The sequence below is a fragment of the Sphingomonas sp. NFR15 genome, from assembly GCF_900103265.1.
GTDB lineage: Bacteria > Pseudomonadota > Alphaproteobacteria > Sphingomonadales > Sphingomonadaceae > Sphingomonas > Sphingomonas pollutisoli.
Genome location: NZ_FMWX01000004.1, coordinates 115,344 through 171,332, shown reverse-complemented (window position 1 = coordinate 171,332; position 55,989 = coordinate 115,344). Strand labels below are relative to the sequence as shown.

Genomic DNA, 55,989 nt, shown 5'->3' with positions numbered 1-55,989 from the left:
GGGGCTGGTCGCGCTGCAACTGCGCGATACGGTGACGGGCGAGTTGTCGCGGCTCGATACCGACGGCGGCTTCGTCGCGATCGGCCATCACCCGGCGACCGAGCTGTTCCGTGGCCATGTCGAGCTCGACGAGGACCATTATATCAAGGTCGAGACCGGCACGACCAAGACCAACGTCCCCGGCGTGTTCGCGTGCGGCGACGTGATGGACAAACATTACCGCCAGGCGGTGACCGCCGCCGGCAGCGGCTGCATGGCCGCGCTCGATGCCGAGCGATTCCTCGCGGCGGAGGATTTCAAGCTGGCCGAGGCGGCGGAGTAGCCGCCCGGTTCGTCATCCCAGCGCAAGCTGGGATCTGCCGGTGCGGCGCGCGCGCTACCTCCGGGGAGACCCCAGCTTGCGCTGGGGTGACGGTTGGATTTCAGAGCGCTGCCATAATCCGCTCGAGCAGCCAGTCCGCGTCGCCCTCGCGCGCGAAGCTGTGCGAGGTGCTTTCGAGCGTTTCGATACGTGCGGCGAGCGGCACCGCCTTCGCCGCATCTCGAAAAGCAATCGCGGTCGCGTCTCCGTTCGCAAGCAGAATGGTCGCGCGGGCACCCCAGTGATCGAGCGCGCCGAACAGCCGGGCGGCGAGAGCCTCGTCGCCCGGCGCGGCGGCTTTCGATAGCTTGCGTAACCCACCGGCGAGCCTGCGCAGATCGACACCGCCCCGCGCCAGCCGCAGCCATGCGCGCGGGGCTTTCAGCATCTCCGCATAACGCGCGCGGATCGCTGCGGCGGGCGGGAGGCCGTCGTCATCCTCGATCACCCAGGGGTTGGCGAGGATCACTCGTTCGATCCCCGCGCATGCTCCGAACAGTGCGAGCGCGGTCGCCGCGTCGCAATTGCCGAACGCGACGAGACGGCGCGCGCGCGTCGCTGCGGCGAAGGCCGCCGCCGCCGCCGCGATATCGGGCGCGGACGACAGGAAGCCGCCGTTCTCTCCGCTCGAATCGCCGATGCCACGCCGGTCGAACCGGAACACAGGCACGCCCGCCGCCGCCAGCCGCGCGGCGAGCAAGGCCATGCCGCGATGCGCGCCGCTGCGGACCTCATTGCCGCCGGACACGATGAGCAGCCCGGTCTCGCCTGCTGCCGCGTCGAGCGTGCCGAGCAGGCGTTCGCCCGCGCAAGCGAAGTCGATCAGCCGCCGCATCGCGCGATCCATGCCACGATATCGTCGGCGAGCAGCGCGGCGAGCGCGGGGTCGTTGCCCGGTTCGGCGCGGCGCCACAGCGGCGCCGCGTCCACCTTGCGGTCGGCGGATTGCGGGTCGGTGGCCAGCCGCACCGTCCGCACCGGGCCGTGCGGCGGGTCGAGCTGGCGATCGGCGCTCAAGGCGTTCAGTAGCGGCACGGCGATGCGGTGGCCGGCGAGCAGCTTCGCGCCGTAGCTGTGCGTTTCCACCGGCTCACGGCGTGCCGTGCTGACGGCCGATGCGGCACGTCGCAGCTCTGCAAGCGCCGCCGCGCCGGGAAGCGGGGACAGCCGCCAGCGGCCTGCCAGCCGCGCTTCGCCGTCGATCGCGGCACCGCTGCGCAGCGCGACCCCATGTGCGCCGCTGCCGAGGCTCGCCGCGGCTGCGGCGAAGGCGGCGCGCCAGTTGTCCAAACGGGCATCTTCGGTGGCAAGCGAGCTTTCGCCTTGCCCCGGCAGATCGGGCAGCGCGCTCGCCACCCCGCGCGCGGCAAGCGCCCGGCACATTGTCACCACGAACGCGCGCGTCCGGTTGGCTTCCTCGAACAGCGGCAGCGCGATCACCACGACAGGTCCGCTTTCCGGCCCGAAGCGCAGCATCGCCTCGCGGCCGCCGCGCCAGTCATACTGGTCGATCAACCGCGCCGGCTCATTGCGGCGCCTTGGCCACCGCGAAGCCGACGAGCGCGCCGAAGGTCTCGAGCATTTCGCCATCGACTTCGTCGTCTTCGATCAGGATGCCGAGCCGCTCTTCCAATTCGGTCAGCACGCCAGCGACCGCCATCGAGTCCAGCTCGGGCATCGCGCCGAACAGCGGCGTTTCCGCGCGGAGAGCGGCGGCCCGAGCTTCGCTCAGCCCCAACACATCGCGCAACACCGCGCGTACGGTCGTCTCGATCGTCGAAATATCGTCTGGCAGCACGGAGGGCCCATCCTTCTCTTTTGCGCGCGCGTTAGAGAGAAGCCGGGCGTCTGCCAAGGGCCGGGTCTTCACCCCGGCCCTTCACACGGCTGCGGACTCGGCTATCAGGGCGCGATGATCGCCCTCGATCCCGTGCCGCGCTCGATCGACACGCTGCCGCTGCGCGGCGCGGGTGAAGACGTGGCGCTGGCCTTCAAGGGCGGCAACATCACCTTCGCCGCGTTGGAGCAGCGGGTCGGCATCGCGGCGGCGTGGCTTGCGCGGACGATCGACGCGCCCGGCGCGCGGGTGGCGAGCTGGTTGCCCAAGACGGCGGCGGCCTGCGTGCTGCCACTCGCCGCGCCGCGCGGCGGGCTGGTGCATGTGCCGATCAACCCCGTGCTCAAGCGCGCGCAAGTGGCGCATATCCTCGCCGACAGCGGCGCGCAGTTGCTCGTCACGCAGGCGGCGCGGGCCGCCACGCTCGGACCCGGCGACGTGCCCGCCGACTGCCGGATCGTGCTGGAGGAGGCGCTCGCGGAGGGCGACGATGCGCTGCCGCCGTCGCGCGCCGACGCCGATACACTCGCGGCGATCCTCTACACCTCGGGCTCGACCGGCCGCCCCAAGGGGGTAATGCTGAGCCATGCAAACCTGTGGCTGGCCGCGATCAGCGTTGCGCATTATCTCAAGATCACGCCCGCCGATCGGGTGCTGGGCGTGCTGCCGCTCAGTTTCGATTACGGGCAGAACCAGCTTTTCTCGACCTGGGCGGCGGGCGGATCGGTCGCGCCGATCGATTACCTGACCGCGCGCGACGTGGTGAAGGCGGTCGAGCGGTTCGGCGCGACCACGCTGGCCGGGGTGCCGCCGCTGTGGGTGCAATTGCTCGAAGCCGACTGGCCGGCCGAGACGGCGGCGCGGCTTCGGCGGCTCACCAATTCGGGAGGCGCGCTGACCGGACCGATCATCGCCGGGTTGCGCGCGCGGTTCCCGCAGGCCGATCTCTATCCGATGTACGGGCTCACCGAGGCGTTTCGCTCGACCTATCTGGCGCCTGAACTGGTCGATACGCATCCCGACGCGATCGGGCGCGCGATCCCGTTCGCCGAGGTGATGGCGGTGCTCGCCGACGGCACGCGCGCGGCGCCCGACGAACCCGGCGAGTTGGTCCATGCCGGGCCGCTGGTCGCGCACGGCTATTGGCGCGATCCCGAGCGCACCGCGCACCGCTTTCGGCCAGCGCCCGACTGGTCGGCGAGCGGCGGCATGGCGGTGTGGTCGGGCGATACCGTCGTCGCGGGCAGCGACGGGCTGTTCCGCTTCGTCGGGCGGGACGACGAGATGATCAAGAGCGCCGGCAACCGGATCAGCCCGACCGAGATCGAGGATGCGGTGGTGCGCGGCGGCGAGGCGGGCGAGGCGGTCGCGATCGGGGTGCCCGACGCGCGGCTCGGCCAGGCGATCGTGGTGGTGGCACGCGCGTTCGGCGATCCCGTGCAGGCCGAGGCTGCGCTGCGCGCACGCTTACGGGCCGAGCTGCCGAGCTTCATGCAGCCCGCCCGCTATGACTGGCGCGACGCGCTGCCGGTCAACGCCAATGGCAAGCTTGACCGAGCGCTGCTCCGCCGCGAGGTGACGGCATGAAGCCGATGGGGACGATCCCGGCCGATTTCGCCGGGGCACCACTCGTCATCGCCGGGCGCAGCGCGGAGCAGTGGGCCGATGTCGCAGGCGACACGCCGCTGTTCGTTTACGACGTCGCCGCCGTCGCGCGGCGGGTGGCGCGGTTCCGTGCGGCGTTCGCGGGGGTCGATCTGCATTATGCGATCAAGGCCAATCCGTTTCCACCGCTGCTCGCCGCGATGGCGCCGCTGGTCGACGGGTTCGACGTCGCCTCGGCGGGCGAACTCGCGCGGGTGACGGGATTGAAGCGCGGGCAGGCGATCAGTTTCGCCGGGCCGGGCAAGCGCCACGATGAGATCACGGCGGCGATCCAGGCCGGCATCACCATCAATCTCGAATCCGAAGGCGAGGCGGCGCGCGCCATCGCGATCGGCGATCGCCTCGGGATCGTGCCGCGCCTCGCGGTGCGCGTGAACCCGGATATCGAGCTGCGCGGATCGGGGATGCGGATGGGGGGCAGGGCCTCACCGTTCGGGATCGACGCCGATCGCGCCGCAGCCGTGGCTGTCGAGGTGATCGAGGAAGGCGCGGAGTGGCGCGGCTTCCACATCTTCGCGGGATCGCAGGCGCTCGATGCGGACGCGATCATCGAGACGCAGGCCGAGACGCTCGCGCTCGCGGCGCGGCTGAGCGAGCAGGTCGGCGTGGTGCCGCCGCTGGTCAATCTCGGCGGTGGCTTCGGTATCCCCTATTTCCCTGGCGAAACGCCGCTCGACATCGAGCGGATCGGCGCGGCGCTGGCCGAACGGTGCGCGGCGTTGCCAGCGGCACTGGGCGCCACGCGCTTCGCGATCGAGCTCGGGCGCTGGCTGGTGGGCGAGGCGGGCGTGTATCTGACGCGCGTGGTCGACCGGAAGCACAGCCGGGGCGAGACCTTCATCGTCACCGATGGCGGCATGAACCACCAACTCGCCGCGACCGGGAACCTTGGCACGGTGGTGCGCCGCAACTATCCGGTCGCGGTGGCCACCGCCGGGCCGGACGCGCCGACCGAGATCGTGAACGTCGTCGGTCCGCTATGTACTCCGCTCGACCGGCTCGCCGACCGGGTCGAACTGCCGCGCGCGGAGCCCGGAGATCTGGTCGCGGTGTTCATGGCCGGGGCGTACGGCCTGTCCGCCAGCCCGGCGGGCTTCCTCGGCCACCCCGCGCCGGCCGAAATCCTCGCGGGCGCGCCGGACGTTACTAACGTAATCTTCACCTCTCCGCAGGCATAGCCGGCCCATCGCCGCGAACCCGCACGCAGGACGGAGCGTGCGGGCCGTCGCCGCAGGGAGTTTGGTGGATGCGTACTTCGGGGCTTCTCAAGGGCTGTGTCACGGCGGGCGCGGCCGCGCTCGCGCTGAACGGTTGCGCGACGGGCGGCGGCAGACAGCTCCCGCCGGCGGCGTTCGTCGCCACGCAGGAGCAGCCGGGCGAGGAATATGTCATCGGCCCGCTCGACCAGCTCAACATCTTCGTGTGGCGCAACCCGGAACTGTCGGCGAAGGTGCAGGTCCGCCCCGACGGCCGCATCACCACACCGCTCATCAGCGACATGCCCGCCGTGGGCAAGACCCCGGCGATGCTCGCCGACGACATGAAGATCGCGCTCAGCGAATATATCAAAGACCCGATCGTCTCCGTGATCGTCGAGAATTTCAGCGGCACGTTCAGCCAGCAGGTCCGTATCGTCGGCGCGACCGCGAAGCCGGCCTCGATCCCGTACCGCGCCAACATGACCCTGCTCGACGCGATGATCGCGGTCGGGGGCCTCAGCGAATATGCCGCCGGCAATCGCGCCAAGCTGATCCGCTACGATCGCGGCACGGGCAAGCAGGTGGAATACAACGTCAAGCTGTCGAACCTGCTCAAGAACGGCGATTCGCATGCGAACGTCCGGCTCGAACCGGGCGACGTCATCATCATTCCCGAGAGCATGTTCTGAGAGGGCCGGGCGCGTGAACGGTCTTTACGATGAACTGCGGGTCGCGCTGCACGCGGTCTGGATGCGGCGTTGGATCGCGCTCGGCGTGGCGTGGGCGGTCGCGATCGTCGGCTGGCTGTTCGTCGCGCAGATCCCGAGCAGCTATGAATCGACCGCGCGCGTGTTCGCGCAGATGCAGACGCTGCTGCCCGCCGCCGTCGGCATCTCGCCCGCCGATCAGCAGAAGAACCTCGACACCGTCCGTCAGACGCTGACGTCGGCCGACAATCTCGAAAAGGTCGTGCGCGGGACCGATCTCGCCAACACCGTCGCCACCGACAAGGATGTCGCCGATCGCGTCGCGGCGCTCCAGCGGGCGGTGAAGATCACATCCGAGCAGGACAATATCTTCACCATTTCCGTCAGTCAGCGCAGCCCCAAGGTCGCGCGGCAGGTCGTGCAGAAGCTGCTTGATCTGTTCGTCGAGCAGAACCTATCCGGCGACAAGGCCGAGACGACCCAGACGCTCCAGTTCCTCGATCAGCAACTCGCGCAGAAGCAGAAGCAGCTTTCGGATGCCGAGGCGAAGCGCGAGGATTTCCAGAACCGTTACCTGGGTTCGCTGCCCGGCACCGGCTCGATCGCCGATCGGATGGCGGCGGCGCGCAGCCAGATGGCGCAGGTCGATGGCGATCTGGCAGCCGCGCAATCGGGGCTGGCGGTCATCAACGGCCAGATGGCGGGAACCCCGGCGAGCGTGCCGGGCGCGGGGGGTACCGCCGGCAGTGCGGGGCCGGCGCGCGCGCGGCTGAACGCGATCCAGGGCCAGCTCAGCGACGCGCGCGCGCGCGGCTATACCGAGCAGCATCCCGACGTCATCGCGCTCAAGAGCCAGCTCGCCGCCGCACAGGCGGCGGCGCGGAGCGAGCCGCTGGTCGGCGGCTCGGCGGCGGCCGGCTCGTCGAACCCGCTGTATCTCCAGCTCAAGGCGAACCAGGCCGACAAACAGGCGCAGGTCGCCGCGCTGATGAGCCGCAAGCGCCAGCTTCAGGGGGATATCGATGCGATCAGCGCCAAGCTGACCGGCGATTCGGGCGCGATGCAGGAACAATCGCAGATCGAGCGCGACTATCAGGTGCTCAAGGACAGCTACGACAAACTGCTGTCCGACCGTGAGAGCGTCCGCCTGCGCGGTCAGGCGCAGTCGCAGACCGATGCGATCAAGTTCAGCGTGCTCGATCAGCCGAGCGCGCCGCGCGTGCCGACCTCGCCCAACCGTCCGCTGCTGCTGACCGGCGTGCTGCTGGCGGCGCTGGTGATGGGGGCAGGCGCCGCGTTCGCGATGACGCAGGTGCAAACGACCTTCCCGACGGCCAAACGGCTTGAAGCTGCGACCGGGCTGCCGGTGATCGGCTCGATCGGAGAGACGGTGACGAAGCTCCAGACCGCGCAGCGCCGCCAGCAGCTCGGCTATTTCGGGGGCGGCCTGGCGGCGCTGGTGGTCGCGTGGGTCGCGTTGCTCGGCGTCGAGATGCTCCAGCGGGGACTTGCCGCATGAACGACATGAACTCGCGCAAGCAGAACGGTTCGCTGATCGAGCGCGCCGCGCAGGTCTATGATTTTGCCGCCGAACTGCGCGCGCGCAACTCGGAGCCGCTCGCCCCGGAAGCCGTGGCGACGCCGCTGCGGATGGCAGAACCGGTGAAGGATGTGCGCGTCCCGCCGGCCGGGCCTTGGGGTGAGGTCGTGGCGGTCGATCGGGCGCTGCTCGCCAGCAACGGGCTGCTCGTGCCGGGCGCGCCGGTGGGGGCGCTCGCCGAGGAATTCCGGCTGGTCAAGCGGCACCTGATGGTGACGGCGCGCGCGCTGCGCCAGCAGGATGCGACGCGCGCGCGCACGATCCTGGTCTGTTCGGCCAAGCCCAACGACGGCAAGACCTATTGCGCGGTCAACCTCGCCATCTCGATGGCGGCGGAGCGCGAGGTCGAGGTGATCCTGATCGACGCCGATTTCGCCAAGCCCGATGTGATGAAGCGGCTCGGCCTCACCGAAGGTCTGGGGCTGCTCGACGCGCTGGCCGATCCCACCATCGACATCGAAGCGTGCGTGGTTCGGACCGACATCCCGCAGTTGAGCGTGCTGCCCGCCGGCACCAAATCGCATGACGATACCGAGTTGCTCGGCAGCGCGCGCACCGCTGCGATCATCTCGGCGTTGCTCGCCGCCGATCCTCGACGCGTGCTGATCTTCGATTCGCCGCCCGTGCTCGCCGCATCTCCTGCGGCCGTGCTCGCGCACCACGCGGGCCAGACCGTGCTGGTCGTCCGCGCCGACCGCACCGTCGAAGGCGATCTGCGCGAGGCGGTCGCGCTGCTCAGCGGCTGCGACGAAATCCAGTTGCTGCTCAACGCGGTGACCTACGCACCCGGTGGCCGCCGCTTCGGCAGCTATTACGGGCAGGAGGATTTGGCATGAAGCGCGTGTCGCTGCTGGGAGCGGCCTGCGCAATCGCGCTCGCCGCGCCGGCGCACGCCGAGGGCCGGCACAAGTCGATCTCGCCCTATATCGAGCTTGGCCAGACCGCCGTCGCCGATCTGAGCGGGGACGACGACGTGCTCACCTATTCGACGGTCGCCGCCGGGGTCGATGCCGATCTGCATTCGAACCGCGCCGATCTCCAGGTGAGCTACCGCTACGAACGCCGCATCGCCTGGAGCAAGCGCCTCGCCGACAGCGACGTCCACAGCGGCCTCGCGCGCGCGGTGGTGAAGGTGGCGCCCGGCGTCAGCTTGGACGGGGGGGCGCTCGCCACCCGTTCGCGCTTCGACATTCGCGGCGCCGCACCCGTCAATCTCGCGGGCAATGTCGACAATATCAGCCAGGTCTATTCGGTCTATGCCGGGCCGACGCTCGCGACCAACGCCGGCCCGGTCGCGGTCAACGCCGCCTATCGCTACGGTTACACCAAGGTGGAAGCGCCGGGCGCGACCGGCGTCGCGCCCGGTGCGCGGCCGCTCGACGTGTTCGACAGCGCGCAGGGGCATGTCGTGACCGCCTCGGCGGGTGTGAAGGCGGGCGATGTGCTACCAGTCGGCGTCACGGTGAGCGGCGCGTATGAGCGCGACACCGCGACCCAGCTCAGCCAGCGCTACGAGGGCAAATACGGGCGCGGCGACGTGGTGCTGCCGGTGACGCGCACGCTCGCGCTGCGCGCGGGCGCGGGATACGAGAACATCAAGATCACCCAGAAGGACGCGCTGCTCGACGCGGGCGGCAATCCGGTGACCGACCGCAACGGCCGCTATGTGACCGATCAGGCGTCACCACGCCGCATCGCCTATGAGACGGACGGGCTGATCTACGACGCGGGCGTGATCTGGCGCCCGTCGCCGCGCACCATGCTCACCGCGAATGTCGGCAAGCGCTATGGCGGCACGAGCTATACCGGCTCTTTCTCCTACGCGCCGTCGCGCTCGGTGAGCTTCCAGCTCGGCGTGTATGACGCGGTGACGACGTTCGGGCGCCAGTTGCAGGACGGCATCTCGCGGTTGCCGACCAGCTTCATCGATCAGCGCGACGCGTTCGGCCAGCAGTTCGGCGGGTGCACCTTCGGCAATACCGCCGGCTCGGCGGGCGGATGCCTCAACGGGGTGTTCCAGTCGATCTCGTCCTCATCGTACCGCGCGCGCGGCGTCGACGCGATCCTGTCGGCGAACCGTGGTCCGTTCAGCTACGGCATCGGCGCGGGCTATGCCAATCGCAAGTTCTTCGCGCCCGAGGGCGAGCGGTTCAGCGTCGATGGCGTCGAGGATCAGAGTTATTACGCGCAGGCCTATGTCGGCGCCGCGTTCGACCGTGACTCCGGGATCACCGCCGACGTGATCGCGAATTACTACAAGAGCGGTATCGCCGGCTCGCGCGGCATCTACAGCGAGGGCGCGACCGCGACCTATTACCGCACTTTCGGGCGGCTTGGCGCGACCGCGACGGCGGGCATCTACAATTTCAGCCAGCAGGGGCTGCGCGATCGGACTTCGGCGCAGGGCCAGGTCGCGATGCGGTATCAATTCTGAGGGTGTTGCTATGTACGACGACCATTATGGATTGAACGGGCGGCCGTTCCAGCTCACGCCAGATCCGCGTTTCTGGTTCGATACCGCCACGCATCGCAAGGCGATGGCGTATCTCGGCTATGGCCTGAGCCAGGGCGAGGGCTTCATCGTCATCACCGGCGACGTCGGCGCGGGCAAGACGACGCTCGTCGGGCATCTGATGGCGACGATCGACCGGGACCGGCTGCACGCGCTCAGGATCGTCTCGACCCAGATCGAGGCCGATGATCTGCTGCGCATGGTCGGCAACGGCCTCGATCTCCGCACCGATGGCATGACCAAGGCGCAACTGCTGACCGCGATCGAACGCGCGCTGCACACGACCGCGCGCAGTGGCCGGCGCACGCTGCTGATCGTCGATGAGGCGCAGGCGCTGCCGGTCTCCGCGCTCGAAGAATTGCGGATGCTCTCCAACTTCCAGGCCGGTGGCCACGCGCTGCTCCAAATCTTCCTGCTCGGCCAGCCAGAGTTCCGCGACCGGCTGCACGGGTCGGACCGGCTCGAACAGCTCCGCCAGCGCGTGATCGCGACGCATCACCTCGAACCGATGGAGCGCGAGGAAGTCGCGCCGTACATGAAGCACCGGCTCGGCGTGGTCGGCTGGAGCGGCCGCCCGCAGTTCACCGACGATGCGTTCGCCGCGCTCTACGACGGTTCGAACGGCGTGCCGCGCCGGCTCAACCAGCTTGCCGGGCGCGTGTTGCTCGCCGGCGCGATCGAGCAGACCGACACGATCGACGCGGCGGTGGTCAACACGGTCCTCGCCGACATCGCGAACGATGTGCCCGAGCGGCCCGAGCCGCTGCCGATCGTCAAGCCGAGCGAGTCGACCATGCCGCCGCGCCCGATCCGGCACCTGCCGATCGAGGATGGCTTGCCCGACACCGCCCTCCTCGCGCGCATCGCCTCGCTCGAATCGCGTGTCGAGGAACCCGCCGCGCCCGATCAGTCGCTGATGCAGGCGATCGCCTCGATCGAATCGCGGCTGGAGAATGTTTCCGCCGGGTCGCGCGTCGATCGCGGCATTCTCGCGCGGCTGACCTCGCTCGAGGCTCGGGTCGAGAACGCGCCGAAGCTCGATATCGCGTTGGGCGAGCGGCTCGCCTCGGTGGAGGGACGCACCGATCAGATCGCGGACGCCGTGTCGGACGTCGATCAGACGGTTCGCGATGCGCTCGCCGCGATCGACGCGGCGAGCAGCGAGCGGATCGGGGCGCTCGAAGCGCGGATCGACGATCTCGCCGCCCGCGTGCCGCAGAGCGACCCGGCGGTCGCGGATCACCTCGAATCGCTTGAAGCCGCGATGGAACAACTCGCCGCGCGATCCGCCGATCCCGACCCCGCGATCGCGGCGCGGCTGGATGCGCTGGAGGCCCGTATCGACGAAACCGTCGCCGTCGCCGCGACGGGAGACCCCGCCAGCCGCGCGCGCATCGCCTCGCTGGAGGCGCGTGTCGAGGAGCAGGACGCCGCGTTGCGCCGCGTGCTGACGTTGCTGGTCGACTGGGTGGAAGGCGATGGATCGCACGACTCGGCGGCGCTGCGCCGCGATCTGCGCTGAGTCGGGTGATGCGCCACGCGCTGTCGGTCGACGTCGAGGAATGGTTTCAGGTCGGCGCGTTCGAACGCGTGATCGACAAGGCGGACTGGGATTCGCGCGAATCGCGCGTCGAATATAATACTGATGCGGTGCTGGCGCTGTTCGCGGAAAGTGGGGTGAAGGCGACGTTCTTCACGCTCGGCTGGGTGGCCGCCCGGCATCCCGCGCTGATCCGCCGGATCGTCGCGGCCGGGCACGAACTGGCGAGCCACGGCTGGGCGCACCAGCGCGTCTTCACGATGCGGCCGGAGGTGTTCCGCGCCGATATCGACCGGGCGCGCAAGGCGCTGGAAGATGCCGGCGGGCTTGCGATCACCGGCTACCGCGCGCCGAGCTTCTCGATCGACGCGCGCACCCCCTGGGCGCACCCGATCCTCGCCGACGCGGGCTATGCCTATTCGTCGAGCGTCGCGCCGCTCAGGCACGATCATTATGGCTGGCCCGAGGCGCCGCGCTACGCCTTCCATCCGGTCGCGGGCTCCCCGCTGATCGAGGTGCCGGTGACCGTCGCCACATTCGGAAAGCGCCGCATCGCGACCGGCGGCGGCTTCTTCCGGCTGTTCCCGGCGGCGCTGACCAGCCATGCGGTGCGGCAGGTTTCCGCCGAGGGCCAGCCTGCCGTGTTCTACTTCCACCCCTGGGAGATCGACCCCGACCAGCCACGCATCGCCGCCGCGCCGATCCGGTCGCGGCTGCGCCATTACAGCCGTTTGGGCGCGATGGCGGGCAAGCTGCGCGGGCTGATCCGCCGTCACCCGTGGGATCGGATGGACGCTGTCGTCGCCGGGCTGAGGAACGTGACCGCGTGAACGCGCCTTTGCTGTGGCCGCTGGTCGGCCTGCGCCCCGCCGATCTGGCCGATGCCGCCGATGCCGCGCGGATCGCCGCTTTCGTGCGCGCGCACCCGCAGGGAACGCCGTTCCATCTGCCCGCGTGGAGCCTTGCCGTCGCGCGCGGATGCGGCCAGCGCAGCCACACGCTGATCGCCGAGCGCGGTGACGGGACGATCGAAGGCGTGCTGCCGATGACCGAAATCCGGTCGCGATTGTTCGGTCGTGCGCTCGTCTCGAACGGCTTCGCGGTTGGCGGCGGCATTCTCGCCGAGAGCGAGGCGGCGGCGGGACGGCTCGCCGAAGCGGGCTGGGCGCTGGCGCTCACGCTGGGCTGCCCGAGTCTTGAGCTGCGCGGCGGCGCTCTGCCCGAGGGCGACTGGACCGCGGAGGAGGGCGCCTATCTCGGCTTCACGCGTGCGCTCGCCGCGTCGGACGAGGCCGAACTCACCGCCATCCCGCGCAAGCAGCGCGCCGAGGTGCGCAAGGCGCTCGCACTCGATCTCGACGTGACGGTCGGGCGCGGAGTGGAGGACCGGCGGGCGCATTATGCCGTCTATGCGGAGTCGGTGCGCAATCTCGGCACGCCGGTGTTCCCGGCCAAGCTGTTCCGCAGCGTGCTCGAAGCCTTCGGAGACGATGCCGACATCCTGACGGTCCGCTCGGGCGGCAAGCCGGTCGCGAGCGTGCTCAGCCTGTATCATGCCGGCACCGTCTATCCGTATTGGGGCGGCGGCACCGTCGCGGCGCGGGCGCTGCGCGCGAACGACCGCATGTATTTCGCGCTGATGAGCCATGCCCGCGCGCGCGGCTGCACGCGGTTCGATTTCGGGCGGTCGAAGGTCGGCACCGGGCCGGCGGCGTTCAAGAAGAATTGGGGTTTCGAAGGGGTGCCGCTGCGCTATGCCAAACGCGTGAAACCCGGCGACATCCCGCGCGAGATCAACCCGCTCAGCCCCAAATACCGGCTGCAGGTTGCGGTGTGGAAGAAACTGCCTCTGGGGATCGCGAACGTGGTCGGTCCGCTCGTCTCCAGAGGGCTTGGCTAGGCGATGGGCGACATCCTGTTTCTGGCGCACCGCGTCCCCGATCCGCCCGATCGTGGCGACAAGATCCGCGGGTTCCACATCCTCAAGCATCTGTCGCAGCGCACGCGCACCCATCTGGTCGCGTTCGCGGACGATCCGCGCGACCTGGATCGGCCGGGAAGTCTGCCATGGCTGACCGGGGAACGCGCGGTGCTATGGCGCGGCAAGCCGCGCTGGCGCGCCGCCGCCGAGGCGCTGGCGCGAGGGCGGCCGGTATCGCTGACCGCGTTCGACGATGCGGCGCTTCGCGCCCGGGTCAACGATCTGCTCGCGCGCCATCCGATCGACACGATCTACGTCTTCTCCGGGCAGATGGCGCAATATCTGCCCGCCGGGACTCGACACCGCGTGCTGATGGACTTCGTCGATATGGATTCGGCCAAGTTCGCCGATTATGCCGAGGCTGCGCGGGGGCCGTCGCGCCGGATGATGGCGCGCGAGGCGAAACTGTTGCAGGCGTTCGAGCGGGACGTCGCTGGCCGCGCCGACGCCAGCCTGTTCGTCAGCGCCGCCGAAGCCCAAATATTCCGCGCGAAAACCGGTGCCCAGCGCGTGCGTGCCATCGACAATGGCATCGACACCGACGCCTTCGATCCCGCGGCGACCTTCGACCCGGCCGCGGTCGACGGCGATCTGATCGTCTTCACCGGGCAGATGGATTACCGCCCCAATATCGAGGCGGTGACGTGGTTCGCGAACGACAGTCTGCCGATGATCCAGGCCGAACACCCACAGGCGCGTTTCGCGATCGTCGGCCGCGCGCCGACCGAAGCGGTGCGGGCGCTCGCCAGCCGGCCCGGCGTGATCGTGACCGGCGAGGTGGCGGACGTGCGCGGCTGGCTCGCCGCCGCCGCCGCGGTGGTCGCGCCGCTCAAGCTGGCGCGCGGCATCCAGAACAAGGTGCTGGAGGCGATGGCGATGGCGCGCCCGGTGGTCGCCTCCGCCCCCGCCGCCGAGGGGATCGATCATGCCGGTACGATCCGCGTCGGCGGCACCGCCGACGCGATCGCGGAGCACGTCAGCGCGGTGCTTGCCGATCGCGCTGCCGCCGCTTTGCTTGGCGCGGAGGCACGCGCGCAGGTGCGGCGCCGCTATAGCTGGGCGGCGTGCCTCGCACAGCTCGACGCGATCCTTGCGGGCGAAGCTCTGGAGCGGGCGGCGGCATGATCCGCGCGCTTCCGTCAGCAGCGTTCGCGCCCGTCACGCCCGCGCAGGCGGTGTGGCGTCGGCATCTCGCCGCGCTTATCGCCGTCGCGGCGCTGATCGTTGCCGCCTTCTGGACCGATGTCACGACGCTCGCGCATCTGTGGTGGACGAGCACGACCTTCGGCCACTGCCTGTTCATCGGCCCGGTGCTCGCCTGGCTCGTCTGGACTCGTCGCGCCGATCTCGCCAAGCTGACCCCGGTCGGCTGGGCGCCGGGGTTGGCGATCGTCGCGTGCGGCGGGCTGGGCTGGCTGCTCGGGGATGCCGGCGGGGTCGCGCTGGCGCGGCAACTCGGGCTGGTGATGATGCTGCAAGGCGCGGTCGTCACGCTGCTCGGGCCCAATGTCGCGCGCGGGCTGCTGTTTCCTTTGTGCTACGCCGTCTTCCTCGTGCCGTTCGGAAAGGGGATGGAAGGGCCGCTCCAGACCGTCACCGTCGCGCTGACGATGCCGATGCTCCACCTGTTCGGCGTGCCCGCGCAGGTCGATGGCGTGCTCATCACCATTCCCAACGGCTATTTCGAGGTCGCCGAGGCGTGTTCGGGCGCGAAGTTCGTGATCGCGATGATCGCATATGGCACGCTCGTCGCCAATGTGTGCTTCGTGTCCTGGGGCCGGCGCGTTGCGTTCATGGGGTTGGCGCTGGTCGTGCCGGTGATCGCCAACGGCATCCGCGCGTTCGCGACGATCTACGCGGCGTACCTCACCTCGGTCGAGGCGGCGACCGGGTTCGACCATATCCTCTACGGCTGGATCTTCTTCGGGCTGGTGATGGCGGCGGTGATCGCGATCGGCTGGCGCTGGTTCGATCGCGCGCCCGACGCGCCGGTGTTCGACGCTGCGAAGCTCCAGCACGTGCCGCGCTTTCGGCTCGACACGTTGCTCGCTGCGGCTTTGGTGCTGGTGACGGTCGCGGTGTTCCCGGCGTGGAGCGCGGCTATAGCCAACCGAGCGCAAGCCTTGCCCGATCGCATCGCGCTCCCCGACGTACCGGGCTGGCACCGCGTTCCGATGAGCACACGCGCGCCGTGGGCGCCCAATTATCCCGGCGCGGACCATTATCTGATCGGCCGCTATGCCGACGCCAGCGGCGATCCGGTCGATCTCGTCATCGCCGTCTATGGATCGCAGCACGAGGGCAAGGAGATCGTCTCGTTCGGGGTCGGCGCTTTGCGCGAGGATGACGTGTGGGTGCGGATCGAGGATCTGCCCGATCTCGCCGGCGGATCGGTGATTCACGTCACCGCGCCCGGCCCGGTCGAGCGGCTGATCGCGACCTGGTATCGCGTTGGCGACATCGTGACCCACAGCGGCGCGCGCCAGAAGCTCGCGACGCTGCAAGCCAAGCTGCTCGGCGGCCCGCAGCGGGCGGTGGCGGTGCATGTCTCGGCCGAGGTGCTGCCGGGCCGCGACCCGCGCGCGGCGATGGCACGCTTCCTCGCCGCGCTCGGGCCGATCGACGTGCTCGCCGACCGGGCCGCCGGGATGCCCCGCTAGATGTGCGGGATCGCCGGTATCTTCTATCCCGCCATGCCCAAGCCGGTCGATCCGGCGCGGGTGCGCGCGATGACCGACGTGCAGGCGCATCGCGGCCCCGATGGCGGCGCCGTGTGGACTGCGCCCGGCGTCGGGCTCGGGCATCGCCGGCTATCGATCATCGATATCGCCGGCAGTCCGCAGCCGATGCGCAGCGCCGATGGATCGCTGACCGTTACCTACAACGGCGAGATCTACAATTTCGCCGAGCTGCGCGCCGAATTACAGGCCAAGGGCGCGCGTTTCATCACGTCGGGCGATACCGAAGTGCTGCTCCACGGCTGGGCGGCATGGGGGCCGGCGCTGCTCGATCGGCTCAACGGCATGTTTGCCTTCGCGATCCACGACGCGGCGCGGCAGAGCCTGTTCCTCGCGCGCGATCGGATGGGGGTGAAGCCACTCCATTACGCCGAACTGCCTGATGGCGCGGTGGCGTTCGCCTCCGAGCTGAAGGGGCTGCTCGCGCATCCGCTGCTACGCCGCACGCCGCAGATCACCGCGATCGAGGATTATCTCGCGTTCGGCTATGTGCCCGACGACACCTGCCTCGTCGCGGGGGTGAAGAAGCTTCCCGCCGGGCACTGGCTGTTGCTCGAACGCGGCAAGCCGGTGCCAGCGCCGTCGCGCTGGTGGGGCATCGACTTCTCGCGCCGCGCCACCGGCAGCCGCAAGGCGCTGGCGGAGGAACTGGTCGAGCGGATGCGCGCCGCCGTCACGCTGCGGATGGTCGCCGACGTGCCGCTCGGCGCGTTCCTGTCGGGCGGGGTGGACAGTTCGGCGGTGGTCGCGCTGATGGCGGAGGCGTCGCCGCGTGCGGTCAAGACCTGCACGATCGGCTTCGACGTGGCGGGCGTCGATGAGCGCAGTTACGCCGATGTGATCGCCAAACGCTTCGCGACCGAGCATCGCGAGCGGATCGTCTCGGCGGACGATTACGCGCTGATCGACACGCTGGTCGCGGCGTTCGACGAACCCTTCGCGGACGCGTCCGCGCTCGCCACATACCGGGTGTGCGAGCTCGCGCGTGAGAGCGTGACGGTCGCGCTCTCGGGCGACGGCGCGGACGAGGCGTTCGCGGGCTATCGCCGCTACAAATTTCAGGCGGCGGAGGAGCGGGTGCGCGCATTGCTTCCGGCATCGCTGCGTGAACGCGTGTTCGGCACGCTTGGGCGCCACTACCCCAAGGCCGATTGGGCGCCGCGCCGGTTCCGCGCCAAGACGACGTTGCTCGCGCTCGCCGAGGATGGCGCCGAGGGCTATGCGAGATCGGTCGGGGTGACGACGCCCGCCTTGCGCGCGGCGCTGCTCACCGATGCGGCGCGCACCGCGCTCGGCGGGCACCGCGCCGAGGATCGCTATGTTCGCGCGATGCGCGACGCACCCGCGCGCGACGCGCTCGACCGCGCGCAATATGCCGATTTCCAGCACTGGCTGCCGGGCGACATCCTCACCAAGGCCGACCGCACCAGCATGGCGGTAAGCCTCGAAGCGCGCGAACCGTTGCTCGACTACACACTCGTCGAGTTCGCCGCGACTCTGCCCGACGACCTGCGGCTCCGCCACGGACAGGGCAAATGGCTGATGAAGAAGGCGATGGAGCGGTATCTGCCCAAGGATATCCTCTACCGCCCGAAGATGGGGTTCGTGACGCCGGTCGGCGCGTGGTTCCGGGGGCGCCTTGCCGATGAGGCGGCGGCACTGGCGCGCTCGCGCACGCTGATCGGCAGCGGCTGGTTCGATCCGCACGTGATCGAGACGATCGCCGCCGACCATCGCGCGGGCCGCGCCGATCATAGCCGTACTTTGTGGCAGTTGGTGATGCTCGAACGCAGCATGGCGCGGCTGTTCGGCGCCTGATCCGCGCTCGCCACGCTTGACGAACGCCGGTGCGCTTCCTAGCTCGCGGGGATGGCCATCATGGAAATCCTCGAAGTTCCGGACCCCCGGCTGAAGAAGGTCGCGAAGCCGGTCGAGACGATCGACGACGGCGTGCGCAAGATCGTGTCCGACATGTTCGACACGATGTACGACGCGCGCGGCATTGGTCTCGCCTCGATTCAGGTCGGGATCGAACAGGCGATCGTGGTGATCGACCTGCAGGAAGACGAGCCGCCGCTGGAAGAGGGCGGCGAACCGCGTCCTGGCCGACAGCCGCGCGTGTTCATCAACCCCGAGATCCTGTGGCAGAGCGAAGACCTCGCCACCTATGCCGAGGGGTGTCTGTCGATCCCCGAGAATTACGCCGATGTCGAGCGCCCGGCGCGCTGCCGCGTCAAGTGGCTCGATCTCGACGGCGCCACGCAGGAGGAAGAGTTCGACGGGCTGATGTCGACCTGTGTCCAGCACGAGATGGATCACCTCGCCGGCATCGTCTTCATCGATCACGTCTCGCGGCTGAAGCGCGAGATGATTCTCAAGAAGCTGGCGAAGGCGCGCAAGGCGGCGTGACTCGTCGCCCCGGCGCAGGTCGGGGCGCTGCATCGTATCCACTCGGCTCACCAAATCACACAGCGGGCCCGGCCTGCGCCGGGGCGACGTGCGGTTCGTCGCAGGCGCGCTTGAAGGCGCGAGCGTGAGTCGATAGGTTCGCGCTTCGTTCTTGGGGAGCCGGCGTGGATCTGTTTTTCGCGATTATCGTCATCGTTGCGATGCTATGCGGCGTCGCGCTCGGCTGGTTGCTCGGTCAGCGCGGAGTCGCGGCGGTCACGGCCGAACGCGACGCGCGCGAGGCCGATTTCAAGCGCGCGATCGTCGATCTCGCCAGCGCCGAGGAGCGTGCGCGCGCGGCGTTCGGCCTACGCGAGGAACTGGCCGAAGTCCGCGCCGAACTGTCCGAGATGCGCGAGGATCGTGACAAGGCGCGGCTGGAGAACACCGCGCTCAAGACGCATGCCGCGTCGTTTGAGCACCGCCTCGCCGAGCGGCTCGCGGAGGAAGAGACGCGGCTCAAGATGGCGCAAGACGCGCACGAGGCGCGCGAACGCGCGTTGCGCGAGGCGTTCCAGGCGCGCGAGCAGACCAGCACCGAAACCTATGAGGCGCGGATCGCCGGACTGCTCCACGCCAAGGATCTGCTCGCGACACAGTTCGCCGAAGTGTCGAACCGATTGCTCACCGAAGCGCAGGAAAACTTCCTCAAGCGCGCCGACGAGCGGTTCCGCCAATCGGAGGAGACGGCGGGGCAGAACCTCAAGTCGATGCTCCAGCCGGTCAGCGACCGGCTGCTCCGCTACGAGGAGACCGTAGGTAAGATCGAAGCGGAACGCGTGAGCGCGTTCGAGCAGTTGAAGGGGCAGCTCGAGGGGCTGCGCGTCGGGCAGGAGAAGGTCTCCGCCGAGGCGGCGAAGCTGGTCAATTCGCTGCGCAACGCGCCCAAGTCGCGTGGTCGCTGGGGCGAGCAGCAGTTGAAGAACGTGCTCGAGACGTGCGGGCTGTCCGAGCACACCGATTTTCAGACCGAGGTGAGCATCGCCGGCGGCGACGAAGGCGGGCGGCTTCGCCCCGACGCGATCGTCAAGGTGCCGGGCGGGCGCAGCCTGGTGATCGACGCCAAGGTCTCGCTCAACGCCTATCAGGACGCGTTTGGCGCGGTTGATGAGGCCGAGCGGAAGACCGGGCTCGCCGCGCACGCCGCGTCGATGCGCGCGCATGTCAACGGGCTCGGCAACAAGGCCTATTGGAACCAGTTCGCCGACGCGCCCGATTACGTCATCATGTTCGTGCCGGGCGAGCATTTCCTGTCTGCCGCGCTCGAACATGATCCGACCTTGTGGGATTTTGCGTTCGAAAAGCGCGTGCTGCTCGCGACGCCGACCAACCTGATCGCGATCGCGCGCACGGTGGATGCGGTGTGGCGTCAGGAGAAGATGGCGAAACAGGCGCAGGAGATCGGCGCGCTCGGCAAGGAACTCTACGAGCGGCTCGCCAAGGCGGCGGGCGACCTGCGCAAGGTCGGCGGCGGGCTGACCTCTGCGGTGAACAATTACAACACCTTCGTTAGCAGCTTCGAGAGCCGCGCGCTGGTGACGGCGCGCAAGTTCCGCGATCTCAATATCGATACCGGCGCGAAGGAAATCGAAGAAGCCCCGCCGGTGGAGGCGCTCGCGCGCTACGGCGACGCGGCGCCGGCGTTGCCCGCACCAGAGCTAAGCGACGCGGCCGAGTAGCACGCGCGCAGCGGCGCGAAGGCGCTGCGCCGCAGGCCCTTACCTCTCTGCTTCCGCGAGCGAGCCGTTGGAGATGCCTCCCGCACGCGCCCCGCGCACCCTCTTCGCGCCTTTGCGCCTCCGCGTGCATAAAATTATCTTTTGTATTTGGCCCCGCTTACGTTCTGGATCGTCGGCAGCCGCGCCGCTGCGGCGCTGAAAATTCACGCGGAGGCGCGGAGGCGCGGAGGCGCGGAGGCGCGAAGAGGGGGCGCTTGTGGACGCCCGCTCGCTCGATCGCCTTGAAATGGGAGCGGCTGCGCCGCGTGGCGCGCGTCTCTGCGTCCTCTGCGCGAACCATGTCGCTGCCCGCGCACGGCATCCGTTCGGATAGAAGCGGGGCGATCACCCCGCCGCCTTCGCCAAGCCCTTCGCCAGTTGCAGCGCGCCGTGGAGTCGTGCCTTGGGATCGCTCCAGACGCGTGTCACCACCAGCTTGCTGTCGGGCCGCAGCTTGGCGACGTCGCCGACGCGCTTGAGCCATGCGAGCAGCCCGTCGATGTTGGGCGGCGTGTCGTTGTGGAACGCGACCAGTGCGCCGCGCGGACCGACGTCGATCTTGGCGACGCACGCCTTCTTGGCATGCAGCTTGATCTCGATGATGCGGATGAGATTGTCGGTCGCATCGGGCAGCGGCCCGAACCGGTCGATCAGTTCGGCCGCGAACGCCTCGACCTCGCCGGTATCCTCGAGATCGTTGAGGCGGCGATACAGCCCCATGCGCAGGTCGAGATCGGGAACATACTCCTCGGGGATGAGGATCGGCGCATCGACGGTGATCTGCGGCGAGAAGTCCTTCGGGCGCAGGCGCTCGCCGCCGGCCTTGGCCTCCATGATCGCCTCTTCGAGCATCGACTGATAGAGTTCGTAGCCGACCTCCTTGATATGCCCCGATTGCTCGTCGCCGAGCAGGTTGCCGGCACCGCGAATGTCCAGATCGTGGCTCGCAAGCTGGAAACCCGCGCCGAGGCTGTCGAGATCGGACAGCACCTTGAGGCGCTTCTCCGCCGTCTCGGTCATGATCCGGTCGGCCGGCGTGGTCAGATAGGCGTAGGCGCGGGTCTTCGATCGGCCGACTCGCCCGCGAAGCTGGTAAAGCTGCGCGAGCCCGAACCGGTCGGCGCGGTGCAGGATGATCGTGTTGGCGCTCGGAATGTCGAGCCCGCTCTCGACGATGGTGGTGGAGACGAGCACCTCGAACTTCTTGTCGTAGAACGCCGACATGCGCTCCTCGACTTCGCTCGGCGCCATCTGGCCGTGCGCGACCACGTAGCGGATCTCGGGCACGCTCTCGCGCAGGAACTCCTCGATCTCGGGCAGATCGGCGATGCGGGGGGTGACGAAGAAGCTCTGCCCGCCACGATAATGTTCGCGCAGCAACGCCTCACGCAGCACCACCGGGTCCCAGGGCATGACATAAGTGCGCACCGCGAGCCGATCGACCGGCGGCGTCTGGATCACCGACAGTTCCCGCAGACCCGACATCGCCATCTGCAGCGTGCGCGGGATCGGGGTGGCGGTGAGCGTGAGGACGTGGACGTCGGTCTTGAGCGACTTCAGCCGCTCCTTGTGCGTGACGCCGAAGCGCTGCTCTTCATCGACGATGACGAGGCCGAGCCGCTTGAAGTCGATCCCCTTCGCCAGAATCGCATGCGTGCCGACCACGACATCGACGGTGCCGTCCGCCAAGCCCTCCTTGGTCGCCTTCATCTCGGCGGCGGTGACGAGACGCGAGAGCCGCCCGACCTTGATCGGGAACCCCTCGAAGCGGCTCGCGAAATTGTTGAAATGCTGGCGCGCGAGCAGCGTCGTCGGGCACACCACCGCGACCTGCTTGCCCGCCATCGCCGCGGCGAACGCACCGCGCAAAGCGACCTCGGTCTTGCCGAAGCCAACATCGCCGACGACGAGCCGGTCCATCGGCGTGCCCTTGGCGAGATCCTCGAGCACGTCGCCGATCGCGCGGTCCTGATCGTCGGTTTCCTCGTAGGGGAAGCGATCGACGAACTCGGCATAGCCGCTCTCGGCCTCGATCACGTCGGCGGGGCGAAGCGCGCGTTCCGCAGCCGTCGCGATCAACTCGCCGGCGATCTCGCGGATGCGCTCCTTCATGCGGCTCTTGCGCCGCTGCCATGCTTCGCCGCCGAGCTTGTCGAGGCTCGCGCCCTCACTGTCCGAACCATAGCGCGACAGCACGTCGATATTCTCGACCGGCACGAACAGTTTGTCGCCGCCCGCATAGGAGAGCGCGACGCAATCGTGCGGGCTCTTGCCGACCGGGATCGAGGTCAGCCCCTCGTAGCGGCCGATGCCGTGATCGACATGGACGACGAGATCGCCCGGCGTGAGCATCGCCAGTTCGGCGAGGAACGCATCGGCCGATTTCTTGCGCTTGGCGCGCCGGACCAGCCGGTCGCCCAGCATGTCCTGCTCGGTGAGCAAGGCGACATCGGGCGTGGTGAAACCGTGGTCGAGCGGCAGGACGATGAGCGATACGCCACTGTCCGCCTTGCCCAGCGCCTCCTGCCAGGTCGCGACCTTAGTCGAGGCCTTGAGGCCATGATCGGCGAGCAAGGTCGCCAGCCGCTCGCGCGATCCGCCCGAATAGCTGGCGAGCACCGGCTTCTTGCCCTGTTTGCGCAGCTTGGCGATATGCTCGACCACCGCCTCATATACATTCACGCCGCCCGCGCGCTCGGGCGCGAAATCCCGCGGGCCATCGACGTGGAAGTCGAGCACGGTCGCGCTCTCGGGTTCGTGGAACGGCGTGACGAGGTGCGCGGGCGCGGCTTGCAACGCCTCGGCGAACTCCTTGGCGGTGAGGTACAGCGCGCTCGGTGGCAGCGGGCGGTAGCTGCCCGGCTCGGTGGTCAGCGCCTTGATTCGGTTGGCGTGATAATCGTTGATCGCCTCGAACCGCTGCTCGGCCGCCGCCTGCACGCCGGAATCGCGGACGATGACCGCGTCGCCGCCGAGGTGATCGAACAAGGTGACCAGTTTGTCCTCGAACAGCGGCAGCCAATGCTCCATGCCGGCCAGCCGGCGCCCGTCGCTGATCGCCTGGTACAGCGGATCGCCGGTCGCGGTCGCGCCGAAGCGCTCGCGGTAGCGGCTGCGGAAGCGCTTGATGCTCTCCTCGTCGAGCAAGGTTTCCGAGGCGGGGAGGAGGGTGAAACCGTCGATCCGCCCGGTGGTGCGCTGGTCGGCGGGGTCGAACGTGCGCACCGATTCGATCTCGTCGCCGAAAAAGTCGAGCCGAAGCGCCGCATCGGCACCGCTCGGGAACAGATCGACCAGCCCGCCGCGCACCGCGAACTCGCCCGAGTCGGCGACGGTCTCGACCCGAACATAGCCGTTCGCCTGAAGCAATGCCGCGAGCCGGTCGCGCCCGATCCGCTCGCCGGGCGCGAGCTTGGCGACGAGTTGGCGGATGCGGAACGGAGTCAGGGTGCGCTGCGCCAGCGCGTTGGCGGTGGTGACGAGCAGTTGCGGCGCCTTGGTGGGCTGCTGCAGCCGGTGCAGCGTCGCCATGCGCTCGGCCATCACGCGCAGCGTCGGCGAGGCGCGATCGTAGGGCAGGCAGTCCCACGCCGGGAACACGAGCAGGTCTAGATCGGGCGCGAACATCGGCGCGGTCGCGGCGACCGCACGCATCGCCGCTTCGTCGGGCGCGACGAACACCGCGCGCGAGGGCGCGGCGCGCGCCAGATCGGCGAGCAGCCACGGCGCGAACCCGGCGGGCACGCCGGCGAGGGTGAGCGGGGTCTTGGCGGCGAGGATGGTCTTCAGGTCGGGCATCATTCTTCTTTTTTAAGCCCTCTCCCCTCCTGGGAGAGGGTTGGGAGAGGGGCAGTACGGAGCGATGGCGTTTCAAACTGCCCCTCTCCCGACCTCGCCTTCGGCTCGGCCACCAGCGCCGGGTCGACCATGCCCCGCATGGTCGAGGATCGTCCGGGGGACGATCCGACCCGGCGCTCCCCGCGAGCGGGGAGAGGGAGATTATTTCGCGATCGGCACGTAGTTGAGCACCTGCATCGCCTCGATGATCGGCCCGGCGTAGCGCGCCGGCGGCGTCGCGGTGCCGATCGCCCAGGCCATGATATCGACGTCCTGTTCTTCCAGCAGATCCTCGAACAGCGCGATCTCGTCATCGTTCCAGTCGGCCGCGCGGGCATCGAAAAAGCCGCCGATCAGCAGGTCGGCTTCCTTGACGCCCCGGTGGTGGGCACGGAAGTGCAGGCGCTTGAGGCGGATGTCGCGGTCCATATCGTTCCAACGGCGATTGGCCGACGACAGAAGATGCCGCCAGCGAGGCTTGACCAAACCGTTCGTGCTGAGCCTGTCGAAGCACGTTCCGAAACGCGCCCTTCGACAAGCTCAGGACGAACGGGTATCTGACATCCAGATAGTCATGCGTCCCGATATCCTCAATCCATTGTTCGCCGAAGTCACCGCCTTGAAAGGCGTGGGGCCGGCCTTGGCCAAGCCGCTCGATCGGCTCGGACTCGCCCGCGTGGTGGATGTGGCATTCCACCTGCCCACCGGCTTCATCGACCGGATCGCGCGCGAAGACCTCGACATGGCGGATGCCGGACGCACGATCGTCATCACACTCACGCCGCGCGAGATTCGCTCCAGCAACGGGCGTGGCCCGACGCGGGTGCAGGCGACCGACGCGGCGGGCAATTATGTCAGCCTCCTCTATTTCGGCGGTCACCCCGGCTGGGCGAAGAAGCTGCTGCCGATCGGCGAACCGCGCCGCGTGTCGGGCAAGCTCGACATGTACGGGCAGGATTTGCAGATCGTCCATCCCGATTACGTCCTGCCGCTCGACGAGGCCGAGCCGGGCGGGCGTGAGGCGATCTATCCGCTGTCGGAAGGGCTGACCTCGCGCCGCATGGGTCAACTCGCCGCGCAGGCGATCGAGCGCGCGCCCGATCTGCCCGAGTGGATCGAGCCTGGGTTGCTCGCCCGGAAGGGGTGGCCCGGCTGGCGAGAGGCGCTGGCACGCGTGCATGCCGATCCCTCCGACACAGTCGCGCGCACGCGGCTCGCCTATGACGAACTGTTCGCCAACCAGCTCGCGCTGATGCTGGTGCGGCAATCGTCGCGCAGCCGGCGGGGGAGGGCGCTGATCGGTGACGGCCGGCTGCGTGACATGCTCGCGCTGCCGTACAGCCTCACCGGCGCGCAAGCGCGGACCGTCGCCGAAATCGAGGGCGATCTCGCGCAGGCGCAGCCGATGCTCCGGCTGCTGCAAGGCGATGTCGGCGCGGGCAAGACGCTGGTCGCGGCGCTGGCGATGCTGGTCGCGGTCGAGGCGGGCGCGCAGGCGGCGCTGCTCGCGCCGACCGAGATCCTCGCGCGCCAGCATCTCGAATCGCTGCGGAGGCTGTTCGCCGGGCTGCCGGTCGAGATCGCGGTGCTGACCGGGCGCGACAAGGGGCGGGTGCGCGAGAGCGTGCTGATGGGGCTGGCGGACGGATCGATCCACATCCTGATCGGCACCCACGCGATCTTCCAGCAGGCGGTGACCTACCGCGATCTCGGCCTGGTGGTGGTCGACGAGCAGCACCGCTTCGGGGTCGCGCAGCGGATGATGCTCCAAGCCAAGGCCGGCGTCGCGCCGCACCTGCTGGCGATGACCGCGACACCGATCCCGCGCACGCTGACGCTCGCCAACTATGGCGAGATGGACGTCAGCCGGCTCGACGAGATGCCGCCGGGCCGACAGCCGATCCAGACCACGGTGATCTCGCAGGACCGGCTGGCGGATGTCGTGGAGGCGCTCGGCCGACACCTCGCGAATGGCGGCCAGGCCTATTGGGTGTGTCCGTTGGTCGAGGAGAGCGAGAAGAGCGATCTCGCCGCCGCCGAGGATCGCGCCGCGACGTTGAAGGCGCGATTCGGCGATCGGATCGGGCTGGTCCACGGTCGCATGAAGGGGCCGGAGAAAGACGCGGTGATGGCGGCGTTTTCGAGCGGCGCGCTCGGCGTGCTGGTCGCGACGACGGTGATCGAGGTCGGCGTCGATGTCCCCAACGCGACGCTGATCGTGATCGAACATGCCGATCGCTTCGGCCTCGCCCAGCTTCACCAGTTGCGCGGCCGGGTCGGGCGCGGCAGCGGCAAATCGAACTGCCTGCTGGTGCGCAGCGGCGCGCTCGGCGAGACGGCACGCGCGCGGCTCGCGCTGATGCGCGAGACCAACGACGGCTTCCGCATCGCCGAGGAGGATCTGCGGCTGCGCGGCAGCGGCGAACTGCTCGGCACGCGGCAATCGGGCGAGGAGGGGTTCCGGCTGGCGACGGCCGAATTGCTGAGCGAACTGCTCCCCGTCGCCGCCGACGACGCGCGGCTGCTGATCGACCGCGACGGTGGCCTCAGCGGCGCGCGCGGCACGGCGGCGCGGCTGGCGCTGTACCTGTTCGAGCGCGATGCCGGCGTCGCGCTGTTGCGGTCGGGCTGAGGTACGGAACTGGATGGCGAACACCTACGCGCTTGTCGCGCACCCTGATTTTCCGAACGGCCCGATCGACGCGATCACGGTCACGATCGAACGTCAGGCCAATCGTCTGGTGGTGCGCTTCGAAGTGTCCGGGGCGATCGAAGACGTGCTCTGGCCGGGCGATCGCATCGACTGCGCTTTAGACGCAAAGGAAGCGGACGAGCGCCGCGCCGACGAGCTTTGGCGGCATAGTTGCTTCGAGGCGTTTGTCGCTCCGGCGGACGCAGCCGACTATCGCGAGTTCAACCTTGCCACCTCTGGCAAATGGGCTGCCTACGCGTTCGACACCTACCGTGTTGGCATGCGTAAGGCCGGGGATGTTCGTCTCATTGAGGCGCACTGGCGCTTCGACAGCCGGCGCGCCGACATCCGGATCGCGATCGAGCTGCCCTATGCCGAACCTGATTGGGCGCTCGCCGTCACCGCGATCGTCGAGGCACGCGATGGTGCCAAATCCTACTGGGCGCTCGCGCACGCGCCCGGAGCGCCCGATTTCCACAACCGCGACACGTTCGTCGTGACCCTCCCGGCTTGACCGCCGTTGCCGCCACGGCTCAAGCCGCACGACAAACCAGATACGGAAGCCTGCCATGAACTTCGGGATCGATCGCCTTCTCGCCGACGCCGCCGTGCGCAAGCCGCTGGAGGGCAAGCGCGTCGCGCTGCTCGCGCATCCGGCGTCGGTCACCGAGGATCTCACGCACAGCCTCGATGCGCTGATCGCGGCGGGGGTCAACGTCACGGCGGTGTTCGGCCCGCAGCACGGGGTACGCGGCGACCTGCAGGACAATATGATCGAGTCGCCCGATTTCACCGATCCGACCTACGGCATGCCGGTGTTCAGCCTCTATGGCGAAGTGCGCCGGCCCACCACCGCATCGATGGACACGTTCGACGTGATGCTGGTCGATCTCCAGGATCTCGGCACGCGCATCTACACCTTCATTACGACGCTGCGCTACGTGCTGGAATCCGCCGCCGAGCATGGCAAGGCGGTGTGGGTGCTCGATCGTCCCAACCCGGCGGGCCGACCTATCGAAGGGCTGACGCTGCGCCCCGGCTGGGAGAGTTTCGTGGGCGCGGGCGCGATGCCGATGCGCCACGGGTTGACGATGGGCGAACTCGGGCAATGGTTCATCGGCACGCTCGGTCTCGATGTCGAGTATCGCGTGGTCGAAATGGAGGGCTGGGCGCCCGAGGCCGCGCCGGGGTTCGGCTGGCCCACCGAACGGTTGTGGATCAATCCCAGCCCCAACGCGCCCAACCTCAACATGGCGCGCGCCTATCCGGGCACGGTGATGCTCGAGGGCACGACGCTCTCCGAAGGGCGCGGCACGACCCGTCCGCTCGAACTGTTCGGCGCGCCCGACCTCAATGCCAAGGCGGTGATCGCCGAGATGCACCGGCTCGCCCCGGCATGGCTGGCCGGGTGCGCGCTTCGCGACATCTGGTTCCAGCCGACCTTCCACAAACATGTCGGCGAACTCTGCAACGGCGTGCATATCCATGCCGAGGGGCGCTTCTACGATCATGCCGCGTTCCGGCCGTGGCGGGTGCAGGCGCTCGCCTTCAAGGCGGTCCGCGCGCTAGCCCCGAACTTTCCGCTGTGGCGCGACTTCCCCTACGAATATGCGTTCGGCAAACTCCCCATCGACGTCATCAACGGCGGTCCCGCGCTGCGCGAATGGATCGACGACTCGGCGGCGACTCCGGGCGATCTCGACGCGCTGACGGCCCCGGACGAGGCCGCGTGGGCGGCGGAATCCCGCGATTTTCGCCTTTACCCACGTTAATCTCGCGCTTTGCCGCGCCGCAGCGCCATTTTGTCACAAAAGCTTATGACTTCGCCCGGTAAAGGCGCAGCACCGGGGTATCCAGAACATGTGGTCGCGAGGGCGGGTCAGCTATCATGGAGTCAAACCTTCACTATTATACGCGGCGTGCGATGCAGGAGCATGTCGCGGCGCGGACGGCGGTGACCGAGGAGGCGCGTAAGCGTCGGCTCGAACTGGCGCAGATGTTCGAGGCGAAGCTCGTCGCCTGCCGGGGCTGAGCGACCGCCGCGCCGCCTTTCGTCACGGCGGCAAGGCTGGGGCCGCTCGATCGCGCTAGCGTCGGCGAACGTACAAGGTCCAGTGCGTTCCTGACAGGCCGTGCGCATGGGCGCCAGCGATGGGGCGCCAATCCGCCCCGCATCGCACCGGAGTGCGGGGGAAGTCCTCGCCTTTGAAGCGGTCCAGGAACAGGAAGCGCGCTGGCGCGCATCCGGCCCGCACGATCGTCAGCGGGTAGCGTGCATGCGCCGCCGCCGCCGCGAGCATCGCGAAGCCGGTCGAACGGTCGAGCAGAACCGCGCTCCCGCCGGGCGCGCGTGCGCGCATCGCCGCGATCGCCGGATCGGGATCGCCGCGCTGGTTGCGGATCAGATCGGCATCCCGCCACGCGCCACCGGTAAGGATCGCGGCGAGCGCGGCCACCGCGAACGCGCGCCGCCAGCCGGCGCGACCGATCGCCGAGCCGATCAATTCGGCCAGCAGCAGCAACAGGCCGATCGCGGCGACCAGGTAATAGCGCGGGTGGCCGGGGTTGCCGGCGTGCAGCACCGCCAACGTGACCGGGAAGGCGACGATCGCGAGCCGGTAGAATGCGCGGTGCGTGGCGCCACCACCCTGCGCGAGCAAGACCAGGGTCAGCACGGCAGGGATCAGCCACAGCGATACGACCGGCCAACCGATCGTATAGCCGAGCATTTCGATGACAGCGTGCAGGAACAACATGATGTCGAACGGCTCGTAGGCGCCGAACTGGAAACCGGTCGCGCTGGCATGAGCGGCGCCGAAGATCAGCCCCAGCACCGCGGCGAGCGACAGCAACGCTGGCGTGAACAGCCGGAGCGTCCGCCCCGCCGCGGCGAGCGGCGCCATGCGCTTGGCAAGCGCGAAGAACACCCAGCCGATCAGCGCGACACAGCCGAACACCATCGTCATCTGCGACAGCGTGCCGAGCGCGAAGCACAAGGCGAGCCGCAACCGAACACGTTCGCCGCGCTGCTCGGGCAACCAGCGCGCCACCAGCAGGATCGCGCTCAGGAACGCCAGCGACATCGGCGCATACCCGCGCGCCTCCGATCCCATCGTCACCATCATCGGCGAGACGGCGAACAGCGATGCCGCGATCAGCGCGGTCGTCGTGCCGCGCGGGCGCAAGATCATGGCCGCGACGGCGATCGCGATCGTGCCGGCGGCGATCGACAGCGCGCGTTGCAGCATCGGCGGCGCGCCGAAACCGACGAACTGCATCCACAGCGAATTGACATGGTGATTGTTGTCGTGATTGATGCTGAGGAACACGCCGAGCGGCGTGCCGACCTCGCGTGCCAGTTCGGCCGACCACGCCTCGTCGAGCCACAGCCCGCCACGCGCCGACGCGACCCGCAAGCCGAGACCGAGCAGCATGATCCCGCAAAGCAAGCCGGTTATGCGCCGTTCGGTCATCAAGCCCCCTTGTCGGCGGCCGATCTAGCCTCGCGGCGTTGCGCGCTGGTTAACGCGCCGCTTACCGATAGGCGTCGATCAGCGCGCCGACATAATCCGGGTCACGGCCGGTCAGTTCGGGCGCCGGGCGCGGGGGCGGTGCGCCGTCGATCGGCGTCGAATAGATGAAGCCCGAGATCGGGTAGGTCGTCCCGCCCAGCCCGACCATGTCGCGATACCAGACGCGAACCTCGCTCCAGTCGTTGCGCGGCGACACGTCGGTGAGCGTCACGTCCTGCTCGGCATGGCCGCGCTCGCCGTTCTGGCGCGACCAATTGGCATGCGTCACCATCACGACACGGGGGTCGACGATCCGGCTGATGACCGCGACATGGCCGTATGGCAGCCGCGAGGTGCGCGAGAAGACGACGACCGAGCCGACGCGGGGAACATCGCCGCGCCGATAGTGACCGGCCGCCTTGTCCCACCAGGTCCAGGCGTCGCCGTAGATCTGGATGCCGGACGCGGCGCGCGCGAACGGCACGCACTCCCCGACATAGTTGAGGAGCGAACCCGCATGAAGCGGAACGGCCGCGAACAGCGCGGCGGGAAAAGCCAACAGGCGAAATACAACTCGCATACAGGCACCATATCCGGCACCCCCCGGTCTCCCGGTAATCGGAAATGGTTTAAGACTTCGTTACCATCTTTCCCGCACGCGCCGGGCGTGGGCGAAAAGGCGGCATCAGCCTTGCGGCGGCTTCAGCGCCGCCGCCAGCGAGGAGGTCGCGCTGCCGCGACGCGCCGGTTTCGGCTGATCGGGCGAGGGCGCCCAGCCGGTCATGAAGATGATCTCGAACCGCTCGGGCACGCGCCCCTCGGCGTCGGCAAGGTCGGCGAACGCCTGATAGGCGCGCGCCAGCGTGTCGCGGCGCAGCGGGCGGCGGCCGTTCAGCGCGTTGGTGGCGCCCATGCCGCGCAGATCGCGCACCAATCCGCCGAGATCGCCATAGCGTACCTTGAGCGGTTCACTGTCGGCGACGGGCAGGGCGAAGCCGGCGCGCATCAGCAGGTCGCCCGCCGAACGCACGTCGATCTGCGGGTGGAGCCGCGCCGCCGGGCGATCGCCCTCCGCGACGCGTAAGGCCGCACGCAGGCTCGCGAGCGACCCCCCGCCGACGAAGGCGGCGAGGAACAGCCCGTCGGGGCGAAGCGCCCGCCGCGCCTGAATCAGCGCGCCCGGCAGATCGTTGACGCTGTCGAGCACACCCGCCGAGACGATCAGATCGAAGTGCGATTCGGGGAAGGGCAGATGGTCTTCCTCGGCGACGATCCCGCCCGCCCTGGCCGCGAAGGCCGGCCCGGCGTCGCAGCGCACGATCCGGGCGCCCGGCGGGGGCACGAAGCCGCCATCGAAACAGCCGAGATCGAGCACGTCGGCGAACGTGCGCTTCACGCTGTCGAGCCGCTCCTGGATACCGTCGAGCATCGCCGCGCGCAGAAAGTCATACCCTGCGAAATCGGCGGCGGCGCGGTCGCGGTAGCGGCGCCGGGCGGCGCGGTCGAAGATGTCGGGAACGCTCACGCGGCGGCTTGTGCCGTGTCGCCGCGCCAGCGACAAGGGGGTGTGTCGCCGCTCGCCGCGCCCTTGAAGTTCGTCGCCGGTCTCGCGCTGCCGCCGCGCTGCCCGGGATGTGCGGCGGTGACGGGAGCGGATCATCGCTTTTGCGCGACATGCTGGGGTGCGCTGCGCTTTCTCGCGCCGCCGTGGTGTGCGACCTGCCAGATGCCGTTCGAACATGCGGGCATCTCGGATCAGTGCGCCGATTGCCGCGCGCAGCCGCCCCGGCACGCGGGCGTGTTCGCGGCGGTGGCCTATGGCGACATCGCGCGCACGGTCGCGCTGCGGCTTAAATATGGCGGGCGGATCGCCTTCGCCGAAACGGTCGGGCGGCAGATGGCGCGGCTGATGCCACCGGGCGCGGACCTGATTCTGCCGGTGCCGCTCCACCGCTGGCGGCTGTGGTCGCGCGGGTTCAACCAGGCCGCGCTGATCGCCGCGTCGGTCGCACGCGCGAGCGGGGTCGCCACCGATCCGCTGGTGCTGCGTCGAACCCGCGCGACGCCGATGTTGCGCGGCCTCGGCGTCACCGCGCGGGAGCGTGCGGTGAAGGGCGCGTTCGCGGTGTCGCCGCGCGCGCGCGTGGCGGACAAGGCGATCGTGCTGGTCGATGACATCTACACCAGCGGCGCCACCACCGATGCCTGTACCGACACCTTGCTCGCCGCCGGGGCACGCTCGGTCGCGATCCTGTGCTGGGCCCGCGTGCTCGATTCGGCGGCGAGTGATTGACAAGCGCGGGGCGACTGCACACGTTCGGGCGATGGCCAAGACACAAATCTACACCAAAGCGTTCTGCCCCTATTGCACGCGCGCGCTGCGGCTGCTCGCGTCGAAAGGCGCCGAGGTCGAGGAGTTCGACATCACGATGGGCGGCCCCAGGCGCGCCGAAATGCTCGATCGCGCCAACGGCCGGTCGACCGTGCCGCAGATCTTCATCGGCGACACGCACGTCGGTGGGTCGGACGATCTCGCCGCGCTCGATCGTGCGGGCAAGTTGGACGAACTGCTCGCGGCATGAAGGTCGCGTTGCTCCAGATGACCAGCGGGATCGACCCGCAGGCGAATGCGCGCACCATCGTCGATGCCGTGGCGGAGGCTGCGGCGGGCGGCGCGGCGATGCTGTTCACGCCCGAAATGTCCGGGCTGGTCGATCAGAACCGCGCGCGCGCGCAGCCGCACCTGAGCGCCGAGGGCGACGATGGCGTGCTCGCCGCCACACGCGCGGCGGCGCGCGAGCACAAGCTTTGGGTACATCTCGGCTCGCTCGCGGTGCATGGAGACGACGGGCGGCTCGCCAACCGCGCCTTCGTGATCGACGAGCAGGGTGAGATCCGCGCCCGTTACGACAAGCTGCACCTGTTCGACGTCGATCTGCCGAGCGGTGAGAGTTGGCGCGAGTCTGCGTCCTACGCGCCGGGCGAAGGCGCGGTGGTGGTCGGTACGCCGGCCGGCCAGCTCGGCCTCGCGATCTGTTACGACTTGCGCTTCGCCGATCTGTTCCGCGCGTTGAGCGATGCCGGGGCAACCGTGCTGGCGATTCCCGCCGCCTTCACCCGCCCCACCGGCGCCGCGCACTGGCACATCCTGCAACGCGCCCGCGCGATCGAATCCGCGGCCTATGTGATTTCCGCAGCGCAGACCGGCACGCATGAGGACGGGCGCGCCACCTATGGCCATTCGCTCGTTGTCGATCCGTGGGGAACGGTGCTGCTCGACATGGGCGAGGAGGCCGGCCTCGGGTTCGCGGAGATCGACCCGGCACGCGTCGCCGACGTGCGCGCGCGCGTGCCCGTCCTCGCGCACCGCCGGGCGATACCGGGCGTGGTCTCGGCATGATCGTGTTCGATCTGCGCTGTGCACGCTCGCACGTTTTCGAAGCGTGGTTCGGATCGAGCGACGCCTATGAGGATCAGCGCGCGCGTGGTCTGCTGTCATGCCCGGTGTGCGGCGATGCCGGGATCGCAAAGGCGGTGATGGCCCCCAACGTAGCCCCCAAGGGCAACAGCCGCGCCGTCGCCAAGCCTGACGAGACGCCGACGCCTGCCGCGATCAAGGCGGCGATGAAGGCGTTGGCCGAGGCGCAGGCCAGGGTGCTCGAGAAGTCGGAATGGGTCGGCACCGCCTTTCCGGAGCGCGCCCGCGCAATGCATGCCGGCGATCTGCCAGCCGGCCCGATTCACGGCCAGACCACGCTCGCCGAGGCCAAATCGTTGATCGAGGAGGGCGTGCCCGTCGCGCCCTTGCCCCTGCCGGTCCTACCGCCCGACGTGGTGAACTGACACCGCTTGAGCGCGGCCGCTCCTGCCGGTACAGGGTGATCGACTGGTTCCGTAGCTCAGCAGGATAGAGCGCCACATTCCTAATGTGGGCGTCGGGGGTTCGAGTCCCTCCGGGACCACCATTCTTCAATGGTCGAAATGGTAGTCGGGCGCCGGGTCACCGGCGCCCGTGCCCTGTCACTGCTGCTGCGAGGTGGTGACGCTGGTGGTCGTCTTCTCGACCGTGCGGGCTTTCGGCGCGGTCGACTTGCGGACGACACGGCGATGCACCACCGGCGCGGCCGATGCCTGTTGCTTGGTGGTCTCGGTGGTGATGGTCGTGGTCGGCGTGGGAGTCGGCGCCGCGACGATCACGGGCGGGGCGGCGCGCGCGGCGGCGGCATCGGCGGCAGCCGCCGCGGCCTGCTGCTCCGCCACCTGAGCGCGCTGGTTGGCGACCTGCGCCTGCTGTTGTGCCTGAGCCGCGGCGGTCTCGGCGTCGGCCTGCTGCGCGCTCGCCTGTGCGTTGCGCGCCTGCTGTGCCGCGCCGAGCGCGGTATCGGCGAGTTCCGAGGCGTGGAGCGCGTCGGCGATGGCCTCGTCCTTCTTGCCGCGCGCGAGTTCCTCCTCGGCGTTGCGCAGCGCGGCCTGCGCCTCCGCCTGAAGCCGCGGCGCGTCGCCGGCCACGCCGATCTTGTTGGCCGCGTCGATCTTCCCGTGCGCTTCGGCGATGGCGGCCCGCGCGCGATCCGCCTTGCCCTGCGCGAGCACCGGCGAGCCGACGAACATCAATGCGGTGGCACCCACCGTCGTGGCGATAAGGTTGGAGCGTTTCATGACGACCTCTCGGTTGTGAAATCCGAGGCGCCAAACGAACATTGCTGGATCATAGTTCCGAATCGGTCGGAACCCGCCGGGAGGCGCGGGGCGCCGACGTGTCGCCGGCGCCCGCAAGACCGTTCAGGCCTTCATGTGGCCCGCGAGGTGCTTGTTCATTTCGAACATCGTCACCTTGTCTTTGCCGAAGATCTTCTTCAGCTTCTCGTCCGCGACGATTTCACGCTTGTTTTCAGGGTTTTGAAGGTTGTTCGCCTTGATGTAGTCCCAAACCTTCTTGATGACTTCGCTGCGCGGCAGACGGTCGTTGCCGACGATCGCGGCGAGATCCTCCGACGGCTGGATCGGGGCGTGGATGCCGCCGGTCTTGGGCGCGGCTGCGGCGGTCGGGGTTTTTGCCATTATGTGTCCTTCCTGCTGTGTGTCGTTCGGGCCGACATCGGTGTTACGCTACGATCAACGCGGCGCCGTGTCTGCGCCGCCTTTCCTCCGTTGTCACCTTGCCCGAGCGGCAAATAGCCCGTTCGTTTCGTAAGCGGGCCGGGGCGCGCTCGATACTGGCGGTTCCACACAGATGCAAATGCTGATCGTAACCGGGATGTTGAGCGTTCCGGCTCAGAACGCCTTGCGGACCGTCGCGCCATAGGTGCGCGGCTGCTGGACATAGCCGCTGTAGCTGCCGTCCTGCGCGACGGTGGGGAAGGTGCTGACGATCGCGCGGTCGTCGGTCAGGTTGCGCGCCCACAGCATCACTTCCAGCTTGGCGGCGGCGAGCGTCACGCCGAGGCTGGCGTTGAGGATGTGATAGCCCCAGGTCGCCACGTCGGGCGGCGAGCTTTCGGTCTGATAGGTCGGGCTCATGTAATCATATTCGGCGCGCAGATAACCGCCGATGCCGGGTGCGAGATCGTGCGACAGCGTCGCCGAGCCGGAGGCGCTCCACTCGGCGATGCCGGCCGGCCGCTGGCCGGTCAGGTCGCGGAAGAGCGGGGTTAGGCCGGTGCTCGGGTCGATCGGGCAGCGCACCGGATCATACCGGACGCAGGCCGCGCCGGTGAAGGAATCGTAGTTCGCATCGAGATAGGTGACCGATCCGGCCAGCGACAGCATCTTCACCGGCGCATAAGCCGCGTCGAACTCGAACCCCTTGACCGATTCCTGGCCCGCGTTGACGAGCGCATAGCCGAACCCCTTGAAGATGTTCGACTGGAAGCCCTTGATGGTCTGCTTGAACACCGCGAGGTTGGCATAGCCGCCACGGAACGCCGCTTTCACTCCCGCTTCGTACAAGGTGACGTTCTCGGGCGCCGCCGTGCGGCCGATGCCCGCCTGGTCGGGCGGCCGGCTGTCGGACGAAAGGTTGATCGCGCCCGCCTTCCAGCCGGTCGCGTAGGTGACGTAGGTGTTCACCGGCCCTAGATCATACGCCAGCCGCGCCGAATAGGTCACCTGGTCGCCGCGCAGCACGCCGCTTTCGCGCGCGTTGGGGAAATTCACCGGCGCATGGCCGGGCGCGTTGGCGTAGAAGAATTGCAGCGCGGTGAGCGGGCTGAACAGGCTCACCGGGATCGTCGCGCCGGCGGGGGCGGCGGGGTTGAGGATCGCGAGCGGCAGCAGCGCGAGTTCGCGGACATTGCCGAGATCGAGCGCCGAGAACGGGTCTTGCAACGTGACGAACGATCGCGCCGCCTTGCGATCGTTCATATACGATATGCCGCCGCCGATCTTCAGCCGCCCGGTCAGCTTGAAGTCCGCGTCGGCGAACAGCGAGAACGCGCGCTGGGCGAGCGTGTAGCGGTCGGAAATCCCCTGACCCGGCTGGAAATAGGTCCGGCCCGGCATGATCGCCGGGTTCACGAGCGATTGCAGCGTTTCGAGTTGCCCGACCGCGCCGCCCGACAGCGCATCGGCGAAGGCGCGCGCGTCGCGGCCGAAGCGGATGTCGCGCCCGGTATCGACATGCTCGTCCTGATAGAAGCCGCCGATCAGCCATCGCAGCCGCCCGGTGCCGTTCGAGGCGAGGCGGAGTTCCTGCGTGAAGGTCTTGATATGGTTGGCGGCCGCGTTGGTGACGATGTCGGCGCCGGTGAAGTCGACATCCTGCCGCGACTGGTTGATCTGGTCGCGATACGCCGTGATCGCGGTGAGCTTGGCGAACCCCAGGGTGTAATCGGCCTGCGCCGAGACGCCCCTCCCGATCAGCCGGTTGGTCGGATCGGAGTTGCTGGCGGAGGTGCGGGCGAAAATGTCGCTCGCGTCGCTGATCGGCTTGCCGAGGCCGGATGGCGCGGGGGCGCCGATCACCTGGGTCGCCGGGCCGTTGCGCACCGATGTGACGCCGCAGCACAGTTCGGCGATGCGGTTGTAGTCGCCGATCACGCGCAGCGCGAAATCCGCCGTGGGTTGCCACAGCAGGTCGCCACGCACCGAGACGCGGTGGCGGTCGTTGATGTCCTGCCCCGTCGTGACGCCGCGAATGTAGCCGTCACGCTCATCGACCGCACCCGACAGGCGGATCGCCGCCGTTCGGCCGAGCGGCGCGTTGAGACTCGCCTTGCCCTGCATCAACCCGTAATTGCCAACGCTCAGTTCGGCCTTGCCGCCCCAGCCGAAATCGGGCCGTCGGGTGACGATGCTGATCGCGCCCGCCGACACGTTCTTGCCGAACAGCGTCGATTGCGGCCCACGCAGCACCTCGATCCGCTCGACTTCGGGCAGATCGTCGATCGCCGCCGAGGTGCGCGTGCGGTATACGCCGTCGACGAACACGCCGACCGAGCTTTCGATTCCGTCATTGCCGTTGCCGTTGCCAAAGCCGCGGATCAGGAAGTTGGTCTGTCCCACCGCGTTGAATTGCTGAACTTTCAGCGACGGCACCACCGATTGCAGGTCGATCAGATCGACGATGTGCGCGCGCGCGATCGTCTCGGCGGACGTCACCGCGACCGAGACGGGCACCTCGCGGAGCGTTTCGTCGCGCTTGGTCGCGGTGACGACGATGTCGTCGCCGCTTCGCGCCGCATCGTCCGCCGCGCGAGCGGGCACCGCGGCCGTCAACGCCATTGCGGAGGCCGCGAGCAGCTCATATCTCATCGTGAATGACGACCCCTGTTTCGCGCCCGCCTGTCCGGCAAGTCACTGTTCTTGTTCCCCATGCATCGGTTAGCGCGGCGATGATTTGTGCGTCAATGGACTTGGAGACTATCGTCACGAAAGCCTGAGATCGTTTGTATTTCCGCCACTATTTCAACCGAAATGGCCATGATGGTTGGTGGGCGATCACGACGGCAACTATGTCGCGACGTATGAAGGATTTACGATGAACGAAGGCGCCGGCACGGTGATCTCGGATGACGGGTTTGAGGACGATGGCAAGGTCGCGGTTCCCGAAGATGTCGCCGAAGCGGTTCGAACGCTGATTCGCTGGGCGGGCGACGATCCCGCGCGCGAAGGGCTGATGGACACACCCAAACGCGTCGCGCGCGCGTGGAAGGAATATTGCGCGGGCTATGCCGATGATCCCGCCCGCCACCTCTCGCGCGTGTTCGAGGAGGTCGGCGGTTATGACGAGATCGTGCTGCTCAAGGACATTCCGTTCCAGTCGCATTGCGAACATCACATGGCGCCGATCATCGGCAAGGCGCACATCGCCTATCTGCCGGGCAATTACGTGGTCGGCATTTCCAAGCTGGCGCGGGTGCTGCACGGCTTCGCCCGCCGGCTCCAGGTCCAGGAACGGCTCACCGCCCAGGTCGCCGACTGCATCTGGGACAATCTCAAGCCGCTCGGCGTGGCGGTGGTGATCGAGGCGAACCATGCCTGCATGTCCGCCCGCGGCGTGCGCACCCCCGGCGTGACGATGACGACGAGCCGGATGATGGGCGTGTTCCGCGAGGATGAGCGCAGCCGCGAGGAGGTGCTGTCGCTGATCGGGTTCAAGGGCTGATCGCGATGCTCCGCACCGTGCTGGTGACCGGCGCCGCGCGGCGGATCGGCGCGGCGATCGCGCGGCGGCTCGCCGCGGACGGCCACCGTATCGTGCTCCACCATTTCCACTCGGCCGAGGATGCCGAGGCGGTCGCCGCCGAGCTGCGCGCCGACGGCGCCGAGGTGTGGCTGCTCCACGGCGACATTTCCGAAGATCCCAACCGCCTGTTCGCGCAGGCGCGCGCGGCGGCGGGGGGCGTGATCGACGGTTTGGTCAATTGCGCCTCACTGTTCGATTTCGACCGGCCGCCGCACGAGAACAGCGACCTGTTCGCGACGATGATGCGGACCAATCTGGCCGGTCCCGTCGCGCTCGCGACCGCGCTTGCGCGACAGCAGGGGCTGGTGGACGGTGCGGTGGTCAACGTGCTCGACCAGAAGATCGCCAACCTCAACCCCGATTTCTTCTCCTATTCTCTCAGCAAGACCGCGCTCGACAGCGCGACGGTAATGCTCGCGCAGGCGCTCGCACCGCGCGTCCGGGTCAATGCGGTGTCACCGGGGCTGACGCTGACGAGCCATGACCAGTCGCCGCAGGAATTTCAGGCGGTCGCCCGCGATAATCTGCTGCGCCGTCCGGTTCCGGTGGAGGATATCGCCGGCACCGTGGCGTGGCTGCTGGACTGCTCGAGCATCACTGGCCAGAACGTGTTCGTCGATTGCGGACAGCGCTTCATCACCCGCGACAGCGACGTGATGTTCGCGACACGGGAGCGCGCGCTTGACTGACGATTCCGCGTTCGATGGCCAGGGCGCGGGGCGGGCCACCTACACCGTGCTGCTCGACGCGCTGGAGATTTCAGCAAGCCTCGGCATCCACCCGACTGAACGCGCCGCCCCCCAGCGCGTGCTGGTCAGTGTCTGGTTGTACTGCGATTATGGCGAGACCGCGCCGGCGGATCGGATCGACGCGGTGGTTGACTATGATTTCCTGCGCGACCGCATCCGCGCGCTCGCCGCATCGCGCCATTTCGAATTGCAGGAAACGTTGTGCGACGAGATCGCCGCGCTCGCGCTGGCCGATCGACGCGTGACGGGCGCGCGGGTGCGGACGATGAAGACCGACATTTACCCCGATGCGCGGATCGGCTGCGAGGTGTTGCGGCGCCGCGGCGCCTAACGTCGCCCCGGCGTGGGCCGGGGGCGCCACGTTTCAGGCACTCGAAGCGCCAAGCTACGCAACGGCCGCGGCCTGCGCCGGGGCGACGATCAGGCTTGGTTTGCGGCGCTCAGCACCGCGCGCACGGAAGCGGTGGCGATATCCTCGTCGATGCCGACGCCCCATACCGTCCGCCCGTCGCCGGTGCGGCATTCGACATAGGCGGCGGCGCGCACGTCCGATCCCTTGCCGATCGCATGTTCGACGTAATCGGCGACTTCGAGCTCGACACCGAACCCGTCGTGGATCGCCGCCACCACGCTCGAAATCAGCCCGTTGCCACGCCCGCTCACCGAATGATGTTCGCCAGCGACTTCGATATCGCCGACGAAGATACGCTCGCCGCCGGGGCCGCGCGTTTCGTCATAGGCGCCGAGCACGAAGCGGTCGTCCGGCTTCGCCAGATAGCTCTTCTCGAACGCGCCCCAGATGTCGGCGGCGTTGAGTTCGCGGCTGGTCTGGTCGGCGAGCGCCTGGACGTGCCGGCTGAAATCGGCCTGAAGCCGCTTCGGCAACTTCAGGCCCTTGTCCTGTTCGATCACCCAAGCGACGCCGCCCTTGCCGCTTTGCGAGTTGACGCGGATCACCGCTTCATAGCTGCGGCCGAGATCAGCGGGATCGATCGGCAGGTAGGGAACTTCCCACAACTCGTCGTTGCGCGCCTCCTGCGCCGCGAAGCCTTTCTTGATCGCGTCCTGATGGCTGCCCGAGAAAGCGGTGAACACCAGATCGCCCGCATAAGGCGTGCGCGGATGTACCGGCAGTTGCGTGCAATAGGTGACCGTGTTGACGATCTCGTCGATGTCGGACAGGTCCAGCCCCGGCGACAGCCCTTGCGTGTACATGTTGAGCGCGACCGTCACGAGGTCGCAGTTGCCGGTGCGCTCGCCATTGCCGAGCAGACAGCCCTCGACGCGGTCGGCGCCCGCCATCAGCCCCAGTTCGGCGGCAGCGACGCCGGTGCCGCGATCGTTATGCGTGTGCAGGCTGATCGCGATCGAATCGCGGTTGCGGATATGCTTTCCGAACCATTCGATCTGGTCGGCATAGATGTTGGGCGTCGCCGCCTCGACCGTGGCGGGCAGGTTGAGGATCAGCTTATGCTCGGGCGTCGGCCGCAGCACGTCCATCACCGCTTCACAGACCTCGACCGAGAAATCGAGTTCGGCGGTGGAGAAGGTCTCCGGGCTGTATTCGAAATGCCAATCCGTGTCGGGCTGGGCGGCGGCGCAGTCGCGCAGGATCTTGGCGCCGTCTATCGCGATCTGCTTGATCTGCTCGCGCGTCAGCCCGAACACGATCTTGCGCCACGCCGGGCTGACCGCATTGTAGAGGTGGACGATCGCCTTAGGGGCGCCGCGCAGGCTCTCGAAACTGGTTTCGATCAGGTCGCGGCGCGATTGGGTCAGCACCTGCACCGTCACGTCGTCGGGAATGCGCCCGGTCTTGACCAGCCCGGAAATGAAATCGAACTCGGTCGCGCCCGCGCTCGGGAAGCCGACCTCGATCTCCTTGAGGCCGACCTTGACGAGCAGATCGAACATCCGCGTCTTCTTCTCGGCGTCCATCGGGTCGATGAGCGCCTGGTTGCCGTCGCGCAGATCGGTCGAGAGCCAGCGCGGCGGCTTGGTGATGGTGCGCGAAGGCCATTCGCGGTTGGGCAAATCGATTTGCGGAAATGGTCGGTATTTGGTCGAAGGATCGCGCAGCATGCTGGTTCTCGCTGGCTGAAGGGACGGGATGACTTTGGCCCTCAGGCGCGGTGTGCGTTGGGCGATGCCCGCGCACGGTGACGGTCGCGCCTAAGGGCGCGTAAGTCGAAGCAGCAGGGCGATCCCGGTCGTCATCGTCGGGTGCGATAGCGCGGCGGACGGGACGCTGTCCAGCCGGATCATGCGCTCGCGCGGGAAATCGGCGCGCTTCCTCAGCGGCGCGGCAGGAACAACGCGTCCACCCGGCTTTGCGGTAGCAACCACAGGACCGCGACCAGCGCCGCGCAGCCAATGCCGAGCCACGGCGAAACGAAGGTCAGCGGAATGCCGAGGGCGTACACCAGCGACGCGAACCAGCCCTTGCGCGTGCTCGCCGCGTAGAACCGTTCCGCGCCCGGACCGCGCTTGCCGGTGCGACGGATCGTCGCCTGCAGCCATGTGTAGCAGAACGCCGGGAAGAGCATCGTCGCGAGGTACAGCCACGTCGCCTCGCGGTTGAAATGATGCTCGCCGAGATAGGAGGTCGAGAAGGGCACCAGCGACAGCGCGAACAGCAGCAGCATATTCGACCACACCAACGCATTGGTGACGTGCGTGGCATGGCCGAACAGCCGGTGATGATTCACCCAGTAGATCGCGACATACGCGTAGCTCAGCACATAGGCGAGGAACACTGGCCACAAGGTCCAGAGCTTCGCCATGCCTTCGGAAATCGGCGGGTGAAGCTCCAGCACCATGATCGTCACGATGATGGCGATGACGCCGTCCGAAAAAGCTTCGACGCGGCCGACGCCGGGCCGGCCTTCGGTGTCTTCGGACGGCGTATCGGTCATTGTCCCTCGAATGCGGCGTTGATGGTGAGCGGCACGCTATCCGAAACGAGGTCGGTGAGGAAGGTCACGCCATAGTCGCTGCGCTTGATCGTGGTGGTCGCCTGAAAGCCGATCGTCGGCTTCTTGCTCATCGGATTCACGCCGCCGCCGATGAAGCGCGCGTCGAGCACCACTGGCCGCGTCACCCCGTGCAGCGTCAGCGTGCCCGCGATCGTTGCCTTGGTGCCGCTGACCGTCACGTTGGTCGAGACGAACCGCGCGGTCGGGAACTTGGCGGAATCGAGGAACTGGTCGGACGCGAGATGTTCGTTGAGGTGCGCGACCGTCGTCACCGCCTTGTCGGTCGGGAAGCTGATATCGACCTTGTCGGCCGCCGGCCGCTTGGGATCGAGCACCAGCGTGCCGGTCGGCTGAGTGAACTGGCCGGTATAGATGCTGAACCCCATGTGCTTGACGGTGAACAGCACCTGGGTGTGGAGCGGATCGACCGCATAGGTGCCCGCCGCGACCTGGGCGGGATTGGCGGTGCCGGGGCCGACGTCCGACTGGGCGAGGGCAGGGGTCGCGGCGAGGGCCAGCAAGGTGACAAAAGCAAGGCGCATTGAAGGGTCTCCGGTTGGGAGACGCGTACCTGGCGATGTCCGCCGCTCAGGACAAAGCCAGAGTTGGCAACCGATCGTTTCGCGAACGTGCGTTGTTCCGTCGCGAGCGGAGCAAACCACTTGGTCGCGAGGGAAAGCTCACCGCTTCCGGAGCGGAGCCCCACCGTTCGTCCCGGACGCAGTCGAGGGACACCCACGCGCTCCGCGCAGGGTGTCTCGACTTCGCTCGACACGAACGGGTGGGGAACTCAGCTCAGTTCTTCGCCTTGTCCACCAGCGCGTTGGCGCCGATCCAGGGCATCATCGCGCGCAGCTTGGCGCCGGTCTCCTCGATCGGATGGCGCTGCGCGAGGCCGCGCGCCGCCTTCAGCTCGGGCTGGCCGGCGCGGTTGTCGAGCACGAAATCCTTGACGAAGCGGCCCGACTGGATGTCGGCGAGCACGCGCTTCATTTCCTTCTTGGTTTCTTCGGTGATGATGCGCGGGCCGGTCTTGATGTCGCCGTACTCGGCGGTGTTCGAGATCGAATAGCGCATGTTGGCGATGCCGCCCTCATACATCAGGTCGACGATCAGCTTGAGCTCGTGCAAGCACTCAAAATAGGCCATCTCGGGCGCATAGCCTGCCTCGACCAGCGTCTCGAACCCGGCCTGGACCAGCGCGGTGGTGCCGCCGCACAGCACGGCCTGCTCGCCGAACAAATCGGTTTCGCATTCCTCGCGGAAGTTGGTCTCGATGATGCCCGACCGGCCGCCGCCGACGCCGCTCGCATAGGCGAGGCCGATGTCATGCGCGTTGCCGCTCTTGTCCTGATGCACCGCGATCAGGCACGGCACGCCGCCGCCGCGCACATATTCGCTGCGGACAGTGTGGCCCGGGCCCTTGGGCGCGATCATGATGACGTCGAGGTCTTCACGCGGCTCGATCAGCCCGAAGTGGATGTTGAGGCCGTGCGCGAACGCGATCGTCGCGCCCTGCTTGAGATTGGCGTGGAGATCGGCGGCGTAGATCGCGGCCTGATGCTCGTCGGGCGCGAGGATCATGGTGATGTCCGCCCAGGCGGCGGCTTCGGCGGTCGGCATCACCTTGAAGCCGGCGTCGGTCGCCTTCTTGGCGCTCGGCGAACCCTCGCGCAGCGCAATCGCGACCTCCTTCACACCCGAATCGCGCAGGTTCTGCGCATGCGCGTGGCCCTGCGAGCCATAGCCGACGATGGCGATCTTCTTGTCGGAGATCAGGTTCAGATCGGCGTCGCGATCGTAATAGACACGCATTGTTCGTTCCCTTTCTTTCCCTCTCCCTCTGGGAGAGGATACGAAGACTTGGCAGCTTGCTGCCTAGTCGAAGTTGGTGAGGGTGATCGGGCCGGCGGGCCTTCGCCCTCACCCTCCCGGCGCTTGCGCGCCGGGCCCCTCCCTCTCCCGCTGGGAGAGGGGTTTGTAACTAAGCCGCTTCCTTGCCGCGCGAGATCGCGACGATGCCGGTGCGGGCGACCTCGATCAGCCCGACCTCGCCCATCAGCGTGACGAACTTGTCGATCTTGTCGATCCCGCCCGTGACCTCGAACACGAAGCTGGAGATCGTCGCATCGACCACGCGCGCGCGGTACACCTCGGCTAGCCGCAACGCCTCGATACGGTGATCGCCGATGCCGCGCACCTTCACCAGCGCGAGTTCGCGCTCGACATGGTCGCCCTCGGCGGTGAGGTCGCGGACCTTGTGGACCGGCACCAACCGGTCGAGCTGCGCGACGATCTGTTCGAGCACCGCCGGGCTGGCCGACGTCACGATGGTGATGCGGCTGACCGCCTTGTCGTCGGTGATTTCCGAGACGGTCAGGCTCTCGATATTGTAGCCGCGTGCGGTGAACAGCCCGGCGATCCGCGCGAGGATGCCGGGTTCGTTATCGACGATGACGGCGAGCGTGTGCCGTTCTGCGGTCTGCTGCTGGATGTGCATATTACCTCGTCGCCCCGGCGCAGGCCGGGGCCGTTGGGTTGTGTTCGAGACGGCGGTTGCGCGGAAGCACCATAGCGGCCCCGGCCTGCGCCGGGGCGACGTTCGTTGGGATCATCACACCAGCGCCTTCGCGCTGTCGTCCATCTCGCCCGACACTTCGCTCGAATAGAGCAGCATGTCGGTATGGGCGGCGCCGCTCGGGATCATCGGGAAGCAGTTGGTGAGCTGCGCGACCCGGCAATCGACGATCACCGGCCCGTCATAGGCGAGCATCTCGGCGATGCCACCGTCGAGCTGGTCCGGCCCCTCGATGCGGATGCCCTTCCACCCGTAAGCCTCGCCGAGCCGGACGAAATCGGGCAGCGCGTCCGAATAGCTTTCCGAATAGCGGCTCGAATAGGTCAGCTCCTGCCACTGGCGGACCATCCCCATATATTGGTTGTTGAGGATGAAGATCTTGACCGGCAGCCGGTATTGCGTGGCGGTGCCGAGTTCCTGGATGTTCATCTGGATCGAGGCTTCGCCGGCGATGTCGATGACCAGCGCGCCCGGATTGCCGAGCTGCGCGCCGATCGCGGCGGGCAGGCCATAGCCCATCGTGCCGAGACCACCGCTGGTCAGCCACTTGTTCGGGCTCTCGAAATCGAAGTGCTGCGCCGCCCACATCTGATGCTGGCCGACCTCGGTTGTGATGATCGGGTTGCGGTGGTGCGTCGCCGCCCACAAAGCCCGGATCGCATGCTGCGGCATGATCTCCTTGGCCGAGGCCGGGAAGCCGAGGCTCTTGACCGCGCGCCACGTCTCGATCCGCTGCCACCAGTCGGTGAGGTCGGGCTTGGGATGCCGGCGCGCCTTGTACACGCGCACCAGATCCTCCAGCGCGCGGCCGGCATCGGCGACGATCGCGAGGTCGACCCGGACGTTCTTGTTGATCGACGAGCGATCGATATCGATGTGGACCTTGCGGCTGTTCGGGCTGAACGCGTCGAGCCGCCCGGTCACGCGGTCGTCGAAGCGGGCGCCGATGCACAGGACGAGATCGGCCTGGTTCATCGCGTGATTGGCTTCGTAGGTGCCGTGCATGCCGAGCATGCCGAGCCACTGTGGCGAAGAGGCGGGGAGGGCGCCCAGCCCCATCAGCGTCGAGGTGACCGGCGCGCCGGTGATCCGGGCGAGTTCCCGCAGCATCTGGCTCGCGCCCGGCCCGGCGTTGATGATGCCGCCGCCCGTGTAGAGGATCGGCCGCTCCGCCGCCGCCAGCATGTCGACCGCCTGTTCGATCAGCGCCTGATCGGCCTTGATCTGCGGGCGGTAGGTCTTGTGGACCGTCGCGGTCGTGGTGGCGGGCGTCCTGACGTAGCGCGCGGTCGCGACCTGAACGTCCTTGGGGATATCGACCACGACCGGCCCGGGGCGGCCCGAGGTGGCGATATGGAACGCCTCCTTGACCGTCTCGGCCAGCCTGGCGGGATCCTTGACGAGATAATTGTGCTTCGAGCAATGCCGCGTGATGCCGACCGTGTCGGCCTCCTGGAACGCATCGGTGCCGATCAGCCCGGTCGGAACCTGTCCGGTCAGCACGACCATCGGGATCGAATCCATCAGCGCGTCGGTGATGCCGGTGACCGCGTTGGTCGCGCCCGGCCCCGACGTGACGAGCACGACGCCGGGCTTGCCGGTCGAGCGCGCATAGCCTTCGGCCGCATGCGTCGCCGCTTGCTCGTGGCGGACCAGGATGTGCTTGATCCGGCCTGAGCGGAACATCGCGTCATAGATCGGCAACACCGCCCCGCCGGGGTAGCCGAACACGATCTCCACACCGAGATCGCACAGCGTCTCGATCAGGATATCGGCTCCACTCTTCTCGGTCACGGCAGGTCTCCTTGGCGCCTTTAGCCTTGCGCGCATAACATCGACGGAGCGGCGCTGCTACCCGCACGAAACATGCACGTCAACCGCTACGAGCGTAATAAAGTTGCTATTTGTACGATCTGCTCGGATGTTTCTGTCTCATCGGTGCGGATCCAGCTCGGCGGCGGCTGATTTCGGAACCACGTATATTGCCGCTTGGCATAGTGGCGGGTCGCGGTGGCACCCGCCGCAGCGGCGGTGGCGGCGTCGAGTTTGCCGCCGAGCAGCGCCGCGATTTCAGGCACGCCGATCGCGCGGCATACTGGCGCATCGGCGGGCACGTCGGCGCGGGCGAGTAGCGCGGCGACCTCGTCCGCGCCGTCGCGCACCATCGCTGCGAAGCGCGCATCGATCCGCGCGTTGAGCCAGCCGCGCTCGGGCAGTAGAATCAGCGCGGCGAGGTCGATCCGGTGGCCGATGCCGCCGTGCTTGGCCGCGCGCCAGTCGGCGATCGATCGCCCGGTCGAGCGCACCACCTCCAGCGCGCGCGCGACGCGGGCGGTGTCGGCGGGGTTGAGCGCCGCGGCCATCGCCGGGTCGCACGCGGCGAGCCGCGCATGCGCCTGCGCCACCGGCAGCGCGCGCACCTCGGCGCGGATCGCGGGGTCGATCTCGGGCACCGGTGCGATTCCGTCGAGCAAGGTGCGCAGATACAGCCCGGTGCCTCCGACCAGGATCGGCAGCTTGCCCGCCGCATGCGCCGCGTCAATTTCGTCGCGCGCCTCGCTGGCCCAGCGCGCGGCGGAATAGCCCGCATCCGCGCCGTCGACATGGCCGAACAGCCGGTGCGGCGCGCGCGCCTCTTCCTCGGGCGAGGGTCGCGCCGAGACGACGCGCAGATCGCGGTACACCTGCGCGGAATCCGCGTTGATGACAACGCCGCGGCGCGTTTCGGCGAGCGCCAGCGCGAGCGCGGACTTGCCGCTCGCGGTCGGCCCTGTAATGAGCGCGACCTTGGGAAGTCCGGTCATGCGACCATCTCTCCCCGTTCGCCCTGAGCCTGTCGAAGGGCGTGTTGCGGAACACGTGCTTCGACAGGCTCAGCACGAACGAGGAGGGAAAGCGAAGGGTAACGAATGTTCATCGCGACGTTGATAGCACCGGGCCGCCTCACGGCGGGCGATATTTCCGAAGCGCGCGACCGGCTCGACGCCGCTGGTTGTTCGAGCGTCGCTGGCGACTGGCTCGACGAGGGCGACGCCGCCGATCTCGCCTTCACGCTCTCGCCCGATGCCGCGCGGCCGGCGCTGGAGGGTGCGTTCGCCGGGGTCGATGTCGTCGTCCAGCCGATCGCCGGGCGGCGCAAGCACCTGCTCGTCGCCGACATGGATTCGACGATGATCACCGTCGAGTGCATCGACGAACTCGCCGATTACGCCGGCATCAAGCCGCAGATCGCCGCCGTAACCGAGGCGGCGATGCGCGGCGAGCTCGATTTCGAAGCCGCGCTCGATGCGCGTGTCGCCTTGCTCAAGGGGCTTGACGAGGCGGTCATCCAGCGTTGCCTCGACGAGCGCGTGACGATCATGTCCGGCGCGGAGGCGCTGGTGAAGACGATGCGCGGCTGGGGCGCGACCGCGATCCTCGTCTCGGGTGGCTTCACCCGCTTCGCCGAGCCGGTCGCGGCCAGGATCGGCTTCGACCGCGCGATCGCCAATCGGCTCGAGATCGCGGAGGGCGTGCTGAGCGGAACCGTCACCAAGCCGATCGTCGGCGCGCAGGCCAAGCTCGACACGCTCCGCACCGCCACCGCCCGCTCCGGCTTGCCCGAACACGCGACCCTCGCCGTCGGCGACGGCGCCAACGATCTCGCGATGATCGGCGCGGCCGGGCTGGGCGTCGCCTATCACGCAAAGCCGATCGTCGCGGCAGCAGCGGCGGCGCGGATCGACCACAGCGATCTCACCGCCTTGCTCTATGCGCAGGGCGTGCCGCGCGCGGAGTGGGTGCTCGCCTGAGTCGGCACCCGCTTGACCCGCCGCCGCGCGCGGGCGATCAGGCGCGATGCCTCGCCATACGATGACCGCGCATACCCGCGTATTGCTCGCCAGCCTGACCGGCACCACGGTCGAGTTCTACGATTTCTACATCTATGCGACCGCCGCGTCTCTGGTGTTCGGCCCGTTGTTCTTCCCGGCCGCCGACAAAGCGGTGCAGTTGCTGTCCTCCTATGCGGTCTTCGGCGTGGCGTTCATCGCGCGGCCGGTCGGCGCGGCGCTGTTCGGCCATTTCGGCGACCGGATCGGGCGCAAGTCGACGCTCGTCGCCAGCTTGATGCTGATGGGCGGATCGACCGTGCTGATCGCCTTCCTGCCGACCTATGCGCAAGTCGGCTGGGTCGCGCCAGCGATCCTGTGCGTGCTGCGCTTCGGGCAGGGGCTTGGCCTTGGCGGTGAATGGGGCGGGGCGTCGCTGCTCGCGGTCGAGAATGCGCCCAAGGGCTGGGAGATGCGCTACGGCATGTTCCCGCCGCTCGGCGCGCCGGTCGGGTTCGTGGCGGCCAACGGCTTCTTCCTGATCCTCGGCAGCGTGATGAGCGATGCGGATTTCCTCGCCTGGGGCTGGCGCCTGCCGTTCCTGACCAGCGCGGTGCTGGTGCTGCTCGGGCTGTGGGTGCGGCTCAAGCTCACCGAAACTCCCGCGTTCATCGAGGCCGAGGCTCGCAACGCCATCCCGCCCGTGCCGTTCGCCGAACTGCTGCGCGATCACCTCAAGCCGGTGCTCGCGGCGACCTTCTGCGTGGTCGCCTGCTACGCGCTGTTCTATCTCTCGACCGCGTTCGCGCTCGGTTACGGGACGAGCGTGCAGGGGCATGGCCGGCAGGCGTATCTGGCGATCGAGATGGCGGCGGTGCTGTTCCTCGCGCTTGGCGTGATCGTCGCGAGCGTGCTTGCCGATTGGCACGGCGTGCGGCGGGTGATGGCGTTCGGCTTCGTCGGCTGCATCGTCGCCGGGCTGACGATCGCGCCGGGTCTGGGCGCGGCATCGCTGTTTGGCGTGTGGCTATGGCTCGCGGCGGCGCTGTTCGTGATGGGCTTCACCTACGGTCCGCTCGGCGGCTTCATTCCCGAGTTGTTTCCGGCGGGCGTGCGCTACACCGCCGTCAGCCTCGCGTTCAGCCTGGGCGGGATCATCGGCGGCGCGTTGACGCCGATGGGCGCCGCCGCGCTCGCCAAGAACGATGGGCTGTGGGCGGTCGGCATGCTGCTGGTCGCGGCGGGCGCGCTCAGCCTCGGCGGGCTTGCGGTCGCCCGGCGCGCCCGCTGAGGCGCGCCGCAGCGACCGGTCACCGGATCACGAACACGCCCTTGTAATCGTCGCTGGCATCGGCGAGCGTCGTGCTGCTGAACTGATAGGTGCCGCCGCGCCGCGTGTTCGGCGCGAGGAACCGCACGGTCGCGCGCTCCCCGCTGCGCAGCACGATCTGCCCGTCGCGCGTCATCCCACGATCCTCCGGCCGCACGCGCGCGGCGGCGAAGAACGCCTCCTGCGTGAGATTGTGCCCCTTGTTCGACCGGTTGGTGACGCGCAGCACATAGGGTGCGCCCTGCCGCAGCGCGATCCGCCGCGGCACGAAGCCGTGATCGGTCATGGTGATCGCGATCGGCTGCGCCTTCGCCCAGTTCGGCGCCTGCGCGGCGGCGGGGGCGGCGAGCACGGCGAGCGTGAGGACAAGGGTTTTCATCGAGGAACCTCCGGTTGACTGTCGCATGTGCCAATGATGCGACGGCGGGATCGTTCCGCTGGCGGTGCGGCAGTGCGCCTCGGGGGCGGCCGCGCGCTGCGCTTCGGAGGTGATGACCTGCGAAAGAGTGCAAAGGTTGTTCATCGGAAGCACCGTACGCGGGTGTCACTTTTGGGGTGCGGGGTGGCGGGCCATCTCGCCCTTGGTGAAGCGGGCGGCGGTGTGGTTTGGCGCTGGTGCGGTGGACGAGCATGGCCGCAGCATGACGGAAATGGTGCGTGTAGGACAGGTCAGCAGCGATAAACAGGAGAACATGAGCTTTCCCGAATGCCATGCTCTACCGGGTTACGAGACGAAACGTGTCGCGATCTGACGCACTGCATGGCTCCTTGCTAGCCAGCGTGCCAGCTTATCAGGGCACAGAGGCGCTGATGATTTCATGGAACGTCGCGATGGCATCAGCCTCGGTGAGCTTGCCGCGGACGATCGCTGCCGACAGAGCTTCTCCCGCTCCAACGAGGCCGACGCACAACCGCGTTGCCGCTGGTCCGGTCAGTCGATTGAACGGGCGTAGAACAGAAACGAACATTTCGACGGACTGATCGAGAAGCTCGGCATAGACTTCTGCCTTTTCCGTGCTTCCGGCGAGTGCCGCACCAACGACGTAAAATTCCCCGGTCAGGTCTGCCGCGCAGCGGATGTAGGCGTGCGCAAGGGAAGCGATCGTCTCGTCGCGATCGTTGTCGGCAGCCGCCATTGCCTGGCGAAATGCCTCGACACGTTCGGTGTCGATCCAGCGATATAGTTCGATCAGCAGCCCGGAACGCGTGCCGAAATGGTCATACACCACCGGCTTCGACACACCTGCCCGCTCCGCCAGATGCCCGAGAGTCAGGCTGTCGGCGCCATCCTCACGAATTACGTCCAGCGCAGTAGTGAGCAACTGACGTCTCCGATCTGCCTTGGAAAGACGGCGCCCCTGCTTCGGGGTCGCGACGCTCGAACCTGTCATCATGATGAACCCACTTGCCAAACCTACTAAAGGTAGCTTAAATAATCCTACGATTCGTAGCTTAGCTATCTACATGGAAAGGCAGCAATGTCCATCTCACCCATCCTCCTGTTGGGCGGCACTGGCCAGATCGGCCATTTCACCATCCAGGCTTTGCGTAAGCGGTACCCCGATCTTCCTTTGCTCATTGGCAGCAGGAACCGGCAAAAGGCCGAGCAGGTCGCGGGCGCACTGGATAATGCCGAAGGCGTAGTCATCGATCCGCACGCGGACGATCTTGGTCTTGGCCAACGACCGATCGGAGCAGTTGCCGTGCTCTATACCGATCACCGGCTCGCCAGCCTGCGCTATGCCCATGCGCGGGGGATAGCGCACCTCGGCATCTCGACCGGACTTTATGAGGTCGCACCCGAAATCGCGATCCACATGCAACGCCCCGACACAGCGGCCATGGTTCTGGGATATGAATGGTTGGTCGGTGCCACAACCATCGCGACGCTCACCGCGGCCAAGGCCTATTCGCGCGTTGCCAGCATCAGGATCGGCGCGCTGGTCGATGAGGAAGACTGGGGAGGCCCGGCCGTAACGGAGGATTTCGAGCGATTTACCTCCGTCATTTCCTCCGTCCTGGCACGGCGGGACGGCGCGTTCGTTTGGCGCAAGGGCGAGGATGCCGGCTTTGCATTCCGGGCGATCGACGGCACGGAACTAACGGCTTCGGGTTTCTCGTCGATCGACATCGCGGGTCTGGCGGCGGTGACGGGTGCCAGCGACGTCGAATTCGGCATCGGAACGGGGATCAGCTCCAGCAGACGGGCAGGGGGCGCCAAATCGACCGAAATCATCATCGAGCTGTCCGGACTTGACGATGCGGGCAAACCGCTACGCACCCGCCATGCTGTTTTCCATCCAGGCGGGGCGGCTCCGCTCACGGCACTGGGCATCAGCATGGTGCTAGAACGCCTCGCCGGGCTGGATGGCAAGCCGGCGACAGAGGCCGGACTGTTCTTTCCCTATCAAATCCTTGAACACGGCGAATATCTGGAGCGTCTGACGCAGGAGGGCGGCCGGCTCATGGCGCTTCCGTGCGCATGACCCGCCCGTCTTTGGAAGCCACCTCGCAGAAGGCGCTGGTTCTCATGGCGCATCCCGCGGAGTCTTCGCTGACCCGCGCCGTGACAAGTGCGATCGTCGACGCGCTGCAGGCCCGTGGCCACGATGCCGAGATGGTCGACTTGGCCGCGGAAAGGTTCAATCCCGTATTCGGGGCAGCAGATCATGCAGCCTTCTTGGGCAAAGCCTCCCTGCCCGACGATGTGCGAGAGGAACAGCGGCGGATCGATCGAGCAGATCACCTTATCCTGGTCTACCCGGTCTATTGGTGGGCGATGCCCGCCTTGCTGAAGGGCTGGATCGACCGCGTATTCGTCGCTGGCTGGGCTTTTGATGAGGACGCCGAGGGACGCATCACGAAGCGGCTTGGCCGGCTGAAGGTCAGCCTCGTCGCGATCGCCGCTGCCAGCGAGGCGACTTACGTCAGACGCGGCTATCGCGAGGCGATGAAGGTGCAGATCGAGGATGGTATCTTCGATTTCTGTGGCGCGGCTGTCGTGGCGTCGATGTTGGTCACGCCTGATCGATTGGCGGTTCCATCGGCGGCAAGAGAAATCGCAAGCACCTTGATCGGACCGGCGGGTTGAACGCGCGGTCTTGGGATCGTGCTTCGACCAACTGAATGACAGGGGTTGGGCGACAGCCGCCGATCCCATTTCCGTTCATGCTGAACGCAGTCGAAGCATGCGCCGCAAGCGACTCGCCGGACGTACACCCTTCGGCTGCGCCCGGGTCGAACGGAAGGGGCGGGAGACTCGCTGCTCGCCGCGCCACATCGGGCGACCGGCCACAGCGCCCGCCGCCGTCACCCCCGCCGCAGCAGCGTGATCCGCCCCTTGCCGAACACGCGGGTCGTGTCCTCGACGAAGCCTGCCACCTCCAGCGGCTCGCGCTTGGCGGTTTCCACGCTCACCAAGGTCGCGTCGCCCACCCAGCCGAGCCGCGCGAGCTTGTCGAGCGCGACCGCGCCGGCGCCGCTGTCATAGGGCGGGTCCATCAGGATCAGGTCGAGCGGCTTGGGTGCCGGCCCGAGCGCCAGCACCGATTGCGCGCGCACGTCGGCCTTCGCGCCCAATTTGGCGATGTTGGCGCGGAGCGCGTCGAGCGCGGCCTTGTCCTGTTCGACGAACAGGCACGAGGCGGCGCCGCGCGACAGCGCTTCCAGCCCGAGCGCGCCCGAGCCCGCGAACAGATCGGCGACCGCGAGCCCCTCGAAACTGCCGAGCCGGCTGGTCAGCATCGAGAACAATGCCTCGCGCACGCGGTCGGCGGTGGGGCGGGTGGCGTCGCCCTTGGGGGCGACGAGCGCGCGACCGCGCCATTCTCCAGCGATGATGCGCATTATTTACGGGTCCGGGGTGGGCGGGGTTTGGACGGGCGTGCGGGGCCGCGCGGCGGAGTGGGGCGCTCACCGGGCGCGCGGTCGCGCTTGGGGCGCGGATCGGTCGCGGTGCGGCGCGCGCGCGAGGTGCCCTCGCCACGCGCCGGGGTGGTGCCGGCCTTGGGCTTGGCGTCGTAGAAGCGCTTGGGCTTGACCGGCGCCGGGCTGGCGGCGGGGCCGTCGGCGGGGCGGCTGTCACGCGGCGACCAGGTCGACTCGCGCGGACTGGTCGTGGCGGCGCGGCGCGGCGCAGGCTTCGACGCGTCGCGTGGCTGGCTGGCTGCGCTGGCCGAGCGCGCGCCGGGTTTGCGCGGCGCGCGCACGTCCGCGAAGGAAGCGCGATCGGCCTTGGCGGCGGCTTCGCGGGTGATGCGCGGTGCGACTGCGCCGCGGGTCTTCGGCGCCGCAGACGCGCCGCGCCGCTCTCCCATACCCTCTCCGCGCGCGCGGGGAGCGGGCTTGACGGCGTCATACACCGGCTCCAGCGAACGCGATCGCGCCGGTTGCGGCAGGTCGAGCCGGGTCGGGTTCTTGCGGAACGAGGCGACGTCATGCCCGCGCACCTCGCCGACCGCGCCGGGCGCGAGATCGCCGAGCACGAACGGGCCATAGCGCGTGCGGATCAGCCGCGAGACCTTGAGCCCGAGGTAATCGAGCACGCGCCGCACCTCTCGGTTCTTGCCTTCGGTCAGGATCATCTCGATCCAGACGTTCGCGCCGGTGCGCCGCTCCAGATTGGCGTCGATCGAGCCGTAGCGCACACCCTCGATCTCAATGCCGTGGATCAGCTCCTCGAGTTGCTCCTGCGTGATCGGGCCGTAGGCGCGCGCCCGGTACGCGCGCTGCACGCCGGTCGCGGGCAGTTCGAGCTGACGCTTCAACTCGCCGTCGGTGGTGAGCAGCAGCAGCCCTTCGGTCGCGAGATCGAGCCGCCCGACCGGCATCACGCGCGGCAGCGTCTTGGGCAGCCGGTCGTAGATCGTCGGGCGCCCGGCGGGATCATGTTCGGTGACGAGAAGCCCGGGCGGCTTGTGGTACAGGAACAGCCGTGCCGGCGCGGGCGCCTCGACCGGCGCGCCGTCCACCGTCACCCCGTCGAGCGAGGCGAGGACCGTCGCCGGCGTGTCGATGACGATGCCGTTGCGCGCGACGCGACCGTCCGCGATCATGCGTTCGATCTCGCGCCGCGAGGCGAGGCCCGCGCGGGCGAGCAATTTGGCGATGCGCTGGTCGGAACGCGGTGGCGAGTCCGATGGCGTTTTGGAAGTAGGTCTTTGCACCGCGATCCTATAGCGAATTTCCCTGTCCGCGCGCGCAAAATTTCTTGTCACCGATTCGAACACGGCGCGTTAAGGGACGCAGGCGTAACGAGGACAGGCGAGGCCGCGTCGGTGCGGCAAGGGAAGGCGGGACAACCGGACATGCTGTTCGGACGGAAAAAGCGGCGGATCAGTCGGTTGCTCATTGTCGAGGACGAGCCGCTCGTCGCGTTCGATACCGAGCATTTCCTGCGCGAGGCCGAGTTCGAGATCGTCGCGACGGTCGACCGTGTCGCCGAAGCGCTCGCCGTGCTGCGCCGTCCGCAGGACGTCGATCTGGTGCTCGTCGATGTGCGACTGTCCGATGGTAG

At 68.2% G+C, this 55,989-nt stretch carries 54 protein-coding genes and 1 tRNA gene (2 of these 55 running past the window's edge); 33 read left to right on the top strand and 22 right to left on the bottom strand.

What is annotated here, in order from left to right:
• A protein-coding gene (gene trxB, locus BLS81_RS11530) for a thioredoxin-disulfide reductase (protein ID WP_093224005.1) crosses the window boundary here: on the top strand, window positions 1-322 show its end. 644 nt of this gene lie to the left of the window's left edge; 322 of the gene's 966 nt are visible here — the last part of the coding sequence; the start codon falls outside the window, past its left edge; its stop codon occupies window positions 320-322.
• 100 nt (window positions 323-422) lie between these two features.
• Here the strand turns inward: trxB and BLS81_RS11525 are convergent, their stop codons facing one another.
• The 3 genes from BLS81_RS11525 to BLS81_RS11515 are packed head-to-tail and all read right to left on the bottom strand — an operon-like array spanning window position 423 to window position 2,144.
• The gene (locus BLS81_RS11525; protein ID WP_093224261.1) at window positions 423-1,196 is read right to left on the bottom strand and encodes a hydrolase 1, exosortase A system-associated; all 774 of its coding nucleotides are present in this window, start codon (window positions 1,194-1,196) and stop codon (window positions 423-425) included.
• Complete coding sequence (locus BLS81_RS11520) at window positions 1,184-1,876, bottom strand: alpha/beta hydrolase family protein (RefSeq protein WP_093224004.1); 693 nt, start codon at window positions 1,874-1,876, stop codon at window positions 1,184-1,186. The genes BLS81_RS11525 and BLS81_RS11520 overlap by 13 nt, the downstream gene beginning before the upstream one ends.
• A 10-nt stretch (window positions 1,877-1,886) precedes the next feature.
• Entirely contained in the window at window positions 1,887-2,144 is a 258-nt protein-coding gene (locus BLS81_RS11515) for a phosphopantetheine-binding protein (protein ID WP_371128280.1), read from the bottom strand.
• Between the two features lie 129 nt (window positions 2,145-2,273).
• Between BLS81_RS11515 and BLS81_RS11510 the strand changes: the two genes are divergently transcribed.
• From BLS81_RS11510 to rmuC, 14 genes are all read left to right on the top strand, one after another.
• Entirely contained in the window at window positions 2,274-3,785 is a 1,512-nt protein-coding gene (locus BLS81_RS11510; RefSeq protein WP_176787143.1) for an acyl-CoA ligase (AMP-forming), exosortase A system-associated, read from the top strand.
• Window positions 3,782-5,041 carry a pyridoxal-dependent decarboxylase, exosortase A system-associated gene (locus BLS81_RS11505; RefSeq protein ID WP_093224001.1) on the top strand — a complete coding sequence of 420 codons (1,260 nt, stop codon included), beginning with the start codon at window positions 3,782-3,784 and terminating at the stop codon, window positions 5,039-5,041. The genes BLS81_RS11510 and BLS81_RS11505 overlap by 4 nt, the downstream gene beginning before the upstream one ends.
• 68 nt (window positions 5,042-5,109) lie before the next feature.
• Window positions 5,110-5,751 (top strand): XrtA/PEP-CTERM system exopolysaccharide export protein, encoded by a 642-nt coding sequence (locus tag BLS81_RS11500; RefSeq protein WP_093223999.1) that lies wholly within the window; start codon window positions 5,110-5,112, stop codon window positions 5,749-5,751.
• A gap of 13 nt (window positions 5,752-5,764) precedes the next feature.
• Window positions 5,765-7,288, top strand: coding sequence for an XrtA system polysaccharide chain length determinant (locus BLS81_RS11495; protein ID WP_093223997.1), 1,524 nt, complete (start codon window positions 5,765-5,767; stop codon window positions 7,286-7,288).
• Window positions 7,285-8,205: a P-loop NTPase family protein gene (locus BLS81_RS11490; protein WP_093223995.1), complete on the top strand. Its 921-nt coding sequence runs from the start codon at window positions 7,285-7,287 to the stop codon at window positions 8,203-8,205. Before BLS81_RS11495 ends, BLS81_RS11490 begins: the two co-directional genes overlap by 4 nt.
• The gene (locus BLS81_RS11485; RefSeq protein WP_093223993.1) at window positions 8,202-9,803 is read left to right on the top strand and encodes a hypothetical protein; all 1,602 of its coding nucleotides are present in this window, start codon (window positions 8,202-8,204) and stop codon (window positions 9,801-9,803) included. Before BLS81_RS11490 ends, BLS81_RS11485 begins: the two co-directional genes overlap by 4 nt.
• 10 nt (window positions 9,804-9,813) lie before the next feature.
• Window positions 9,814-11,403, top strand: a complete 1,590-nt coding sequence (locus BLS81_RS11480) for an XrtA/PEP-CTERM system-associated ATPase (protein ID WP_093223991.1) — start codon at window positions 9,814-9,816, stop codon at window positions 11,401-11,403.
• Window positions 11,404-11,411: 8 nt separating this feature from the next.
• Entirely contained in the window at window positions 11,412-12,251 is an 840-nt protein-coding gene (locus BLS81_RS11475) for an XrtA system polysaccharide deacetylase (RefSeq protein ID WP_093223989.1), read from the top strand.
• Window positions 12,248-13,321, top strand: a complete 1,074-nt coding sequence (locus BLS81_RS11470; RefSeq protein ID WP_093223987.1) for a FemAB family XrtA/PEP-CTERM system-associated protein — start codon at window positions 12,248-12,250, stop codon at window positions 13,319-13,321. The genes BLS81_RS11475 and BLS81_RS11470 overlap by 4 nt, the downstream gene beginning before the upstream one ends.
• A 3-nt stretch (window positions 13,322-13,324) precedes the next feature.
• The gene (locus tag BLS81_RS11465; protein ID WP_093223985.1) at window positions 13,325-14,527 is read left to right on the top strand and encodes a TIGR03087 family PEP-CTERM/XrtA system glycosyltransferase; all 1,203 of its coding nucleotides are present in this window, start codon (window positions 13,325-13,327) and stop codon (window positions 14,525-14,527) included.
• Window positions 14,524-16,062 carry an exosortase A gene (gene xrtA, locus BLS81_RS11460; RefSeq protein WP_093223983.1) on the top strand — a complete coding sequence of 513 codons (1,539 nt, stop codon included), beginning with the start codon at window positions 14,524-14,526 and terminating at the stop codon, window positions 16,060-16,062. Before BLS81_RS11465 ends, xrtA begins: the two co-directional genes overlap by 4 nt.
• Entirely contained in the window at window positions 16,063-17,958 is a 1,896-nt protein-coding gene (locus tag BLS81_RS11455) for an XrtA/PEP-CTERM system amidotransferase (RefSeq protein WP_093223981.1), read from the top strand. It abuts the gene before it with no gap.
• A gap of 51 nt (window positions 17,959-18,009) precedes the next feature.
• The gene (gene def / locus BLS81_RS11450) at window positions 18,010-18,549 is read left to right on the top strand and encodes a peptide deformylase (protein WP_093223979.1); all 540 of its coding nucleotides are present in this window, start codon (window positions 18,010-18,012) and stop codon (window positions 18,547-18,549) included.
• A gap of 200 nt (window positions 18,550-18,749) precedes the next feature.
• Window positions 18,750-20,267 (top strand): DNA recombination protein RmuC, encoded by a 1,518-nt coding sequence (gene rmuC, locus BLS81_RS11445; RefSeq protein ID WP_093224258.1) that lies wholly within the window; start codon window positions 18,750-18,752, stop codon window positions 20,265-20,267.
• Window positions 20,268-20,651: 384 nt separating this feature from the next.
• Here the strand turns inward: rmuC and mfd are convergent, their stop codons facing one another.
• Both mfd and BLS81_RS11435 read right to left on the bottom strand, forming a co-directional pair.
• A complete protein-coding gene (gene mfd / locus BLS81_RS11440; protein WP_093223977.1) occupies window positions 20,652-24,104 on the bottom strand; it encodes a transcription-repair coupling factor in 3,453 nt (1,150 codons plus the stop codon).
• A gap of 201 nt (window positions 24,105-24,305) precedes the next feature.
• A complete protein-coding gene (locus BLS81_RS11435; RefSeq protein ID WP_093223975.1) occupies window positions 24,306-24,572 on the bottom strand; it encodes an FAD assembly factor SdhE in 267 nt (88 codons plus the stop codon).
• 145 nt (window positions 24,573-24,717) lie between these two features.
• Here BLS81_RS11435 and recG point away from each other — a divergent pair, with 145 nt between their 5' ends.
• From recG to BLS81_RS20780, 4 genes are all read left to right on the top strand, one after another.
• Entirely contained in the window at window positions 24,718-26,775 is a 2,058-nt protein-coding gene (recG, locus tag BLS81_RS11430; RefSeq protein ID WP_093223974.1) for an ATP-dependent DNA helicase RecG, read from the top strand.
• Window positions 26,744-27,349, top strand: a complete 606-nt coding sequence (locus BLS81_RS11425) for a DOMON-like domain-containing protein (protein ID WP_143023354.1) — start codon at window positions 26,744-26,746, stop codon at window positions 27,347-27,349. The genes recG and BLS81_RS11425 overlap by 32 nt, the downstream gene beginning before the upstream one ends.
• A gap of 55 nt (window positions 27,350-27,404) precedes the next feature.
• Complete coding sequence (locus tag BLS81_RS11420; RefSeq protein ID WP_093223970.1) at window positions 27,405-28,607, top strand: exo-beta-N-acetylmuramidase NamZ family protein; 1,203 nt, start codon at window positions 27,405-27,407, stop codon at window positions 28,605-28,607.
• A 116-nt stretch (window positions 28,608-28,723) separates the two neighbouring features.
• The gene (locus BLS81_RS20780) at window positions 28,724-28,867 is read left to right on the top strand and encodes a hypothetical protein (RefSeq protein ID WP_165388231.1); all 144 of its coding nucleotides are present in this window, start codon (window positions 28,724-28,726) and stop codon (window positions 28,865-28,867) included.
• Window positions 28,868-28,922: 55 nt separating this feature from the next.
• Here BLS81_RS20780 and BLS81_RS11415 read toward each other — a convergent pair whose 3' ends face one another.
• From BLS81_RS11415 to BLS81_RS11405, 3 genes are all read right to left on the bottom strand, one after another.
• Entirely contained in the window at window positions 28,923-30,308 is a 1,386-nt protein-coding gene (locus BLS81_RS11415; RefSeq protein ID WP_093223968.1) for a glycosyltransferase family 39 protein, read from the bottom strand.
• Between the two features lie 61 nt (window positions 30,309-30,369).
• Window positions 30,370-30,927, bottom strand: a complete 558-nt coding sequence (locus BLS81_RS11410) for a CHAP domain-containing protein (protein ID WP_093223966.1) — start codon at window positions 30,925-30,927, stop codon at window positions 30,370-30,372.
• Between the two features lie 105 nt (window positions 30,928-31,032).
• Window positions 31,033-31,872 (bottom strand): methyltransferase domain-containing protein, encoded by an 840-nt coding sequence (locus BLS81_RS11405; protein ID WP_256326203.1) that lies wholly within the window; start codon window positions 31,870-31,872, stop codon window positions 31,033-31,035.
• Between the two features lie 42 nt (window positions 31,873-31,914).
• Here BLS81_RS11405 and BLS81_RS11400 point away from each other — a divergent pair, with 42 nt between their 5' ends.
• The 5 genes from BLS81_RS11400 to BLS81_RS11380 all read left to right on the top strand — a co-directional run bounded on the left by BLS81_RS11400 (window position 31,915) and on the right by BLS81_RS11380 (window position 34,312).
• The gene (locus tag BLS81_RS11400) at window positions 31,915-32,640 is read left to right on the top strand and encodes a ComF family protein (RefSeq protein WP_093223962.1); all 726 of its coding nucleotides are present in this window, start codon (window positions 31,915-31,917) and stop codon (window positions 32,638-32,640) included.
• A gap of 31 nt (window positions 32,641-32,671) precedes the next feature.
• Entirely contained in the window at window positions 32,672-32,929 is a 258-nt protein-coding gene (gene grxC / locus BLS81_RS11395; protein WP_093223960.1) for a glutaredoxin 3, read from the top strand.
• A complete protein-coding gene (locus BLS81_RS11390) occupies window positions 32,926-33,747 on the top strand; it encodes a carbon-nitrogen hydrolase family protein (protein ID WP_093223958.1) in 822 nt (273 codons plus the stop codon). Before grxC ends, BLS81_RS11390 begins: the two co-directional genes overlap by 4 nt.
• On the top strand, window positions 33,744-34,190 hold the full coding sequence (locus BLS81_RS11385) for a DUF1178 family protein (protein ID WP_093223956.1): 447 nt from the start codon (window positions 33,744-33,746) through the stop codon (window positions 34,188-34,190). Before BLS81_RS11390 ends, BLS81_RS11385 begins: the two co-directional genes overlap by 4 nt.
• A 45-nt stretch (window positions 34,191-34,235) precedes the next feature.
• A tRNA-Arg gene (locus BLS81_RS11380) sits at window positions 34,236-34,312 on the top strand.
• Between the two features lie 55 nt (window positions 34,313-34,367).
• Here BLS81_RS11380 and BLS81_RS11375 read toward each other — a convergent pair.
• From BLS81_RS11375 to BLS81_RS11365, 3 genes are all read right to left on the bottom strand, one after another.
• Complete coding sequence (locus BLS81_RS11375; RefSeq protein WP_093224257.1) at window positions 34,368-35,006, bottom strand: hypothetical protein; 639 nt, start codon at window positions 35,004-35,006, stop codon at window positions 34,368-34,370.
• A gap of 123 nt (window positions 35,007-35,129) precedes the next feature.
• Window positions 35,130-35,408, bottom strand: coding sequence for an SWIB/MDM2 domain-containing protein (locus BLS81_RS11370; RefSeq protein ID WP_093223954.1), 279 nt, complete (start codon window positions 35,406-35,408; stop codon window positions 35,130-35,132).
• Between the two features lie 213 nt (window positions 35,409-35,621).
• Window positions 35,622-38,069 (bottom strand): TonB-dependent receptor, encoded by a 2,448-nt coding sequence (locus tag BLS81_RS11365; protein WP_256326202.1) that lies wholly within the window; start codon window positions 38,067-38,069, stop codon window positions 35,622-35,624.
• A 256-nt stretch (window positions 38,070-38,325) separates the two neighbouring features.
• On the opposite strand from BLS81_RS11365, the gene folE reads away from it, so the two are divergent.
• From folE to BLS81_RS11350, 3 genes are read left to right on the top strand one after another with little or no spacing between them, the layout of a single operon-like run.
• The gene (gene folE / locus BLS81_RS11360; protein WP_093224255.1) at window positions 38,326-38,952 is read left to right on the top strand and encodes a GTP cyclohydrolase I FolE; all 627 of its coding nucleotides are present in this window, start codon (window positions 38,326-38,328) and stop codon (window positions 38,950-38,952) included.
• Between the two features lie 5 nt (window positions 38,953-38,957).
• Complete coding sequence (locus BLS81_RS11355) at window positions 38,958-39,722, top strand: SDR family oxidoreductase (RefSeq protein WP_176787141.1); 765 nt, start codon at window positions 38,958-38,960, stop codon at window positions 39,720-39,722.
• Window positions 39,715-40,113, top strand: coding sequence for a dihydroneopterin aldolase (locus BLS81_RS11350; protein ID WP_093223948.1), 399 nt, complete (start codon window positions 39,715-39,717; stop codon window positions 40,111-40,113). The genes BLS81_RS11355 and BLS81_RS11350 overlap by 8 nt, the downstream gene beginning before the upstream one ends.
• A gap of 89 nt (window positions 40,114-40,202) precedes the next feature.
• Here BLS81_RS11350 and leuA read toward each other — a convergent pair whose 3' ends face one another.
• The 7 genes from leuA to miaA all read right to left on the bottom strand — a co-directional run bounded on the left by leuA (window position 40,203) and on the right by miaA (window position 48,139).
• Window positions 40,203-41,864, bottom strand: coding sequence for a 2-isopropylmalate synthase (gene leuA / locus BLS81_RS11345; RefSeq protein ID WP_093223946.1), 1,662 nt, complete (start codon window positions 41,862-41,864; stop codon window positions 40,203-40,205).
• A gap of 212 nt (window positions 41,865-42,076) precedes the next feature.
• Entirely contained in the window at window positions 42,077-42,697 is a 621-nt protein-coding gene (locus BLS81_RS11340; protein WP_093223944.1) for a TMEM175 family protein, read from the bottom strand.
• Entirely contained in the window at window positions 42,694-43,299 is a 606-nt protein-coding gene (locus BLS81_RS11335; RefSeq protein WP_093223942.1) for a YceI family protein, read from the bottom strand. Before BLS81_RS11335 ends, BLS81_RS11340 begins: the two co-directional genes overlap by 4 nt.
• Before the next feature lie 253 nt (window positions 43,300-43,552).
• Window positions 43,553-44,572: a ketol-acid reductoisomerase gene (gene ilvC / locus BLS81_RS11330; protein ID WP_093223940.1), complete on the bottom strand. Its 1,020-nt coding sequence runs from the start codon at window positions 44,570-44,572 to the stop codon at window positions 43,553-43,555.
• A 169-nt stretch (window positions 44,573-44,741) separates the two neighbouring features.
• Window positions 44,742-45,257, bottom strand: a complete 516-nt coding sequence (gene ilvN, locus BLS81_RS11325) for an acetolactate synthase small subunit (protein ID WP_093223938.1) — start codon at window positions 45,255-45,257, stop codon at window positions 44,742-44,744.
• Window positions 45,258-45,371: 114 nt separating this feature from the next.
• Window positions 45,372-47,129, bottom strand: coding sequence for an acetolactate synthase 3 large subunit (locus BLS81_RS11320; RefSeq protein WP_093223936.1), 1,758 nt, complete (start codon window positions 47,127-47,129; stop codon window positions 45,372-45,374).
• A gap of 86 nt (window positions 47,130-47,215) precedes the next feature.
• Window positions 47,216-48,139, bottom strand: coding sequence for a tRNA (adenosine(37)-N6)-dimethylallyltransferase MiaA (miaA, locus tag BLS81_RS11315; RefSeq protein WP_093223934.1), 924 nt, complete (start codon window positions 48,137-48,139; stop codon window positions 47,216-47,218).
• A gap of 105 nt (window positions 48,140-48,244) precedes the next feature.
• Here miaA and serB point away from each other — a divergent pair, with 105 nt between their 5' ends.
• Both serB and BLS81_RS11305 read left to right on the top strand, forming a co-directional pair.
• Complete coding sequence (gene serB / locus BLS81_RS11310; RefSeq protein WP_093223932.1) at window positions 48,245-49,126, top strand: phosphoserine phosphatase SerB; 882 nt, start codon at window positions 48,245-48,247, stop codon at window positions 49,124-49,126.
• Window positions 49,127-49,187: 61 nt separating this feature from the next.
• The gene (locus BLS81_RS11305) at window positions 49,188-50,435 is read left to right on the top strand and encodes an MFS transporter (RefSeq protein ID WP_176787140.1); all 1,248 of its coding nucleotides are present in this window, start codon (window positions 49,188-49,190) and stop codon (window positions 50,433-50,435) included.
• Window positions 50,436-50,454: 19 nt separating this feature from the next.
• Here the strand turns inward: BLS81_RS11305 and BLS81_RS11300 are convergent, their stop codons facing one another.
• Window positions 50,455-50,853 (bottom strand): cupredoxin domain-containing protein, encoded by a 399-nt coding sequence (locus BLS81_RS11300; protein WP_093223928.1) that lies wholly within the window; start codon window positions 50,851-50,853, stop codon window positions 50,455-50,457.
• A gap of 205 nt (window positions 50,854-51,058) precedes the next feature.
• Here BLS81_RS11300 and BLS81_RS20775 point away from each other — a divergent pair, with 205 nt between their 5' ends.
• On the top strand, window positions 51,059-51,226 hold the full coding sequence (locus tag BLS81_RS20775) for a hypothetical protein (RefSeq protein ID WP_176787139.1): 168 nt from the start codon (window positions 51,059-51,061) through the stop codon (window positions 51,224-51,226).
• Window positions 51,227-51,265: 39 nt separating this feature from the next.
• Here BLS81_RS20775 and BLS81_RS11290 read toward each other — a convergent pair whose 3' ends face one another.
• A complete protein-coding gene (locus tag BLS81_RS11290; protein WP_093223924.1) occupies window positions 51,266-51,796 on the bottom strand; it encodes a TetR/AcrR family transcriptional regulator in 531 nt (176 codons plus the stop codon).
• 156 nt (window positions 51,797-51,952) lie between these two features.
• Between BLS81_RS11290 and BLS81_RS11285 the strand changes: the two genes are divergently transcribed.
• Entirely contained in the window at window positions 51,953-52,960 is a 1,008-nt protein-coding gene (locus BLS81_RS11285) for a saccharopine dehydrogenase (RefSeq protein ID WP_093223922.1), read from the top strand.
• A complete protein-coding gene (locus BLS81_RS11280) occupies window positions 52,957-53,565 on the top strand; it encodes an NAD(P)H-dependent oxidoreductase (RefSeq protein ID WP_093223920.1) in 609 nt (202 codons plus the stop codon). The genes BLS81_RS11285 and BLS81_RS11280 overlap by 4 nt, the downstream gene beginning before the upstream one ends.
• 218 nt (window positions 53,566-53,783) lie before the next feature.
• Here the strand turns inward: BLS81_RS11280 and rsmD are convergent, their stop codons facing one another.
• Entirely contained in the window at window positions 53,784-54,320 is a 537-nt protein-coding gene (rsmD, locus tag BLS81_RS11275) for a 16S rRNA (guanine(966)-N(2))-methyltransferase RsmD (protein ID WP_093223918.1), read from the bottom strand.
• The gene (locus BLS81_RS11270) at window positions 54,320-55,639 is read right to left on the bottom strand and encodes a pseudouridine synthase (RefSeq protein ID WP_256326201.1); all 1,320 of its coding nucleotides are present in this window, start codon (window positions 55,637-55,639) and stop codon (window positions 54,320-54,322) included. The genes rsmD and BLS81_RS11270 overlap by 1 nt, the downstream gene beginning before the upstream one ends.
• Window positions 55,640-55,780: 141 nt before the next feature.
• Between BLS81_RS11270 and BLS81_RS11265 the strand changes: the two genes are divergently transcribed.
• Window positions 55,781-55,989, top strand: partial view of a response regulator gene (locus BLS81_RS11265; protein ID WP_093223914.1) — the 5' portion only. 220 nt of this gene lie beyond the right edge of the window; only the first 209 of its 429 coding nucleotides appear in the window; the start codon lies at window positions 55,781-55,783; the stop codon falls past the right edge of the window.

What these genes read in the sequence shown, in the direction of transcription:
- BLS81_RS11525 (WP_093224261.1), bottom strand. Translation starts at nt 1,196, where the DNA reads ATGCGGCGGCTGATCGACTTCGCTTGCGCGGGCGAACGCCTGCTCGGC.
- BLS81_RS11510 (WP_176787143.1), top strand. Translation starts at nt 2,274, where the DNA reads ATGATCGCCCTCGATCCCGTGCCGCGCTCGATCGACACGCTGCCGCTG.
- BLS81_RS11505 (WP_093224001.1), top strand. Translation starts at nt 3,782, where the DNA reads ATGAAGCCGATGGGGACGATCCCGGCCGATTTCGCCGGGGCACCACTC.
- BLS81_RS11500 (WP_093223999.1), top strand. Translation starts at nt 5,110, where the DNA reads ATGCGTACTTCGGGGCTTCTCAAGGGCTGTGTCACGGCGGGCGCGGCC.
- BLS81_RS11490 (WP_093223995.1), top strand. Translation starts at nt 7,285, where the DNA reads ATGAACGACATGAACTCGCGCAAGCAGAACGGTTCGCTGATCGAGCGC.
- BLS81_RS11485 (WP_093223993.1), top strand. Translation starts at nt 8,202, where the DNA reads ATGAAGCGCGTGTCGCTGCTGGGAGCGGCCTGCGCAATCGCGCTCGCC.
- BLS81_RS11480 (WP_093223991.1), top strand. Translation starts at nt 9,814, where the DNA reads ATGTACGACGACCATTATGGATTGAACGGGCGGCCGTTCCAGCTCACG.
- BLS81_RS11475 (WP_093223989.1), top strand. Translation starts at nt 11,412, where the DNA reads ATGCGCCACGCGCTGTCGGTCGACGTCGAGGAATGGTTTCAGGTCGGC.
- BLS81_RS11465 (WP_093223985.1), top strand. Translation starts at nt 13,325, where the DNA reads ATGGGCGACATCCTGTTTCTGGCGCACCGCGTCCCCGATCCGCCCGAT.
- xrtA (WP_093223983.1), top strand. Translation starts at nt 14,524, where the DNA reads ATGATCCGCGCGCTTCCGTCAGCAGCGTTCGCGCCCGTCACGCCCGCG.
- BLS81_RS11455 (WP_093223981.1), top strand. Translation starts at nt 16,063, where the DNA reads ATGTGCGGGATCGCCGGTATCTTCTATCCCGCCATGCCCAAGCCGGTC.
- def (WP_093223979.1), top strand. Translation starts at nt 18,010, where the DNA reads ATGGCCATCATGGAAATCCTCGAAGTTCCGGACCCCCGGCTGAAGAAG.
- rmuC (WP_093224258.1), top strand. Translation starts at nt 18,750, where the DNA reads ATGCTATGCGGCGTCGCGCTCGGCTGGTTGCTCGGTCAGCGCGGAGTC.
- mfd (WP_093223977.1), bottom strand. Translation starts at nt 24,104, where the DNA reads ATGCCCGACCTGAAGACCATCCTCGCCGCCAAGACCCCGCTCACCCTC.
- BLS81_RS11435 (WP_093223975.1), bottom strand. Translation starts at nt 24,572, where the DNA reads ATGGACCGCGACATCCGCCTCAAGCGCCTGCACTTCCGTGCCCACCAC.
- recG (WP_093223974.1), top strand. Translation starts at nt 24,718, where the DNA reads ATGCGTCCCGATATCCTCAATCCATTGTTCGCCGAAGTCACCGCCTTG.
- BLS81_RS11425 (WP_143023354.1), top strand. Translation starts at nt 26,744, where the DNA reads ATGCCGGCGTCGCGCTGTTGCGGTCGGGCTGAGGTACGGAACTGGATG.
- BLS81_RS11420 (WP_093223970.1), top strand. Translation starts at nt 27,405, where the DNA reads ATGAACTTCGGGATCGATCGCCTTCTCGCCGACGCCGCCGTGCGCAAG.
- BLS81_RS20780 (WP_165388231.1), top strand. Translation starts at nt 28,724, where the DNA reads ATGGAGTCAAACCTTCACTATTATACGCGGCGTGCGATGCAGGAGCAT.
- BLS81_RS11415 (WP_093223968.1), bottom strand. Translation starts at nt 30,308, where the DNA reads ATGACCGAACGGCGCATAACCGGCTTGCTTTGCGGGATCATGCTGCTC.
- BLS81_RS11410 (WP_093223966.1), bottom strand. Translation starts at nt 30,927, where the DNA reads ATGCGAGTTGTATTTCGCCTGTTGGCTTTTCCCGCCGCGCTGTTCGCG.
- grxC (WP_093223960.1), top strand. Translation starts at nt 32,672, where the DNA reads ATGGCCAAGACACAAATCTACACCAAAGCGTTCTGCCCCTATTGCACG.
- BLS81_RS11390 (WP_093223958.1), top strand. Translation starts at nt 32,926, where the DNA reads ATGAAGGTCGCGTTGCTCCAGATGACCAGCGGGATCGACCCGCAGGCG.
- BLS81_RS11385 (WP_093223956.1), top strand. Translation starts at nt 33,744, where the DNA reads ATGATCGTGTTCGATCTGCGCTGTGCACGCTCGCACGTTTTCGAAGCG.
- BLS81_RS11375 (WP_093224257.1), bottom strand. Translation starts at nt 35,006, where the DNA reads ATGAAACGCTCCAACCTTATCGCCACGACGGTGGGTGCCACCGCATTG.
- BLS81_RS11370 (WP_093223954.1), bottom strand. Translation starts at nt 35,408, where the DNA reads ATGGCAAAAACCCCGACCGCCGCAGCCGCGCCCAAGACCGGCGGCATC.
- BLS81_RS11365 (WP_256326202.1), bottom strand. Translation starts at nt 38,069, where the DNA reads ATGGCGTTGACGGCCGCGGTGCCCGCTCGCGCGGCGGACGATGCGGCG.
- folE (WP_093224255.1), top strand. Translation starts at nt 38,326, where the DNA reads ATGAACGAAGGCGCCGGCACGGTGATCTCGGATGACGGGTTTGAGGAC.
- BLS81_RS11355 (WP_176787141.1), top strand. Translation starts at nt 38,958, where the DNA reads ATGCTCCGCACCGTGCTGGTGACCGGCGCCGCGCGGCGGATCGGCGCG.
- leuA (WP_093223946.1), bottom strand. Translation starts at nt 41,864, where the DNA reads ATGCTGCGCGATCCTTCGACCAAATACCGACCATTTCCGCAAATCGAT.
- BLS81_RS11340 (WP_093223944.1), bottom strand. Translation starts at nt 42,697, where the DNA reads ATGACCGATACGCCGTCCGAAGACACCGAAGGCCGGCCCGGCGTCGGC.
- BLS81_RS11335 (WP_093223942.1), bottom strand. Translation starts at nt 43,299, where the DNA reads ATGCGCCTTGCTTTTGTCACCTTGCTGGCCCTCGCCGCGACCCCTGCC.
- ilvC (WP_093223940.1), bottom strand. Translation starts at nt 44,572, where the DNA reads ATGCGTGTCTATTACGATCGCGACGCCGATCTGAACCTGATCTCCGAC.
- ilvN (WP_093223938.1), bottom strand. Translation starts at nt 45,257, where the DNA reads ATGCACATCCAGCAGCAGACCGCAGAACGGCACACGCTCGCCGTCATC.
- miaA (WP_093223934.1), bottom strand. Translation starts at nt 48,139, where the DNA reads ATGACCGGACTTCCCAAGGTCGCGCTCATTACAGGGCCGACCGCGAGC.
- serB (WP_093223932.1), top strand. Translation starts at nt 48,245, where the DNA reads ATGTTCATCGCGACGTTGATAGCACCGGGCCGCCTCACGGCGGGCGAT.
- BLS81_RS11305 (WP_176787140.1), top strand. Translation starts at nt 49,188, where the DNA reads ATGACCGCGCATACCCGCGTATTGCTCGCCAGCCTGACCGGCACCACG.
- BLS81_RS11300 (WP_093223928.1), bottom strand. Translation starts at nt 50,853, where the DNA reads ATGAAAACCCTTGTCCTCACGCTCGCCGTGCTCGCCGCCCCCGCCGCC.
- BLS81_RS11285 (WP_093223922.1), top strand. Translation starts at nt 51,953, where the DNA reads ATGTCCATCTCACCCATCCTCCTGTTGGGCGGCACTGGCCAGATCGGC.
- BLS81_RS11280 (WP_093223920.1), top strand. Translation starts at nt 52,957, where the DNA reads ATGACCCGCCCGTCTTTGGAAGCCACCTCGCAGAAGGCGCTGGTTCTC.
- rsmD (WP_093223918.1), bottom strand. Translation starts at nt 54,320, where the DNA reads ATGCGCATCATCGCTGGAGAATGGCGCGGTCGCGCGCTCGTCGCCCCC.